Origin of the sequence: Parashewanella hymeniacidonis (assembly GCF_016900895.1) — a bacterium.
In the GTDB taxonomy this organism is placed as follows: Bacteria; Pseudomonadota; Gammaproteobacteria; order Enterobacterales; family Shewanellaceae; genus Parashewanella; species Parashewanella hymeniacidonis.
The window spans coordinates 1-42,102 of sequence record NZ_JAFEUN010000028.1 but is presented as its reverse complement, the minus strand read 5'-3'; the positions used below and the strand labels follow the sequence as shown (position 1 = coordinate 42,102).

General features: G+C 38.8%; 28 protein-coding genes, 6 tRNA genes and 2 pseudogenes. 26 read left to right on the top strand and 10 right to left on the bottom strand.

Going from position 1 to position 42,102, the window contains the following annotated elements; all coding sequences use genetic code 11:
• Positions 1-160 precede the first annotated feature (160 nt).
• The 14 genes from JQC92_RS07735 to JQC92_RS07670 all read left to right on the top strand — a co-directional run bounded on the left by JQC92_RS07735 (position 161) and on the right by JQC92_RS07670 (position 23,047).
• Positions 161-442 carry a YebG family protein gene (locus JQC92_RS07735; RefSeq protein WP_204999111.1) on the top strand — a complete coding sequence of 94 codons (282 nt, stop codon included), beginning with the start codon at positions 161-163 and terminating at the stop codon, positions 440-442.
• A gap of 45 nt (positions 443-487) precedes the next feature.
• Entirely contained in the window at positions 488-946 is a 459-nt protein-coding gene (locus JQC92_RS07730; protein ID WP_204999110.1) for a GAF domain-containing protein, read from the top strand.
• 258 nt (positions 947-1,204) lie between these two features.
• Positions 1,205-1,879, top strand: coding sequence for an RNA chaperone ProQ (gene proQ / locus JQC92_RS07725; RefSeq protein WP_204999109.1), 675 nt, complete (start codon positions 1,205-1,207; stop codon positions 1,877-1,879).
• Between the two features lie 110 nt (positions 1,880-1,989).
• Entirely contained in the window at positions 1,990-4,035 is a 2,046-nt protein-coding gene (gene prc, locus JQC92_RS07720) for a carboxy terminal-processing peptidase (RefSeq protein WP_204999108.1), read from the top strand.
• Between the two features lie 83 nt (positions 4,036-4,118).
• Complete coding sequence (gene pepN, locus JQC92_RS07715; RefSeq protein ID WP_204999107.1) at positions 4,119-6,677, top strand: aminopeptidase N; 2,559 nt, start codon at positions 4,119-4,121, stop codon at positions 6,675-6,677.
• 59 nt (positions 6,678-6,736) lie between these two features.
• A complete protein-coding gene (locus JQC92_RS07710) occupies positions 6,737-6,952 on the top strand; it encodes a DUF2835 domain-containing protein (protein WP_204999106.1) in 216 nt (71 codons plus the stop codon).
• A gap of 320 nt (positions 6,953-7,272) precedes the next feature.
• Positions 7,273-9,321 (top strand): DUF1302 domain-containing protein, encoded by a 2,049-nt coding sequence (locus JQC92_RS07705; protein WP_204999105.1) that lies wholly within the window; start codon positions 7,273-7,275, stop codon positions 9,319-9,321.
• A gap of 12 nt (positions 9,322-9,333) precedes the next feature.
• A complete protein-coding gene (locus JQC92_RS07700) occupies positions 9,334-10,698 on the top strand; it encodes a DUF1329 domain-containing protein (protein ID WP_204999104.1) in 1,365 nt (454 codons plus the stop codon).
• Positions 10,699-10,778: 80 nt separating this feature from the next.
• A complete protein-coding gene (locus JQC92_RS07695) occupies positions 10,779-11,765 on the top strand; it encodes a WD40/YVTN/BNR-like repeat-containing protein (RefSeq protein WP_204999103.1) in 987 nt (328 codons plus the stop codon).
• Between the two features lie 14 nt (positions 11,766-11,779).
• Positions 11,780-14,086 (top strand): efflux RND transporter permease subunit, encoded by a 2,307-nt coding sequence (locus tag JQC92_RS07690; protein WP_204999102.1) that lies wholly within the window; start codon positions 11,780-11,782, stop codon positions 14,084-14,086.
• A 323-nt stretch (positions 14,087-14,409) separates the two neighbouring features.
• Positions 14,410-19,257, top strand: coding sequence for an NAD-glutamate dehydrogenase (locus JQC92_RS07685; RefSeq protein ID WP_204999101.1), 4,848 nt, complete (start codon positions 14,410-14,412; stop codon positions 19,255-19,257).
• Between the two features lie 79 nt (positions 19,258-19,336).
• Positions 19,337-20,356, top strand: a complete 1,020-nt coding sequence (pyrD, locus tag JQC92_RS07680) for a quinone-dependent dihydroorotate dehydrogenase (protein ID WP_204999100.1) — start codon at positions 19,337-19,339, stop codon at positions 20,354-20,356.
• Between the two features lie 176 nt (positions 20,357-20,532).
• On the top strand, positions 20,533-21,069 hold the full coding sequence (locus JQC92_RS07675; protein ID WP_204999099.1) for a cell division protein ZapC: 537 nt from the start codon (positions 20,533-20,535) through the stop codon (positions 21,067-21,069).
• 472 nt (positions 21,070-21,541) lie between these two features.
• Entirely contained in the window at positions 21,542-23,047 is a 1,506-nt protein-coding gene (locus JQC92_RS07670) for a peptide MFS transporter (RefSeq protein ID WP_239480460.1), read from the top strand.
• A gap of 42 nt (positions 23,048-23,089) precedes the next feature.
• On the opposite strand, the gene JQC92_RS07665 is transcribed toward JQC92_RS07670, so the two are convergent.
• The 8 genes from JQC92_RS07665 to JQC92_RS07630 all read right to left on the bottom strand — a co-directional run bounded on the left by JQC92_RS07665 (position 23,090) and on the right by JQC92_RS07630 (position 25,517).
• A complete protein-coding gene (locus tag JQC92_RS07665) occupies positions 23,090-23,803 on the bottom strand; it encodes a DUF3307 domain-containing protein (protein ID WP_204999098.1) in 714 nt (237 codons plus the stop codon).
• A 7-nt stretch (positions 23,804-23,810) separates the two neighbouring features.
• A complete protein-coding gene (locus JQC92_RS07660) occupies positions 23,811-24,416 on the bottom strand; it encodes a hypothetical protein (protein ID WP_204999097.1) in 606 nt (201 codons plus the stop codon).
• Positions 24,417-24,646: 230 nt separating this feature from the next.
• A tRNA-Met gene (locus tag JQC92_RS07655) sits at positions 24,647-24,723 on the bottom strand.
• Between the two features lie 148 nt (positions 24,724-24,871).
• Positions 24,872-24,948: transfer RNA gene (locus JQC92_RS07650), tRNA-Met, on the bottom strand.
• A 147-nt stretch (positions 24,949-25,095) separates the two neighbouring features.
• Positions 25,096-25,172, bottom strand: a tRNA-Met gene (locus JQC92_RS07645).
• 64 nt (positions 25,173-25,236) lie between these two features.
• Positions 25,237-25,313, bottom strand: a tRNA-Met gene (locus JQC92_RS07640).
• Between the two features lie 20 nt (positions 25,314-25,333).
• Positions 25,334-25,410 (bottom strand) — tRNA-Met (locus JQC92_RS07635).
• A 30-nt stretch (positions 25,411-25,440) separates the two neighbouring features.
• A tRNA-Met gene (locus JQC92_RS07630) sits at positions 25,441-25,517 on the bottom strand.
• Between the two features lie 233 nt (positions 25,518-25,750).
• Here JQC92_RS07630 and rlmKL point away from each other — a divergent pair.
• Genes rlmKL through JQC92_RS07610 form a run of 4 tightly spaced genes read left to right on the top strand, consistent with a single transcriptional unit; the run spans position 25,751 to position 32,023 of the window.
• The gene (gene rlmKL, locus JQC92_RS07625) at positions 25,751-27,874 is read left to right on the top strand and encodes a bifunctional 23S rRNA (guanine(2069)-N(7))-methyltransferase RlmK/23S rRNA (guanine(2445)-N(2))-methyltransferase RlmL (RefSeq protein WP_204999096.1); all 2,124 of its coding nucleotides are present in this window, start codon (positions 25,751-25,753) and stop codon (positions 27,872-27,874) included.
• Entirely contained in the window at positions 27,867-28,106 is a 240-nt protein-coding gene (locus JQC92_RS07620; RefSeq protein ID WP_204999095.1) for a glutaredoxin family protein, read from the top strand. The genes rlmKL and JQC92_RS07620 overlap by 8 nt, the downstream gene beginning before the upstream one ends.
• 1 nt (position 28,107) lies before the next feature.
• Positions 28,108-30,024 (top strand): ABC transporter ATP-binding protein, encoded by a 1,917-nt coding sequence (locus JQC92_RS07615; RefSeq protein ID WP_204999094.1) that lies wholly within the window; start codon positions 28,108-28,110, stop codon positions 30,022-30,024.
• A 37-nt stretch (positions 30,025-30,061) separates the two neighbouring features.
• On the top strand, positions 30,062-32,023 hold the full coding sequence (locus tag JQC92_RS07610; protein ID WP_204999093.1) for a DUF3466 family protein: 1,962 nt from the start codon (positions 30,062-30,064) through the stop codon (positions 32,021-32,023).
• A gap of 66 nt (positions 32,024-32,089) precedes the next feature.
• On the opposite strand, the gene trxB is transcribed toward JQC92_RS07610, so the two are convergent.
• Together trxB and ald are read right to left on the bottom strand one after the other, a co-directional pair.
• On the bottom strand, positions 32,090-33,046 hold the full coding sequence (trxB, locus tag JQC92_RS07605; RefSeq protein WP_204999092.1) for a thioredoxin-disulfide reductase: 957 nt from the start codon (positions 33,044-33,046) through the stop codon (positions 32,090-32,092).
• 141 nt (positions 33,047-33,187) lie between these two features.
• Entirely contained in the window at positions 33,188-34,300 is a 1,113-nt protein-coding gene (ald, locus tag JQC92_RS07600) for an alanine dehydrogenase (protein WP_204999091.1), read from the bottom strand.
• Between the two features lie 180 nt (positions 34,301-34,480).
• On the opposite strand from ald, the gene lrp reads away from it, so the two are divergent.
• The 8 genes and pseudogenes from lrp to JQC92_RS07565 all read left to right on the top strand — a co-directional run bounded on the left by lrp (position 34,481) and on the right by JQC92_RS07565 (position 42,010).
• Complete coding sequence (lrp, locus tag JQC92_RS07595; protein WP_129947710.1) at positions 34,481-34,984, top strand: leucine-responsive transcriptional regulator Lrp; 504 nt, start codon at positions 34,481-34,483, stop codon at positions 34,982-34,984.
• A gap of 155 nt (positions 34,985-35,139) precedes the next feature.
• Positions 35,140-35,631, top strand: a pseudogene (locus JQC92_RS23155) (DNA translocase FtsK 4TM domain-containing protein); the annotation flags it as partial.
• Between the two features lie 426 nt (positions 35,632-36,057).
• Positions 36,058-37,554: pseudogene (locus JQC92_RS23150) on the top strand (DNA translocase FtsK); the annotation flags it as partial.
• The gene (gene lolA / locus JQC92_RS07585; RefSeq protein ID WP_204999089.1) at positions 37,555-38,199 is read left to right on the top strand and encodes an outer membrane lipoprotein periplasmic chaperone LolA; all 645 of its coding nucleotides are present in this window, start codon (positions 37,555-37,557) and stop codon (positions 38,197-38,199) included.
• Positions 38,200-38,207: 8 nt separating this feature from the next.
• Positions 38,208-39,539, top strand: coding sequence for an AAA family ATPase (locus JQC92_RS07580; RefSeq protein WP_204999088.1), 1,332 nt, complete (start codon positions 38,208-38,210; stop codon positions 39,537-39,539).
• Positions 39,532-39,906, top strand: a complete 375-nt coding sequence (gene crcB / locus JQC92_RS07575; RefSeq protein ID WP_204999087.1) for a fluoride efflux transporter CrcB — start codon at positions 39,532-39,534, stop codon at positions 39,904-39,906. Before JQC92_RS07580 ends, crcB begins: the two co-directional genes overlap by 8 nt.
• A gap of 16 nt (positions 39,907-39,922) precedes the next feature.
• On the top strand, positions 39,923-41,209 hold the full coding sequence (gene serS / locus JQC92_RS07570) for a serine--tRNA ligase (protein WP_204999086.1): 1,287 nt from the start codon (positions 39,923-39,925) through the stop codon (positions 41,207-41,209).
• 315 nt (positions 41,210-41,524) lie between these two features.
• Positions 41,525-42,010 carry a DUF262 domain-containing protein gene (locus JQC92_RS07565; RefSeq protein ID WP_204999085.1) on the top strand — a complete coding sequence of 162 codons (486 nt, stop codon included), beginning with the start codon at positions 41,525-41,527 and terminating at the stop codon, positions 42,008-42,010.
• The last annotated feature ends 92 nt before the right edge of the window (positions 42,011-42,102 follow it).

The window sequence follows — 42,102 nt, the reverse complement described above, 5'->3', positions numbered from 1 at the left end:
TCTAATTCGAGGGGGTTGTTATTTTATAGGCTGTTGGAACAAGCCATAGTAACAAAACCATTAACATATAGGGCTATCAAAGAAAGACGTTAAACCACAATATATAGTGGTTGGTGCAGCTAAGTGGATAGCCCTTTTATAAATACAGTGTGAGGCAAAAATGGCGGTTATCACTCAATACGTTGTAGTAAGGGAAGGGGTAGAAAAAATGACTTTTACGTCTAAAAAAGAAGCTGATGCATACGACAAAATGCTAGATATTGCTGATAACTTACTTCCATTTATTCAGCAATCTGAGCTTAAACTTGAAGAAAATACCATAGAACAGCTTTCTTTCTATTTAGCTTCTAACAAAGATGATTTACTATCACTACTTAAAGGTGGCAGCACAGCTCCTAAAACGGTGAAAAAACCTAAAAAGAACTTGGAAGTTGTGGCATAGCTTGATATTCAGCTAAGCAAAAAGAAGTAATACTTAAGGGTGAAAATGAAATCTGAATTTTACGACACGTTAAACCGTCAAGTTTTGGCTCTATTTGAAGGCGAAACTGATCTAGTTGCTGCAATGGCGAACTTATCTGCATTGTTAAATGAGAATCTTGAACAAATCAATTGGGTAGGCTTTTACATTCAGCGTGATGAGCAGCTGGTTTTAGGACCTTTTCAAGGAAAAGTTGCTTGCGTTAGAATCCCGCTTGGTCGTGGCGTATGCGGTACAGCCGCCGCAAATGATGAGACACAACTTGTTGACGATGTTCATCAATTTGCAGGTCATATTGCTTGTGATTCAGCCAGTAATTCTGAAATCGTAGTACCTGTCCACAAAGACGGAAAAGTTATTGCTGTTTTGGATATTGATAGTCCAATCCTTTCTAGGTTCGATAAAGAAGATAAAAATGGCTTAGAAATGGTCGTATCTTCATTCGAAAAGAGTCTATTCGGCTAATTATCGAACATTTTTTTTCAATTCGAGGTCGCAATTATAAGCTCTGGCTTTATAATAGGCGGCTGCTTGCGGCTTGAACTCGCGCTATGCTTTGCTTTAGTGTCGCTTGATAAACCTAACTTTGTTAGTTTATGTTTGTTACTGTTTTTGTAAGAAGCATATCAAAATTGTACGTCTAATTATTTAGACGAAGATAAACGACTGAGCCGTAAACCAAATCTTTTCACGGCCGATGTCCTAGTAAATGTGGAAGTAATAATGGAATCAACAGAAAAGTTGACCGACACTAATGCTATTTTGGCGTATTTATATGAAATTTTTCCTCAGTGCTTTGTAGCTGAAGGAGAAGCAAAGCCTTTAAAAATCGGCCTATTTCAAGATTTAGCAGATAAGCTTGCTGAAGATCCTAAAGTCAGTAAGACGCAATTACGCGTTGCTTTAAGACGTTACACAAGCAGCTGGCGCTATCTAAAGAGTATCAAAGAAGGTGCGGTTCGAGTCGACTTAGACGGTAATCCTTGTGGTGAACTTGAAGCAGAGCACATTGAACACGCTCAAAAGACGCTTAAAGAAAGCCAAGAGCGTGCTAAGCAACGCCGTCAAGAAAAAGAAGCCAAATTAGCTGCAGAGCGTGGTGATAAGCCTAAAACTGAAAGAAAGTTTGCTAAAAAGCCTGCTGCGAACCGCCAGCGCAAAGATCGCAACTTCAAGCAAGTGCAATCTAAGGATCAAAATCCTGCAAAACCAGCAATTGATGTTTCTAAACTTGTTCAAGCTGAGTTGTCACAGCTTAGTAAAGATCAACGTGTAAACATTAAACTTGGTAAGTCCCCTGTATCTGGCGTTATCGCTGATATTAATAAAGGTGAAATTATGGTTCAGCTGGATAGTGGTTTAAGCGTTAAAGTTAAGCCTGAACATATTTTACTTTAAAATCCCTTATAGCGGAAAAGCTTGAGCAGGTAAGCTGTTTGCGATATATACTTAAGTCAATATTTGCAAACAGCTTATAAAAATTATCAAAAGTAAGGAGCAACTTGTTGATGCGAAAATTAAAACTGGCCACAGCGTTGGCCACACTTGTATTTGGATTCAACGCCCTGGCAGTCGAGCCAAAAATTCAAATCAACGAGCTACCCCATCTACAGCAAGAACCTCAACATAAAGTCTCAAGTAAACGAATCACGGATTTATTCACACGCTCTCACTATCATAAATTTGATCTTGATACTGCTTTTTCAGAGCAAATTTTCAACCGTTATTTGAAACTCTTAGATTTTCGACGCAATATTCTTACGCAAGCTGATGTTGATGGGTTAAAGCAGTATCAAGATGATTTTGATAAAATGCTCACCAGTGGCAACTTAAATGAAGCTTACAAGATTTATGATCTTGTTCAAAAACGTCGCTATCAAGGTTTTGTTTACGCTTTAAGTCTACTTGATGCAAAAAAACCGTTTGATTTCAATAAAGTTGGCGATAAATACGATTATGATCGTGAGCACGCTAACTGGCCAAAATCTGAAGCAGAGATTCATGAGTTATGGCGTCAACGTGTTAAGTATGATGCTTTAAACCTAAAATTGACTGATAAAAAATGGAGTGAAATTGTTGAGATCTTATCAAAAAGATACAACAACGCTCTTAAACGCTTGACTCAAACTAACAGTGAAGATGTCTTCCAAATTTTAATGAATTCATTCGCACGTTCAATTGAGCCGCATACAAGCTACTTGTCACCAAGAAATGCTGAACGCTTCCAACAAGAAATGAACCTGAGTCTTGAAGGTATTGGAGCAGTATTACAAGCTGAAGATGATTACACTATGATTCGTAGCCTTGTAAAAGGCGGACCTGCGGCTAAAAGTGAAGAGTTAGAAGCTGGCGATAAAATCATTGGTGTAGGTCAAGCAGGCGAAAAAATTGTCGATATTATTGGCTGGCGTCTAGATGATGTAGTCGATCTTATTAAAGGTCCTAAAGGGACAAAAGTTACTTTACAAGTACTAAAGAAAAAAGCAGGCTCAAGTGCTAAGCCCGTTGAAGTGGTTATCACTCGTGACAAAATTCGCCTAGAAGATAGGGCTGCAAGCTCTAAAGTTATTGAAGGCGATGTTGGTGCTTATGAAAAACGTAAGGTAGGTGTCATTGAAATTCCTGGTTTTTATGTAAATCTTTCAAAAGATGTAACAAAGGAACTTGCAAAGCTTAAAAAAGAAAACGTTGAAGGTATCATCATCGATTTGCGAGGAAACGGTGGCGGTGCATTAACAGAAGCAACATTGTTAACTGGTTTATTCATTGATATGGGCCCTGCAGTGCAAGTTCGGTATGCTAATGGTCAAGTTGTTCAAAATCGTGATAATGATGGCAGTGTTACATATTCCGGACCATTAACCGTAATGGTTGATCGTTATAGTGCCTCTGCATCAGAAATTTTTGCGGCTGCTATGCAAGATTATGGACGAGCTTTAATTGTTGGTGAGTCAACATTTGGTAAAGGCACTGTACAGCAACATAAGCCATTACAGCGTATTTATGATTTGTATGATAAACCGTTAGGCAGTGTGCAGTACACGATTGCTAAGTTTTATCGTATTAATGGTGGTAGTACTCAGTTAAAAGGTGTTACTCCAGACATCATGTTCCCAAGTGCGCTTAAACCTGGTGAGTTTGGTGAATCTGAAGAAGATAATGCGTTACCTTGGGATAAAGTGCCAGCGGCTAAATATCATAAATTCAATGATATTACGCCGACGATAATTTCTGAATTGATCAAAGATTACGATGCCCGTATCAAAAATAATGTTGAGTTTGGTTATATCAGAGATGACATCAAAGAGTATCGTAAACTTAGAGACGAGAAGAGCGTTTCTTTAGATTTATCAAAACGTAAAGCGCTGCAAAAAGAAGAGGATGATAAAGCGCTACAACGCGCTAATGAACGTCGTATAGCAAAAGGTCAAAAGCCAGTAAAAGACCTCGACGAATTGTCTAAATTGAAGGATAAAGAAGAGTTACCTGATGTACTTCTTGAGCAAACAGCGGATATAACTTTAGATTTAGTTGGCTTAACTAAGAAAAAGTAACTTCAACACATAAATTAAAAAAACGCGCACTCAGCGCGTTTTTTGTCTGAAAGTTAAAATTAAAAATACTTAAGAGGACCACTATGTCACAACGTGAAGCAAAATTACTTAAGGACTATAGTGCACCAGAATATACAGTAGAACACATTGCCTTAAAATTTGAACTTAATAGTCCAGTTACTACGATTACAGCATCGAGCAAGGTTAAACGATTGAAAAGTGAAGCTGTCACATTAGTGCTTGATGGTGAGTCACTTTCACTTGTCAGTGTTAAAATTGATGGCAAAGATGTTGAACATAAACTTGAAGAAAATCGTTTACATATTTCAGCAGACGTTGACGATTTTTTATTAGATATTGTTACTGAGATTGAACCTGAAGCGAATACAGCGCTTGAAGGTTTATATATGTCAGACGCTGCATATTGCACTCAATGTGAAGCAGAAGGCTTCCGCCGCATTACGTATTATCTTGATCGTCCCGATGTGCTTGCAAAATTTGATGTGAGAATTGAAGCTGATAAAGCACAATTTCCCTACCTGCTAAGTAATGGTAACTTGTTAGAAAAAGGCGATCTCGAAGATGGTCGACACTTTGCCAGTTGGCAAGATCCATTTCCAAAGCCGAGTTATTTATTTGCACTTGTAGCGGGTGATTTTGATCTATTAGAAGATACTTTTATCACACGAAGTGATCGTGAAGTTGAACTTCAAGTTTTTGTTGATAAAGGCAATTTAAATAAAGCGCACCATGCTATGGAATCTCTTAAAAAGTCCATGAAATGGGATGAAGAACGCTTTGATTTAGAATATGACTTAGACATTTATATGATTGTAGCCGTTGATTTTTTCAATATGGGTGCGATGGAGAACAAAGGGCTAAATGTCTTTAATACTAAGTATGTTTTAGCAGATAAAGAATCAGCTACTGATGATGACTTTCATGGTATTGAATCTGTCATCGGCCATGAATACTTCCACAACTGGACGGGCAATCGTGTAACTTGCCGTGATTGGTTCCAGTTGAGTTTAAAAGAAGGGCTTACAGTCTTTCGTGATCAAGAGTTCAGCTCAGATTTGGGTTCTAGATCCGTGAACAGAATTCATGCCATTAAAGTTATTAGGAACCACCAGTTCGCAGAAGATGCTGGTCCTATGGCGCATCCAATTCGTCCTGAAGCTGTAATTGAAATGAATAACTTTTATACCGTTACTGTTTATAATAAAGGTGCTGAAGTTATTCGTATGATGCATACCTTACTTGGTGAAGAAAACTTTCAGAAAGGTATAGCGTTATATTTTGAGCGTCATGATGGTCAAGCGGTTACTTGTGATGATTTTGTGAGTGCAATGGAAGATGCAAGTCGAGTAGATCTTGAGCAATTCCGTAATTGGTATAGTCAAGCAGGTACACCGTCAGTTTCGGTTGCCGAAGAGTTTGATGCTAAGGCACAAGAATACAAGCTGCACTTAAAACAAGAACGCCAAGCGATTTCCGGGAATAATGACTTACCGATGCACATTCCCTTTGATGTTGAGCTCATTTCGGAGTCCGGCGAGTCTTTAGTGAGTAAGGTGCTTAATTTTACTGAAAATAGCCAAACTTTCGTATTCACTGATATCAATGCAAAGCCAACGGTCTCTTTGCTTCAAAACTTCTCTGCTCCGGTAAAGCTTGATTTTGAATTCGAACTTGACCATCTTGTGAATTTAATGCGCTATGCGAGTAGTGAAGTTGCACGTTGGGAAGCTTCAGTTTCTATCTTTAGTAATGCTATATGGAACAATGTAGAAGCGCTGAAAAATAATACTAATATGCAGGTCAATCAAGTTGTTCTTGATGCATTCAAAGGCATGTTGCTTGATAGTCAATTAGATCCAGCATTAGTAGCGGAAGTATTAACTGTTCCAACAACGAATGAACTTGTCGAGCAAGCGATAATTGTTGATTTGGATAAATTGATTACTGCACGTGAGTTTGTGATTGATGAAATTGCTGCTTATTGTGAAGATGAATTAAATGCTCGATATCATTTACTTAAGTTAGTAGATAATCCTTCAGCAAGGGCATTACAAAACGCCTGTCTAAATTGGCTAAGTCGAATTGATGAGCAATATGAAGTATTAGTTGAGCAGCAATTTTACAGCGCAGAAAACATGACAGATGCGCTTGGTGCACTCAAAGCTGCAAATGCTTCACAACTTGAATGTCGTAATCTCTTGATGTCAGATTTTGAAGCTAAATGGGACCAAACTCCTTTAGTCATGGATAAGTGGTTTATGCTAGAAGCGACCAACAAAGCAGATAATGTCATTGATCGTTTGAAAGAACTGGCTTCTCATTCAGCATTTAGTTTTCAGAATCCGAATAGAGTTAGATCCTTGATAGGTACGTTCGCTGCGGCTAATACCGAGCAATTTCATAATGCGAATGGTGAAGGATACCGTTATTTAACAGATGTATTAAAGAAGTTGAATGACATTAACCCACAGTTAGCGGCCAGAATTATTACGCCAATGATTCAGTTCTCAAAGTTTGACGAACAGCGTCAATCAATGATTAAACAAGGATTACAAGAGCTAGCTGATTTACCAAATTTATCTAAAGATTTATTTGAGAAGGTCACTAAAGCTTTAGCATAAGACCTAAGCTCGCCATTTGATCAACGAATGGCGAGTATTTCTATAAAAACAGTTTTATTATGGAATTTTATTTTAGACTATCAGTAAGTTATGACAACTTTTTGCCTTACTATCAAGGGGTAGCTAAGAGGGTAGAAGTTCGTGAACATTATGGCCGCATATTGCACATTAACGCTTATCATTTTAAGCCTTTTTTGACCCCTCAAGGCATTGAAGGAAATTTTAAGATACAGATAGATGATAATGGAACGTTACGAAAAATTGAAAAACTTTAGAGTAAATACTTTAAACGCAGCGGCGTATGTTAAAAGTTATCTGGTCTGATCTGTGTTATTTATTTTCTTTTAAAAATAGATAGTTATACGTTTTGTTAGATTGCGCTTTATCAGAATGCAACCTATTCAAACATACGTATGAAAATGTATTTCCTCTTTGTTTTATAAAGAAAAAATAAAAACGTTTTTATCGTTCCTATGTCTTGCCCAACACCCTCTATTCCTGTAACAATGTGTTCACCTGTTTGATACTTTTACCATAAGAATTACAAGTGAAGGTTATCAAATGGAAATTTTGCAGGTTATGGAGAATGACAACAATGAACAAGACTCAACGCGGCTTTCGCCGATCTGCGTTAGCCATGGGGGTGGCTTCGGCAATGTCTCTAGGACTATTGTCAAACGTTAACGCAGCTTCTTTTGATTGGGGAGAAGTATCTGGAACGTTCGATTCCACTTGGACTGCTGGTGCAAGTTGGCGAGTTTCAGATAGAAATTGGAAAGATCAAATCGGTAAGGCAAACCAGCCTAATTATAATTGGGCTAACTATACCGCTTTCGGAAATACGATTCATCAAAACACTGATATATGGGCCAATCCAGGTTCGTATTCAACCAACAATGATTTAAGCAATCAACTTCATACTAGTGGTGAAACTTTTTCAGAAATCTTTAAAGGTTTACATGAATTATCATTAGAGTATAAAAACTTTGGTTTATTTGCTCGTGGTTTATATTTCTATGACCGCAAATTAAACGATAAAGATTTTGATTATGTTGATCCGTTAACAGGCAATAAATATGATGCTTGTGAAGATAAGCAGGCTGAAAAAGTACAGTGTAAAGATGTTCGTCTTTTAGATGCATTCGTTTACGGTAACTTTGATTTAAATGATGGGAAAAACCCGTTATCTGTGCGAGTTGGTAACCAAGTTATTTCTTGGGGTGAAAGTACACTGATCCCACATGGTATTGGTGTAATTAATCCTGTTGATTTGAATATCTTGAATCAACCAGGTGCTGAACTAAAAGAAGCCTTTAGACCACAAGGAATGGTTTGGGCTTCTTTAGGTATTACAGATGAGGTCTCTGTAGAAGCATTCTATCAATATGATTGGGAGCCAATTTGGATTCCTACACCAGGTTCGCTTTTTGGCACCAATGACTTTGTTGGTTATGGCGGTTATCTGAATAACGCTCAATTAGGCTTCAGTGGTAACCCTGATATCAGCCTTGATTTCTTGCTTCAAGAGTACAATAAACTTGGCGGAATGATTGCTAGCGGACAAGTTCCATCAGAGCAATTGGGTCCTCTCGCTTTAGCATATACGACAAAAGTCACATTAGTCGATGATCATGGTAAAGCCTCTGATGATGGACAGTATGGTATTAAGTTAAGCTGGTATGCACCAGAACTTCACGATACTGAATTTGGCTTTTATTTCTTGAAGTATAACAGCCGTCGCCCACTTATTAGTGGTAAAACTGCTGACTTCAGATCAGGGGCAATTCTTTCTGATCTAGCAGTACTAGGTCAGAATGCTGGTAGCATTGATCGCGATACACTGCTTAATTTACAGACATTCTCTAAAGCCCAAATTGTCTTTCCTGATGATATTAAGCTTTACGGTTTAAGTTTTAATACTCTGATTGGCGATACCTCTTTAGCGGGTGAAATCTCGCATCGTCAAGATGAACCACTACAAATTGATGATGTTGAGTTACTATTTACCGCAATGCCAGAGCAATTAGCAAAAGCAGGCCATCGTCCTGAGTTAGCTGGTATATCTCAATACAGCCGCAATGTAGCAGATGTTGGTTCTGGTGAATACGCAGAAGGCTTTATTCGTAGTGATACTACTCAAGCGCAGTTTACATTAACGCATTCGTTTGGTCGTGCTTTTGGCATGGATAACTTAGTGGCACTGGCTGAGTTTGGTGGTATTTGGATCCATGATATGCCAGATCCTGATGAACTTCGTTTAAATGGACCTGGTACAGCACGTTCTGGTGGTGGAATTCCTGACCTTTTATTAAACGGCCTACATAACGGTCCAGAAACTAATCCTTTTCCAACCGATTTTGCTTGGGGTTACCGTTTTGTAGCGAAAGCTGACTTTAACAATGTATTCGCTGGTGTGAATATGTCTCCTAGAGTCATTTTTTCTCACGATGTTAAAGGTATTACGCCGGATCCATTATTCTTATTTACCGAAGGTAAGAAGTCAGTTGCCGTTGGGATTAACTTTGATTATCAAAGCAAGTGGGGAGCCGATATCTCCTACAACAACTTCTTTGGTGGTGTAGGTACAACAAATGCACTGGAAGATCGTGATTACGTATCTTTCAACATTAAGTATTCGATTTAAAGGATGATACTAATGAAAACAAAAAACTTACTGTCATTAGCTGTGATGTTAGCTTTAACTGCTCCAGCTGCATTGGCAAAAGTTTCACCTGATGAAGCGAAGAAGTTGGGCACAACATTAACACCGATTGGTGGTGAAGTAGCCGGTAATGCTGATGGTTCAATTCCAAAATGGACTGGTGGTATCACTAAACCTGTAGCTGGCTTTAAGAAAGGTGATCATCATATCGATCCATTTCCAAATGATAAGATTGAGTTCACGATTACTAATGCGAATAAAGCTCAGTACAAAGATTTCTTAACTGCAGGTCAAAATGCGTTATTTGAGTTGTATCCTGATACATACAAAATGAATGTGTACCAAACTCGCCGAAGTGCTGCTGCACCGCAATACGTTTATGATGCAACAAAAGCGAATGCGACACGTGCTGAATTAATTGATGGCGGAAATGGTTTAAAAGGCGCAGCAATTGGTGTTCCATTCCCGATCCCACAAAATGGTTTAGAAGCCGTTTGGAATCACATTTTGCGTTTCCGTGGTGTTGATATTGAAACGTCTCGTGCTCAAGCTGCACCAACTGCTGGCGGTTCATACAATCTTGTGGAGTATGACGAAGAAATTCACTTTAAATATACTCGACCTGATGAAACCGCACAGAAGCTGGCTGAAAATAATGTGCTTTTCTATTTCAAGCAAGTTGTGACACAACCAGCACGTCGTGCAGGTACAGCTTTACTTGTAAAGGAAACCATGGATCAACAAAAAGAACCTCGTCAAGCATGGACGTATAACACTGGCCAACGCCGTGTTCGCAAAGCGCCAAACGTTGCTTTTGATACCCCTGGTACGTTAACTGATGGCTTAAGAACGACCGATGATTTCGATATGTTCAACGGTTCACCTGAGCGTTACAACTGGGATCTTGTGGGGAAAAAAGAAATCTATATTCCTTACAATGATTACCGTCTGCATTCAGACAAGTTAACTTATGACCAAATTTTGAAACCTGGCCATATTAATCCTGAATATGTACGTTGGGAAAAACATCGTGTTTGGGAAGTAAAAGCGACACTTAAACCAGGTGTCTCCCATTTATATAAAACTCGAGTGTTCTATATAGATGAAGATTCTTGGCAAATTTCTGCGGCTGATCTTTATGACAACCGAGATCAATTATATCGTGTTGCCGTTGCTCATGGTTTGAACTATTACGAAGTACCTGCACAGTGGAGTACTTTAGAAGTATTTCATGATCTTCAATCTCGTCGTTACATTGCAATGGGACTGGATAACGAAGGTCGTATGTACAACTTCGATGCGAAGCTAACTGATGCTGATTTCACTCCATCAGCTCTACGTCGTCGCGGTATTCGTTAATTGTAAAATGCCACTCTTTGCTTTAAAGAGTGGCATATTCTACCCATAATTATAATTTCGATATTCAAGGTAGTATTTATATGAATAACAATGACTTTTTAAAAAAAGTCGGTTTTGGCTTGAGTTTCTGTTTCCTCTTAACTAGTACACTCTCCATCGCAACCCCTCAAATTCAACCCAAAGCTTTGTCTTCTCTTGTCACTGATATTGATCGAAATGTTGCAGTAGGTGAACGTGGTCATATTTTTATTTATGAAAATGGCTGGAAACAGGTTCAATCACCTGTTTCAGTAAATCTCACAAATTCAACCATGTTGAATGCACAAATTGGTTGGGCGGTTGGACACGATGCTACGATTATCAAGACCACCGATGGTGGTATGACATGGTTAACTCAATCTGAATCTCAGAGTATTGAAAAACCATTTCTTGATGTCACTTTTTTTGATAAAAAGCATGGTATTGCTGTCGGTGCCTATGGTTTGTTCTATCGGACGAAAGATGGTGGAAAGAATTGGCGAGAAGAGTTTCACCTAGAGCTGCTTCACCCTGATGACCAAGCTTATTTAGAAGAATTGAAAGACGTTGATCCTGAAGGCTATGAAATAGAGAAAGGATCATTACTTCCACATTTTAATAAGATTTTACTCTTAAATGACGGCCGGTTATTACTCGTTGGTGAACTTGGAATGATTGCAGTTTCTGATGATTTTGGACATTCATTTCAACAAATTGATTTTCCATACGAAGGTTCGATGTTCAGTGTGATTGAAACAAGTGACCACATTTATGTTGCAGGTCTAAGAGGAAATTTATTCAAAACGGATAAAACATTTTCCACATGGAAAAAAGTTACTTTACCAAATGATTCAACCATCCACAGCATTCTTAAAAAAGATAATGGTCTTTTACTCGTTGGAAACTCTGGTGTTATTTACTCAGTAGCATTTGATGATGATGTGAAACTTTTGAAACAAATTAAAGGTGTGAACCTGCTAAGTGTATCTGAGTTAGATGGCAATATTTGGCTTGCTGGCACTAATGGCTTAACGGTCTTAGAAAAATAAAATAGGGACGTTTCATGTTAGAAAAATTTGTAAATGGTGTTGAAACTTTCCTTTTTCGCCACCGTGGTTGGGTAATTTCATTTTTTATTCTTGCTTCATTATTTTTGGGTTATCAGGCAAGCCAGCTCAAAATGGATGCTGCCTTTACCAAGAATATTCCGCTACAACATACTTATATGCAGACCTATTTGAAGCATCAAAAAGATTTTGGTGGTGCAAACTCTGTAATGGTTGCAGTAGAAGATGTGAGTGGGGACGTGTTCAATGAACACTTCTTTAAAACACTAAAAGATGTTCACGATCAATTATTTTTTATACCAGGTATCGATCGGGCTCAAGTCAAATCACTATTTTCACCATCAACTCGATTCACTGAAGTTGTTGAGGATGGTTTTGCCGGTGGCCCCGTGATTCCTGCTGACTTTTCATACTCACAATCTGATTTAGATCGAGTGAGAGGGAACATTGAAAAGGCAGGCATTGTAGGTCGCCTTGTTGCTGAAAATTATAGCTCAGCGATGGTTTCGGCCCAACTCATGGACTTTGATCCTCAAACGGGAGAAAAGCTGGACACTATTGCTCTCGCTGAACAATTAGAGAACGATCTGCGCAAAAAGTTTGAGTCAGATAAAATCAAAATCCATATTATTGGTTTTTCTAAAATGGCGGGTGATGTAGCAGATGGTGCAAAAGGGGTTTTGTTGTTCTTCCTCTTTGCCATTGCGATCACTGGTATAATGGTTTATCTGTTCTCTCGTTCGTTATTGCTCACGGTATTACCATTGATTTGTAGTCTTGTTGCTGTCGAGTGGCAATTAGGCTTATTAACCGTTGTTGGTTTTGGGTTAGACCCAATGTCGATATTGGTTCCATTCTTAGTCTTTGCTATCGGTGTTAGCCATGGCGTGCAAATGATCAATGCGGTTAAAAAGCGTGTCGCTTCAGGAAATACCACAAAAGTAGCAGCAACATTAGCTTTCAGAAGTTTGCTGGTACCTGGTGGAGTCGCATTACTGTCAGATACAGTTGGATTTTTAACTTTACTCGCCATCGATATTGGGATCATTCGAGAATTAGCGATTTCAGCATCACTGGGTGTAGCGGTCATTATTCTAACTAATCTTATACTTTTACCTGTTTTACTTTCGTTTACTCATTTAGAGAAACAAGTTAACACTAAAGAGATTGATAAGACGGAAAAGGTTTGGATTGCACTCTCCAAGTTTGCTACTCCAAAATATGCCGTAAGTGTGCTAGCCATCACCACAGTACTTTATGGATTAGGTTTTTATCAATCACAAAGACTGAAGGTTGGTGATTTGCATGAAGGGGCGCCGGCACTTCACTCCGATTCTCGTTATAACCTTGATACTGCCTTTATAACAGATAAGTTTTCTATCACAACGGATGTTATGTCTGTGATTGCTGAAACAAAAGAAGAGGGTTGTACTTACCATGACATCATCAATCGAGTTGATCAATTTGAATGGTTAATGAGTAATACTCCTGGAGTACAGTCAACAATTAGTGTTGCTTCAGTGGCGAAGAAAGTAAATGCTGGCTTCAATGAAGGTAATGCGAAGTGGGCTGTCTTGCCTAGGAATACTGCAACATTGGGTCAGGCTATCAGTCGAATTCCAACAACCTCTGGTCTGCTGAATCGTGATTGTTCAGTGATGCCCGTTTATATCTTTTTAGAAGATCATAAAGCTGAAACTATTGAAACGGTAATCGACAAAGTTAAGTTAATCTCGAAAGCTTTGGATAATGACGACATTAAGTTTAAATTAGCGTCTGGACCTGTCGGTGTCATGGCTGCTACAAACGAAGCGGTTGCTGAAGCTCAGCTTCCAATGATGATTTATGTATATGCCGCTGTGTTCATCTTATGTTTATTGAGCTTTAAGTCATTAAAAGCCACCATCGTAGTAATCATTCCTTTATATGTAGTCTCTACTCTTGCTCAAGCATTAATGACTTTCTTAGATATTGGCTTAGTAGTGAGTACGTTACCGGTTATTGCCTTAGGTGTTGGAATAGGTGTTGATTACGGTATTTATATCTTATCTACTATGTCAGTCAAACTCTCGGAAGGTCTTGATGTTCAAAAAGCTTACCTTGAAGCGCTTAAAGAAAGAGGTAGTGCAGTGATTTTTACTGGTCTGACTTTAGCTATTGGTGTGAGTACTTGGGTGTTTTCTGCTCTTAAATTCCAAATGGACATGGGAATTTTATTAACATTCATGTTCTTAGTTAACATGTTGGGTGCAATAATTATTATTCCTGCACTTTCATCTATTTTCTGGCGAAAGTCTTGCTAATGTTAAGTTTGCGGGAACTTGGCTCCCGCATATTTATGCATAGTTTATTCAAAATTCTGCTTGTTTCTTCATCCCATAGATCAAAGTCACAAAATTTCTCTAAAATGAGAGGAATTACCACAAAAATATTACTCGAAAAAGTTCGCATTTAGTAATAAACTGCGCCACATATTACAGAATCTGCAAGCGGCTCTGTATACTGGTATGACTAGGTTTTCGTTAATTTTTTGTAATTGAAGTTATACTTATGTTTCATGCCCGATTTTGAGCATCCGAACTATGATAAAAAAAGCGCTGCCATAGACGCTTAAGGAAACAGCAAAATGGCCTTGAAAGATGCAATGCCTTCAGTATTACTTGAAAATGTAATCAGTTTGATTCATGCCAAAGTACCCAATTCTCAAGCCAAGCAAGTTGAGCAATTTGCGACTAGCTTATATGCTCACATGTCGAAAGACGACTTGAATGACCGTAACGATAGTGATTTATACGGTGCAATTTTAAGCCTCTGGAATGCTTTAAATAAGACTCCATCAGGTGAACCTCACTTGAGAGTTTTTAATCCTAGTCAATCGAAGCATGGTTGGCATTCAGCTCACTCCATCATTGAAATTATTCTACCTGATATGCCATTTCTGGTTGATTCAGTAGGTATGATTTTAAATCGTATGGGCATCACTGCTCATATGATGCTTCACACGCCTTTGGCAATAGAAAGAGGTGAAGAAGTTGTCAGCAGTATTTCTGCGATCACAGGCGAAGAAAAAGAATCAGAAAAAATCGCCGTCTTCCTTGTTGAAATCGATCGTCAGAGTGACGTTGCTGAGATGAAATCTCTCACAAAAGAGATTGAGTCAGTAATTATTGATGTTGCTGCTGCTGTTAATGATTGGGAAGCGATGTCAGGAAAGCTCGCTGAAGTTGTGACTGAATTACCAGAACGTCCATACCCTGGTGATAAAGATTCACGCGCAGAAGCGGTTAAGTTCCTTGATTATCTGAATAATCATCATTTCACATTATTAGGTTATCGCCGTTATGATCTTAAACGTGTCGAAGGTGATATGGAGTTAGTTCCAGATTTAGATTCAAGTTTGGGCTTGATGAATAAACCTGGCGCTTCGAAACCTGAGCGCCGTTTGATGCTTTCATCATTCTCAGAAACTGCACGTAAAGAAGCACTTGATAGCAGTCTATTGATTCTGACAAAGAGTAATAGCAAGAGTCGAGTTCACCGTCCAGCTTACATCGATTATGTAGGTGTTAAGCGCTTTAACGATGCCGGTAAAGTTATCGGTGAAGATCGTTTTATTGGTTTATATGCATCAAACGTTTACAACCGAAGTGCCCGTGAAATTCCGTTATTAGCTGATAAAGTTAAGCGCGTTATGAAGCGTTCAGGTTTTGTACCACGTTCACATGATTACAAAAACTTACTGAATATACTTGAAAACCTGCCACGTGATGAGCTTATTCAAGCGAAGGAAGAAGAACTTGCCTCTGTTGCTCAAGGTGTTCTTGATATGCAAGATCGCGACAAACTTAAATTGTTTGTCCGTAAAGATGGATATGGCCGTTTCTTATCTTGCATGGTTTATGTTTCAAAGGATCGTTATAACACCAAACTTCGTGAAGATACTCAACGCATTCTTGCTCAACACTTTAAGAGCAATGAAGATGTTGAATTCACAACTTATTTCTCTGAATCGACTCTTGCAAGAACACATTACATTGTGAAAGTTGAAAACAACAATATGGACGTCAATGTGCCAGCAATTGAAAATAACCTTATTGAAGCAGCACGCTCTTGGGAAGATAAGCTAAATTCAGCTCTTAGCGATGTATTAGGCGAAGAGAAAGGCAAAGCGTTAAGTAAGCGTTATCTTGGTGCATTCCATCCAAGTTACAAAGAAGACGTTTTACCAAGTTCTGCTGTCGTTGATTTACAACAGCTTGAAGCTTTAAATATCGACAATGAACTTGGAATGTTGTTCTATCAGCCACAAGAAGCGGCATTGAATGACAATAAAGTTCGCCTAAAGTTATTTCATAAAGATGAGCCAATCCATCTTTCAGACGTTCTTCCAATGCTGGAAAACTTTGGTCTTCGTGTTATTAACGAGCGTCCATATGAAGTTAAAACAACGGATGGTGCAACATACTGGATTCTTGACTTCTTAATGACGGTACAAGGTACAGTTGTTACTGAAGATTTAGCTGATAGCCAGGATCGTTTCCAAAATGCATTATCTCAAGTTTGGAAGAAAAAACTTGAAGATGACGGGTTTAACCGAATCGTTTTATCTTCCGGCTTAACTGGCCGTGAAGTATCTGTCATCCGTGCTTATGCGAAGTATATGCGCCAGATTGATGCAACATTCAGTCAATCATATATTGAAGAAACATTTACTCGTTATCCTTTCATTGCTGAATTGCTAGTGAAAATGTTTATCCGTAAGTTTAACCCAAAACTTAAGACTCGAACTTTAGATAAGTTTGTTGAACAAATTAACTTACGTTTAGATGAAGTCTCAAGCCTTGATGATGACAGAATTATTCGTCGTTACCTTGATTTGATTAACGCTACACTGCGTACTAACTTCTACCAGCAAAACGACAACGGCCAAGTCAAAGACTATATTTCATTCAAGTTCCAGCCAGACCTTATTCCTGAAATGCCTAAGCCGTTGCCGCATTATGAGATCTTTGTTTATTCGACCAGGATCGAAGGTGTGCATTTGCGCGGTGGTAAAGTTGCTCGTGGTGGTTTACGTTGGTCTGACCGTCGTGAAGATTTCAGAACTGAAGTTTTAGGCCTTGTAAAAGCGCAGCAAGTTAAGAACACAGTAATTGTTCCTGTAGGCGCTAAAGGTGGTTTTGTTTGTAAACAACTACCTACTGAAGGCGGACGTGATGCCTTCTTTGCTGAGGGACAAAACTGCTATCGTCTGTTTATCCGTGGCTTATTGGATATCACTGATAACATCTCTAACGGTGAAATTGTGCCTCCTGTTGATGTTGTCCGTCACGATGAAGATGATCCATATTTGGTTGTTGCTGCAGATAAAGGTACAGCAACATTCTCTGACATCGCTAATGAAATCTCAGAAGAGTATAACTTCTGGTTAGGTGATGCTTTTGCTTCTGGTGGTAGTAATGGTTATGACCATAAGAAGATGGGCATTACCGCTCGTGGTGCTTGGGAGTCAGTTAAGCGTCATTTCCGCGAAATTGGTGTTGATTGCCAAACTACGGACTTTACCTGTGTAGCTGTTGGTGACATGGCAGGGGACGTATTTGGTAATGGTATGTTGTTGTCTCGACATATTAGACTGAAAGCAGCATTTAATCATATGCACATCTTTATCGACCCTAACCCTGAAGCTGAAGCAAGTTATGTTGAGCGTGAACGCCTGTTTAGTTTACCTCGTTCATCTTGGGAAGATTATAATAGTAAGTTGATCTCTAAAGGTGGTGGTATCTTCTCTAGACATGCGAAGTCAATTTCGCTTTCTGCTGAAATGAAGAAGATGTTAGGTACTAGCAAGTCTAGTATGACACCGAATGAATTATTAAAAACCATTTTGCAAATGCCAGTTGATCTCGTTTGGAACGGTGGTATTGGTACTTACGTCAAAGCAACTACAGAAACGCACGCTGAAGTTGGAGATCGTGCAAACGATGCTATCCGTATTAATGGTGATGAAGTTCGTGCAAAAGTTATCGGTGAAGGTGGCAACTTAGGTTGTACTCAGCTTGGGCGTATTGAATACGCTGCAAATGGCGGCCGCATGAACACTGACTTTGTGGATAACGTTGGTGGTGTTGATTGTTCAGATAATGAAGTAAATATTAAGATTTTACTTAATGCTCTTGTCACTGACGGTGAAATGACGGTTAAACAACGTAACTGTTTACTTGAAGAAATGACTGAAGAAGTAAGTCAAATTGTACTTCAAGACTGTCAAGATCAGACTCGCTCGATTTCTGTCACGCAAGTTCGTGGCGCAGAACAACTGAAAGAACAAATTCGCTTTATTCATCATCTAGAGAAGGAAGGTAAGTTAGATAGAGCGCTTGAATTCTTACCAAACGAAGATGAGTTGGCTGATCGACTGGCAAAAGGCAAAGTCTTAACTCGTCCAGAGCTATCCGTTATTGTTGCTTATGCAAAAATGGTATTGAAAGAACAGCTAGTAACCCCTCAAATTACTGAAGATGAGTTACTAAGTAAGCTGCTTATTTCTTACTTCCCGCAGAAATTACAACAACAGTACAGTGCTCAAATGGCTTCACATCCATTGCGTGGTGAAATCATTGCTACTTCGTTAGCTAATGAATTAGTCAATAATATGGGCTTGAATTTTGTTCAACGAATGCAAGATGAAACAGGTGCATCAGTTGCTGAAATTGGTATTTGCTACACAATTGCACGTGAAGTATTCGGCTTAGGTGATTTAATCAAGCAAATTGATGAGCTAAACTTTAGTGTTGCAGCTGTCGTTCAAAGTGAGATGCTCCATGAGATTCGCCGTAGTATGCGTCGTGCGATCCGCTGGTTGTTACGTCACAGAAACCGCAGTAATAGTATTGAACAAACAGTAAGCTTCTTTAAGCCAGTAGTTGAAGATTTAAAATCCAATATCAACAACTATATGGTAGAAGCCGAAGTTCAAGAGCTAGCTGGCGATGTTGATTCACTTATTGAAGAAAATGTAATACCTGAAGTCGCTAAAGTAATTGCAAGCATGACCACTTTGTTCCCAGCATTGGACATTGCACAAATTACAGAAAATAGTGGTAAGCCTGTATCTTTAGTCGCTGAAACATACTTTAAGTTGGGTGCACGTTTAGAGCTGCACTGGTTCTTAGTTCAAATAACTGGACAACCAGTATCAAATCACTGGCAAGCATTAGCTAGAGCGGCTTATCGTGAAGAGCTTGATTGGCAACAACGTTCTTTAACTGGGACGATTTTGGCTGATTGTGAAGCTAAATGTGATGCAAGTGACATCATTACTAAGTGGATTGATGAACATCAAAACCTTCTAGAGCGTTGGAATCACATGTTAGGTGACTTCAAGAGCTCTCAAGGCCACGAGTTCGCTAAGTTTTCTGTAGCGCTTAGAGAACTGAATTTATTGGTTCTTCATTGCGAAGGCTCAAAATAAATAAAATAAGATAATATAAGCCCTGGCGATTTGCCGGGGCTTTTTTTGATAATAAAAAAGCAATAATAAAGGATCGAGAATGTTTTATAACATCGCTAAAAAGTTCATGTTTAACATGGATGCTGAGCAAGCGCATGATTTAGCTATCTCAAGTCTCAAAAAGACGGCCAATACGCCTTTTTCGTGCCTCTACAGCCATAATTTTGCCAAAGTTCCAGTGAACGTGATGGGTATTGATTTTCCTAATCCCGTTGGTCTCGCTGCAGGACTTGATAAAAATGGTGAAGCGATTGACGCTTTTCATTCAATGGGGTTTGGTTTTGTCGAAGTAGGTACTGTAACACCTAGGCCTCAACCTGGTAATGAAAAACCAAGGCTTTTTCGCATTGAAAAAGCTGAGGCTATTATTAATAGAATGGGTTTTAATAATCACGGAGTTGATTATTTAGTTAAAAATTTACAGGCAAAAAAATCAGATATTATTGTTGGCGTAAATATCGGTAAAAATAAAGATACGCCAGTTGAAAACGGAAAAGATGATTATTTGATCTGTATGGAAAAAGTATATCCTTATGCATCATATATTACGGTCAATATTTCTTCGCCTAATACACCTGATTTAAGATCGTTACAGTTTGGTGATCTATTAGATGATCTTTTAAGTTCATTAAAAACTAAACAAAAAGATCTTAATGAAAAATATAATAAATATGTACCGTTAGCTTTAAAAATTGCACCTGATTTGAATGATGATGAAGTTAAACAGATTGCAAACTCGTTATTAAAAAATAATTTTGATGGCGTTATTGCAACCAATACTACTTTAAGTAGAGAAGGCGTTAGCCATTTACCGAATGGCAATGAAGCCGGAGGCTTAAGTGGCAGGCCTGTGACTCAGGCATCAACCGTAATTATTCAAAAACTATCTGAAGCTTTAGATGGTACACTTCCTATTATCGGTGTAGGTGGTATATCAAGTGGTTCAGATGCAAAAGATAAAATGAATGCAGGTGCATCACTCGTTCAAATTTATACAGGTTTTATTTATAAAGGCCCTGACTTAATTAAAGATATTTTAAATGATTTAATTAAAAAATAGATCTAAATCTTTATTTGGATCACTTTAAATGATCGCAATTTTTGTTTTGATCAAATTATGATCTAAATATAAAATACGATCTTTATATATTTAATATATCAAATTATAATAAAGCTTTGAATTAGTGTAAAAAATAGTCTAATATATTTTCGACTGTCACCCAAAAGGTTATTGTTATGTTATTAATGCCAAAAAAGGACTGGCAATGGAAATATAATGATGCACATGGTGTATTAAGTCTATCGCTTGGTCCTGAATTAGAATTTTTGACGCCTTATGCAAAGAAACTGCTTATACCTGATGCATTAGGTGTTATGGAGTTTAGTGTTGAAAATGCTAAGTTTTATATTGATTTAATCGATAGACTACAAGATGTGCTCACTTGTACTGAAAGTGCGCTTGTGCAAATTGCACTTAATGCGACTGCTGCGCATTTCATGTTGAAGCCGCAAATGCCTAAATCTTGGTTTTTCGAATCGAGCCAAGTTTGTGTTTATAGTGAACAAGGAAAAGTGTTCGAATTAATATGTTCTCAAACAAGGCAAAAGTCGTTGGTTTTAGCAGTGGAGTCTACCTTACAAGCAACGCTTGTTATGGTTTTGTCAGCTGAAACTGAGCTTAATGATTCAAAAACACTTAAGCAGTTTGATACGATAAAAGTAATGCAAGATCGACTACACTCTTTAAAATCCAAGTCTCAGGCAGCAGCGTAATGATTCACTAAATGTTTATTTATGCTGCTTATTTCTTATATTTGTAACTATTCCTAGATTTTTCAACTTCTTCAGCAGTTAGTAATTGTTTTTATTTCTATTTTGATTCTGGTATTTCACAGTTGAATAATAGCTGTACTGGTTTGTCTTTATTAATCCGAATTAATCATTATTACCTCTACCTTGGTGTAGTATTCAAGTAATAGCGTGATTACGTTACATAAATATTAGTCTGATATACACGTTCAAATGTGCGTAAGAAGGAGGCACTTAGAGAAGCCGTCAGAAAAAGTTAATTGAAACAGGGAAGCATTCTAGCCGCAAATCTTTTGCCAACCCTTAGTGTCGAAGTTTTGATCGAATAGTAATTTAAAAGTTCAATATCAAATTTTCACCTACACTAAATCTACAACGCACTCTTGTTATGTAAAGTCAGTTTTAAATGCACAATACAAGATAAAGTGGGGTAGGTATGTCAGCAGAGCATCTGCCATCAGTTAGCAAAACTCGTTCATTTATGACCGTTTGTCTGATTGAGGTTTGGGAGCGCTTTGGTTTTATCGGAATGCAGTCAATCATCGTATATTATATGGTGCAGAGGCTTGGTTTTCCCGATTCAAAAGCGACTTTAGTTTGGAGTGCTGCAGCAGCTCTTATTTATGTCTCTCCGGCTTTTGGCGGTTGGATTGGAGATCAAATTTTAGGTACTAAACGTACTCTTCAATTGGGCAGCTTTGTTCTAATAATTGGTTACACAATGATGGCAATCCCATCTACAAATCACTGGCTTCTATATAGTGCTTTAGGCGTGATTGTTGTTGGTAACGGTTTGTTTAAACCCAATGCTGGCAATCTAGTTCGTAAAATTTACCATGGTGATAACTCTAAAATCGATAGTGCATTTACGATGTACTACATGTCAGTAAATGTTGGTTCGACAGTCACTATTCTTGTTACTCCTGTTATTAAAGAAATCTTGACCGCAAAGTATGGATCTGAGATTGGGTGGCATGGTGCTTTTGGCGTGTCTGTTATTGGTTTGCTCATTGGTATTGCTAACTACAATTTAATGAAAGGCACATTAAAGCAATATGGGTCCCGTGTTGAAGAGAAGCCAATTAATATTAAGCATTTAGTTGCTGTATTATTTGCGTGTGTTTTGACGGTTGGGATATCAGCAATTATTCTACAATATGAACAACTTGCAAAGTTTTTCGTATACTCTGCCTTTGTAATTGTAGCGATAATATTTTTGTATCTGATCTCTAAATCTAAGAAAGTCGAACGTCCAGGCCTTATCATTGCGCTGATTTTAACTTTACAAAGTGTATTTTTCTTCATCTTCTATCAGCAGTTATCTACATCACTTTCTTTATTCGCTTTAAGAAACGTAGATTGGAGTTTTAATGCCTTTGGGGTTCACCTATGGAACTGGCAGCCCGCGCAGTTTCAAGCACTGAATCCACTTTGGATTATGATTATGAGTCCAATTTTAGCATGGTTATATAACTGGACTCATAGGAACAAGGTGAATTTTACTATTGGAATAAAATTTTCACTTGGCTTTTTTGTTGTGGCTTTAGGGTTCTTTATTTTCTCTCAAGCAAATCTTTTTGCTTTAAATGGTAAAACATCTTCATGGGTAATGGTTTGGGGATATGGAGCCTATTCATTAGGGGAGCTATTGGTTTCAGGTTTGGGGTTAGCAATGATTGCACGCTTTGTACCTGAACGTATCTGTGGGTTTATGATGGGGGCATATTTTGTTTCATCAGGTAACTCACAATATCTAGGTGGGCTTGTTGCAAACTATGCCAGTGTGCCTCACGACATTACTGATCCAATCAAAACAATGGTCATTTACACTGATTTGTTTTATAAGCTAGGCTTTGCAGCATTAGGTTGCACATTGATCTCATTATTGGTTTTACCCAAGCTCAATCAACTAACGAGAGAGCATATACGTAACGAAGGGTAGATATTCAATCAATTATGGTTGCTTGTTTATAGGCAACCATATTTACTTTGCTAAAAGCCCTAGAGCTATTGCCGCACTAAAACTGAATAGCGTTCCTATCATCATGTATTCAGTTAATTTCATATCTTTACTTTTACTTAAGTCACCGAGCCTAAAAATTGTTTTTGCTGCGAGTAAAAAACCTATAGCAGTGAATTGATTTATTAAAATAAAGGTAATTATCAAGCACCTTTCTATGTAGCCTATCCATTTTCCTGCAGTTTGAAGTCCATGTAGATGATTATCAACTTGAGCGGAATACTTTTGTAGTCCAAGCGACATGAGAATCGAAATGGGCTTACATGCCAGTAAATAAGCAAGGAGTATGCTTATATTTTTAAATGAGTAAAGTTTATCTAAGGTTTCAAAAATAGCTTGTAGATTTTCAGGTTTCAACAGTAACCAACAGAATAATATGACAATAAAGTGTAATGATTGATCAATGATAAAGAACAGGTTATTACGAGGCTGATAACTTTTCCAAATATCAATTAGGTAATGTGATATGGCCATAAATACGGTTACAGAAATTACTTGTTTGAGAGTAAAATCTAAAACTGATAGGAAAACTAAGAATGCGATAAAATGCACAGTGATATGTTTAAGTAGAGCGGAAGAATGCACTTTATTCTTAAATCGGTCTTCAACCCACGAATCGGGTTGTAGGTAAAAGTCGCATACAGTATGAATTGCGATTAGAGCTAATAATAATTCCATTTTAAACTTAAGTATGATCGTCTAGTTGTATAAATTCCTTTATTAAATCTGCCCCTATTGCACTCAATCTATTACTGATGTTTTGTCTAGATGTATCTGTAATTTGGGCTAGCTCTTTATGTTCAGGAAATCTATTTTCTAAGTAAATTGTTAGTAACTCTACTTGCGATCTTGTTAGCTTTTCAAGTTGATGATTTATTAGTTTTATCAGTAATAAATAAGTATCGCTAGATTTAAAAGGGAAACTTATGAATAAATCACCTTTTTTTGTTTTACTGAGATTGCGGCCAGACGATACAAAGACTGGTCCCTGAGACGTTTGAGGGCCATCAGTAATGATGTCAGCGTGACCGTAAGCTAATGACATTGTACAGTCTTGGTTCCATGAGAATGCGAGTTTTAATTTTAGTTTTAGAAGTAAAGTTTCATATAAAGCCTGTTGTGGTTTTTTGAATATTAGCTGAAACTCATCCCCACGGTATATTGCAGATAACGTCTGGGTTGCCATTAAATTTTGAACAAAGTAATCCTGCAACCACGTAGTCACTTTTACTAAATTTTCTGGTTCTAATTTTGTTGAGTTGACTAAGTCAGCAGTTAACACAGCAATCATTTTCTGAGCTCCCATTAAAGATGGTTAGATAATAGTCAATAATTATTGATATGGCAATTAAAAAAGGTTGCTTAATAAAAAGCAATTTAATTTGATTGCTCTGCAATAGATGTATTTATTGACTCAGAAAATATGGATTGAAATGGAGTAGGGGGACAGTAACGACTTTACTCGGATTTTATAAAGTTATAATGATGGTTTTTGGAGAGATTTTAGAGTTTAAAATGAAATGGTTGCGGGAGCCGGATTTGAACCGACGACCTTCGGGTTATGAGCCCGACGAGCTACCAAACTGCTCCATCCCGCGTCCGGATGAGAAAGTTTTAATTGTATTCTAACAATCTTCTTTAATATAAGAGATATATAAAGAATTGGTTACGGAGGTTGAATTAAATCAATGACCTTCGCTGGCTTAGTGAGAGTTGAGCCCGATGAGTTTTCTTTCTAACTAAAAATGGTTGCGGGAGCTGGATTTGAACCAACGACCTTCGGGTTATGAGCCCGACGAGCTACCAAACTGCTCCATCCCGCGTCCGGATGAGAAAGTTTTAATTGTATTCTAACAATATTCTTTAACATGAAAATGTATAAAGAAATGGTTGCGGAGGTTGAATTAAATCAATGACCTTCGCTGGCTTAGTGAGAGTTGAGCCCGATGAGCTTTCTTTCTAACTAAAAATGGTTGCGGGAGCTGGATTTGAACCAACGACCTTCGGGTTATGAGCCCGACGAGCTACCAAACTGCTCCATCCCGCGTCCGGATGAGAATTTTTTAATTGTGTTCTAACAATATTCTTTAACATGAAAATGTATAAAGAAATGGTTGCGGGGGCCAGATTTGAACTGACGACCTTCGGGTTATGAGCCCGACGAGCTACCAAACTGCTCCACCCCGCGTTAGATATTGAATAATTATTTGGTTGCGGGAGCCGGATTTGAACCAACGACCTTCGGGTTATGAGCCCGACGAGCTACCAAACTGCTCCATCCCGCGTCCTAATAATATTCAACTGCTTTAATGACTTGGTTGCGGGAGCTGGATTTGAACCAACGACCTTCGGGTTATGAGCCCGACGAGCTACCAAACTGCTCCATCCCGCGTCCACCTTTAAAGCGGGGCGAACTATAGCCACATGGTTCATTCAATGCAAGCAGTATTTTGAAATTATGTTTCAGTCGCTTAAAATTGCGGCATAGCTGGCTCATGACTCCTTATATAGTAAAAATCCTTTACTACAGCTTTTTTAATTAATGGTTTTATCGATTAGTTTTTAGGTTTTAGGTGCTTATATCGGTATAATGCCGACCATTATTTTATTGTGCTGAAGTTACGCATGTTTGAATTTTTTGCTGCTGCCCCAAAGGGGTGTGAATATAGTCTTGCTAGAGAATTAGATAATCTAGGGGCTACTGAAATTAAAGAAAGTGTTGCAGGGGTTTATTTCTCCGGTTCATTGGAGATAGGTTACCGCATTACTTTATGGTCGCGTATAGCTAGTCGTATTGTATTGATCTTACAGAAAGCGACTTGTAATAATCCAGAAGAGTTATATGACACGGCTTATTGCATTGACTGGCCAAGTCACTTTTCAAACAGAAGTACTTTTAGTATTGATTTTCACGGTACCGGTGGTTTTATAAAAAATACACAGTTCGGTGCTTTAAAAATTAAAGATGCTGTTGTTGACCGTTTTAGGGATGATGATGAGCAACGTCCAGACGTTTCTCGTAGTCATGCTGACTTTCGCATCGATGCTCATTTCCGTCGTGGTAACTTAACGATAGGAATTAATTTCTCAGGCCCAGCACTTCATCAGCGTGGTTACCGTGATGCAACAGGTTCTGCGCCACTAAAAGAGAACCTTGCAGCAAATATGCTTGCACGTAGTGGTTGGACTGCAAACCAAACTGATTTGTTCGATCCTTTCTGTGGTAGTGGAACTGTTGTTATTGAAGCAGCAATGATTGCAGCTGACATTGCCCCAGCTCTTAAGCGCACCGAGTTTGGCTTTATGCATTGGCATCGACACGATGAAGCGTTATGGAAAGAGGTTTTCAACGAAGCGGAAGCTAGAGCAAGCATTGGTAAAACACGTTGTGAGCAAAAATTCTTTGGGACTGACATTGAGCCACGTTTAGTATCGATTGCAACGAATAATGCCAAACGTGCAGGAGTTGACCAGTTAATCAGTTTCGATACAGCCGATGCGACTCAAGTACTGCCTCCTGTAGTTACGGGGACAATTGTTAGCAACCCGCCTTATGGTGAGCGTTTAGGTAAGGTTACGAGTTTGTTGCAACTTTATTTTCGTCTTGGCGAGCACTTCAAAGCGAGTTTTGGCGGTTGGAAAATTTCGATGTTATGCAGTGAAATTGAATTACTTTCAGCACTCAAATTAAAAGCTGATAAGCAACTAAAGCTGTTTAATGGTGCTATCGAATGTGGTTTCAACACTTATACACTTCATGAAAAAAGCACTCGACGTGAAGTTACAACTCAAACGGCTGATCTGGCTAATGTAGCACCAGACTTTAGTAATAGAATTAAGAAAAACTTAAAACAAATACTGAAGTGGGCTAAAAAGGAAGAGTTAGATTGCTATCGTATTTATGATGCCGATATTCCTGAATACAATGTGGCAATCGATCGCTATGTCGACTATCTCGTTGTTCAAGAATATGCTGCACCTGCTGAAATGCCAGAGTCGGTTACAAAAAGACGAATCAGTGACATCTTGTTAGTATTGCCTGAACTTACTGGTGTTCATTCTGATAATATTGTTGTTAAAACTCGTTCAAGACAAAAGGGCACCAACCAGTATCAAAAGTTAAGACAGGAAAAAGTTGAATTAACCGCACATGAATATGGGGCGAAGTTCAAGCTTAACTTATCAGGTTATCTAGATACGGGGTTATTTTTGGACCACCGCCTGACGAGAAAACTGATTGGTGAGAAGTCTAGTGGTAAATCAGTATTAAACTTGTTTGCTTATACTGGGTCGGCGTCAGTTCATGCTGCATTAGGTGGAGCTCAATCCGTAACGACAGTTGATATGTCTAATACTTATTTAAATTGGGCAAAAGAGAATTTTGATTTAAATGGATTAGTAGGGCGTAAGTATCAATTTGTTCAAGCGGATTGTTTGACTTGGATTGAAGAGCAAAATACACAATACGATTTGATTTTTATTGACCCACCAACCTTTTCAAATTCTAAAAGAATGGAAGAGTCTTTTGATGTTGAGCGAGATCATGCCAGCATGCTTATTACATTAGCTAAATTAATGAGTAAAGAAGGTGAGATCATTTTCTCTAACAACAAGCGCAAGTTCAAAATTGACAATAAAAATCTAGAGAAAGCTGGATTGGTAGTACATAACCTTGATGCTAAATTACTGCCTCTTGATTTTAAACGTAACCCACAAATTCATAACGTTTGGTCAGTAAAGCATGCATAAACCTGAGATGGAGTTAGTGCTGTTTCACACAGATGGCTGCCATTTGTGTGAAGTGGCAGAGGCACAATTGAAAGAGCTCAGTTTACCGTTTGTCATGAAAGATATATGTGACGACGAAACATTGGCTGAACTATATGGGATCCGCATCCCGGTATTAATGAACAACTCAAATAGCAAAGAATTAGGATGGCCATTTGATGTTGAAGATATTTCAAAGTTTTTAGGAGCGTAACTTGAGTCTAGTAAGAATTAATAATGGCTCATTAGCCTTCGGATATATTCCATTACTTAAAAATGCTGACTTCACGATTGAGCCTGGCGAGCGTGTTTGTATCGTGGGACGTAATGGTGCAGGCAAATCAACACTATTAAAGATATTAGCTGGCGACATTCTACTTGATGATGGCGAGTTTAATATCGCTGCGGATGTGAAAGTTAGCCGTTTACAGCAAGATCCACCTAAATCAGCAGAAGGCAAAGTCTATGCTTATATTGCCGGTGGATTAGCTGAAATTGGGGATATGCTTGAAGAATATCATGAATTGTCTCTGACAGTTGCTACAGCTGAAGGTGAAGAAATGGAGAAGTTGCTGAATAAAATGCAACGTCTACAAGAACACCTCGATCACAATAATGGATGGCAGCTTGAATCTCGTATTACTCAAATGTGCCAATTACTGGGTTTAGATGCAGACAAACCGTTATCTGAATTATCAGGTGGTTGGCAACGAAAAGTTGCTCTTGCAAGAGCATTGGTCAGTGAGCCTGATTTATTATTACTTGATGAGCCTACTAACCACTTAGACATCGATACTATCGAATGGTTAGAGCAGTTCTTGTTGAATTATAAAGGTGCTATTGTCTTTATCAGCCATGACCGTGGTTTTATCCATCGTATTGCTACTCGTATTGTTGATCTTGATCGCGGTGTGGCAACCAATTGGCCTGGCAGTTACCATCAATACCTTGAAGGTAAAGCTGAATGGTTAAGAGTCGAAGAAGAGCAAAATGCTCACTTTGATAAAAAGCTAGCAGAAGAAGAAGTGTGGATACGGCAAGGGATCAAAGCACGTCGTACACGTAATGAAGGTCGTGTTCGTGCATTAAAGGCGTTAAGACAAGAACGTAGCCAACGAATTAATCGTCAAGGCAATGTAAATATGGCCGTGGCAGATGCAGAGCGTTCTGGAAAGCTGGTTTTTGAAGTTAAGAATCTGGACTTTAGCATTCCTGTAAAAAGTTTAGTTAAGAACTTTTCCACTTCAATTATGCGTGGGGATAGTATTGCTTTAATTGGCCCAAATGGGTGTGGCAAGTCAACACTTATCAAATTACTTTTGGAGCAATTAGAACCTCAGTCAGGCAGTGTGAGAGTAGGGACTAAGCTACAAGTAGCTTACTTCGATCAATATCGTGAAGCCCTTGACCCTGAAAAAACGGTTGAGGAAAATGTCGGAGATGGAAAACAAACTGTTACCATTAATGGCAATGATAGACACATTTTGAGTTATCTTCAGGACTTCTTGTTTTCACCAGCTCGTGCGCGAACACCTGTTAAGGCATTAAGCGGTGGTGAAAAGAATCGATTACTACTTGCTAAGCTATTGTTACGTCCAGCAAACTTAATTGTTTTGGATGAACCAACGAATGACCTTGATATTGAGACCTTAGAATTGTTAGAGTCTTTATTATCAGAATATACAGCGACATTGTTAATTGTTTCTCATGATAGAGAGTTCATTGATAATACAGTGACAAGTAGTTGGTGGTTTGCTGGTAATGGTCATTGGCAAGAATACGTTGGTGGTTACCAAGATGCTGTTTCTCAAGGTGCAAAATTCTATCGCGAGGAACTTGAGCAAGAACCTGTTGTCAATAACAAAGCTGAATTGCAAAAGCATAAAGCAGAAGAGGCTAAAAAGCCTGCTAAGAAGTTAAGTTATAAACTTCAAAAAGAATTACAAGATTTACCAGCTAAAATGGATAACCTTGAAAAAGAAATCGAGAAGTTACAAGCATTGGTTAATGCTGGTGATTTTTATAGCCAAGAACAAAATATTGTCAACGAGAAATTAAGTTTATTGGCAGAGAAAGAACAACAACTAGAAGTTTACTTTGAACGTTGGGAAGAGTTAGAGTCCCAGAAGTAGGTTGGTCAGAGTAACTGAATTAAACAGGAAGAAGTTAATGAAGTTGAAGCGTAAAGCCGCTTTATCGGCAGTAGCAGTGGGTGTATTAAGTGCATTGGGTACTGCTGTTGCAGCACCCGTCTATGAAATAAAGAACATAGAAAAAGTTCCCAATGATCCTAACAGTGAAGTTTGTAAGGATATAAAACCAGAAGATTGCTTTTATTATGATTTTGAAGGAGCAGGTAAAGGAACGCTCGATTCAACTCGAAACGGTTATGCACAAGGCGTTAATTCGAAAGATGAATTAGTGGGTATTGCTCTTGGCCGTAAAAAGTTAAACACAGAGGATGTTGACGATGAGTTTGTTGATGCTGATGACGGCATTGCACCATCGGAAGCAATTTCTTACAGTGTGAACTCCGAAATTATTGCCAATAATTATCCTTTTGTTGCAAGTGAAACATGGGTTCCTACTTTTGAATCGATTAATGGCGCTACAGCGCCTAAAGATTCAACTGATACTAATGCAGTAAACTCAGTTGATGCACAATATTTTGGCATCAATGAAGACGGCGTTAGAGTCGGTAACATGACCGCTGCAGAGAAAAAGCTTCCTTATGATGGTGATAATGCCGATCAAGAGTTTTGGTTTTATCGTGATTACGAACAAAGAGCGGTTGCTGTAAAAGATGGTCAACAAATTGATCTGGCGCCTCCTTATACATCGTACACTAACGATGAAGAAAAAACGGCCAACATTGGTGGTTTTTCAGGTGCTACAGCAATCAATAAAAATGGTTTAGTTGTTGGTTATGCTGGTATTGATATCTCTCAAAACAGTAAAAATAATCTAGATAACGATTGTTTAAATAAAGATGATCTATCAATACCGCTGGATATTTGTATTCAACAAGACCAGTTCCCAGATTCCAGAAATGTAAGAAGAATCAATTACCAAATTCGTGGTTATGTTTGGCAAATTAATTCCGACAATTCAGTAACTCCAGAGTCATTACCTTTAGGTTTTACACCTAACGATAGTGATAACTCTATTTATACGGCGCAGGCATTAGGTGTCAATGATGACGGCGTTGTAGTAGGTCGATCTTTTGTTGAGCGTGAGGGTAATAGTAACCGAAGACGCTACGATGCTGCTTTCTGGACGAAAAAAGATGATGGCTCATATGAGTATCACTGGATTCCTGTTCCAGATGTAAAAGATGATAGAGAATCGATTGCCTATGATATTAATAACAACGGTATTGCTGTAGGTTCATACTCCACTTTCTTTAGCACTCAAACTTCGCCAGTTGATAAATTCTTCTATTACGATACTAAGGCGGATAATGCAGAAGTCATTACTCCAGAAGATTTCACTGGCAAAGTATCAGACTTAAGAAGTCGCGGGCGTGCTATTAATGATGAAGGTCAGGTAGTTGGTTATACTGAAACATTAGATGACACCAGTACAACTCGCTCTAAAGTGGCTTTCTTATTTGATGAAAAATTAGAAGAGAATAATTTTTGGAATATCAATGAGTTGCTTACTTGTGGCTCAAAAGGTTATAAGCAATCTGATGGTGATTGGGTTAGAAATGAAGTAGAAGTGACAGATGGATCTGGCAAGTCATTATCTTATACCAACAAAATCACTGTTGTTGATGCCTCCGATATTAGCGAAGACGGAACAATTGTGGGAACTGCATTAATTCAACGTCCAGCGTATCAAGTAGATGTCAATGGCAACCCTATCGTCGATCCAGATACAAAAGAGCCACTGTTTGTTTTAGATGCTGATGGTAATCCTGTAACCAATGCAATACCTAGAATGGTTATTTTAAAACCTACTGGTGAGCAGATTAAAGACGATGAAGCTGAATCATTTAATGAAAAGTGTCCATATCAGACAAAAGATGCACAGTCAGGTACCAAATACGAGCGTAAAGGTGCGGCAATATTTGGCGGACTATTGGCATTGATTCCATTTGCATTTATCAGAAGAAGAAACAAAAAGTAGATTTTTTTCTTTTAACAAAAAACGCAGCTTAATCGCTGCGTTTTTTATGAAGCATAGTAAATAAGCTTACTGTTCTAGTGCATCCAAGAAACGTTCTGCATCAAGTGCGGCCATACAACCAGCGCCTGCAGAAGTAATCGCTTGACGATAATGTTGATCCATTACGTCACCACATGCAAATACACCTTTTACAGATGTTTGAGTCGCATTACCTTGCAAACCACTTTCAACTTTAATGTAACCATTATTCATTTCAAGTTGGTTCTCAAAGATTTGAGTGTTCGGCTTATGACCAATTGCGACAAAAACACCAGCAACGGCCAGATCTGAAATATCACCAGATTCAGTGCTTTTAAGTTTTAAGCCAGTAACACCCATTTGGTCACCAACAACTTCATCCATAGTCTGCTTCAGATGAAGAACAATATTACCAGATTCAACTTTTTTCATTAGTCTATCGGTAAGAATCTTCTCACTGCGGAAAGTATCACGACGATGGACTAAATGAACCTCAGAGGCAATATTACTTAAATAAAGCGCTTCTTCAACGGCAGTATTACCACCACCTATTACCGCAACCTTTTGGTTACGATAAAAGAAACCGTCACACGTTGCACAAGCTGAAACACCTTTGCCCATAAATTCTTGCTCAGAATCAAGGCCAAGGTACATCGCAGAAGCACCTGTCGCAAGAATTAGGGCGTCACATGTGTATTGACCTGAATCACCTTTTAAACGGAAAGGGCGCTCAGATAAATCAGTTTCATTGATATGATCAAAAATGATTTCAGTATTAAACTTTTCAGCATGCTTTTGCATACGCTCCATTAATGCTGGACCTGTAAGATCTTCTGCATCACCTGGCCAGTTTTCGACTTCAGTAGTCGTAGTTAATTGACCACCTTGTTGCATACCAGTAATCATTACAGGGTTTAAGTTAGCTCTAGCTGCATAAACTGCAGCAGTATAACCAGCAGGGCCTGAACCCAAGATCAAAAGCTTACAATGACGAGCTTCAGTCATTTTATTCTCCGTGCGTTAGCAAATTGCTGAGATTGTATGGAATTTAGATAGGGTGGTAAAGGTAAAAATTTCGATTGCCTTAATCGATTCTTTATAAAAAAAGGGAGGCAGCAGCCTCCCTTTGTAAATAATTCAATACGATTAGAACATTTGTTCAGCTGGTACGTAATCCATACCATGAGCTTCAGCAACTTCTTTAATGGTTACTTTACCGTGCATTACGTTAAGGCCATTTAATAAATGCTTATCTGATTGAAGTGCTTTCTTGTAACCCATCTTCGCTAACTTCATAATATAAGGCAGCGTTGCATTATTGAGTGCAAATGTAGATGTACGAGCTACTGCACCAGGCATATTAGCGACACAATAATGAACGACATCATCAACAATGTATGTTGGGTCTTGGTGGGTAGTTGCTTTTGAAGTTTCAGCACAACCGCCTTGGTCGATTGCAACATCCACAATAGCACTGCCAGGCTTCATGCGAGAGATATGATCACGGGTGACAAGTTTTGGTGCGGCTGCACCTGGAATAAGAACACCACCAATAACTAAGTCTGCTTCTAACACATGACGCTCAATAGCATCCGCTGTTGAGTATACCGCTTTAACTGTTGAACCGAATTGAACATTGATTCGACGAAGCGCATCAATGCTTCTATCTAAAATAGTAACGTCAGCACCCATACCTACAGCCATTTGTGCCGCATTACAACCAACCATGCCGCCACCAATAATAACGACTTTAGCAGGTTCAACACCTGGTACACCACCTAAAAGCATGCCGCGGCCACTCTTAGATTTTTCAAGCGCCATCGCACCTGCTTGAATAGACATACGTCCGGCAACTTCTGACATTGGCGCTAAAAGGGGGAGTGCACCACGATCATCTGTAACCGTTTCATACGCGATACATACAGCACCGCTATTAACTAAATCTTGAGTTTGAGGTAAATCTGGAGCTAAGTGTAAATAAGTAAATAAGATTTGATCTTCACGTAAACGAGCGCGCTCTACGGCTAATGGCTCTTTAACTTTAACGATCATTTCTGATTGTTTAAAAACGTCATCAGCCGTTTTTAAAATTTCTGCGCCTGCGTTGATATAATCTTGATCTGAAAATCCAATACCTTCACCAGCAGTCGTTTCAACAAATACAGAGTGACCATGTAAGGTTAGTTCACGTACACTTGATGGCACCATACCTACACGGTATTCATGGTTCTTAATTTCCTTAGGAACACCAATAATCATTTTTCAAGCCTCGAATTGCATAAAATCCCACTTTTTTAGGGGAATTGTTGTTATTTTAGTCATTCTGAGATGATTATCTCAGAGGGATTTAGTATAGTATCCATGTTGTAGTTTATGTTGCTAAACTTTGGATGCCTGCAGCATAAAACACCTTTTTTTATGGAAGCAATGGTTATAAATATGTCATATAATAAAAAGAGTCCTATAAAAGACTTGGATCGTATCGATAAAAACATACTTAATGAGCTTCAAATGGATGGCCGCATTTCTAATGTGGAACTATCTAAAAGAGTCGGACTAAGCCCTACCCCTTGTTTAGAACGTGTAAAAAGATTGGAGAAGCAAGGCTTTATTAATGGATATATAGCCCTAGTCAATCCGCATTATCTTGGTGCATCACTTCTAGTATTCGTAGAAATCACACTAAGGAAAGACAGCGCAGAAGTTTTTGAAGACTTCAATCGGGCTGTTCAGTTATTGGACGACATTCAAGAGTGCCACCTTGTATCAGGAGATTTCGATTACCTTTTAAAAACGCGTGTAGCAGATATGTCTGCTTACCGTAGATTATTGAGTGAAACATTACTTAAACTTCCGTCTGTTTCTGACACTCGTACCTATGTCGTTATGGAAGAAGTAAAACAGTCGAGTAGAATTGCAATTAATCCTACTATTGATTATTAAATATTCACACTAGACTTACCGAGGGAGCTAAATGCTCCCTTTTTTGTTTGTTTTTTTAATCTCCGAACCTCTAACACTGCACAATTCATCGTATTCTGGTATCTTTAACAACTGGATTTATTTTTTATTTTTTGGTCATAAGGCATATAGATTTGATGCAGGGAAACACCAAAACAAAATTAACAGGTGTGCAAAGACTTTTTGAAGGTGGACTCGTTTTATCTTGCATGTTTGCCACGCTTGTTTTAGTTGCACTCGCAAGTTTTAATCCTCTAGATTCTGGATGGAGCCAATCAAGCAGCGGCGAAAAGGTCACCAATGTAACAGGGCCTTTTGGTGCATGGATTGCTGATATTCTTTTGTATTTTTTCGGCTATGTTGCATTTTTTATCCCTATGATAATTGCAGCATCGGGCTGGATGTTGTTTAAGAGAGCGTATCGGCTTTTAGAAATCGATTACTTCACAGTTGCGCTAAGGCTTATCGGCTTTTTCCTGCTTCTTTTTAGTATCGCAACGTTAACCAGTTTAAACGCCGATGATATATATCAGTATTCCGCTGGAGGTTTAGTTGGTAACGTTATTGGCCATATTATGGTCAGTTACTTTAATGTCATTGGAACGACATTGCTTTTGTTATGTTTCTTAATCTCTGGCTTTACTTTATTAACTGGTATAAGCGTATTAACCGTCATTGAATGGATTGGTCACGGCTTGATAAGCGTATTTGATTTTCTCGTTAGCTTACCTGATAGATTTAATCGAAGTAGTAGCGATGCAGAACAAGAATCCAGTAGTTTTATGGCGCTAGTAGATCGTGTTAAACGTGCAAGAGAGAATAACAAAGATGATCAATTTGAAGAACTGGATGATGCTGAGACTATAGAAAAAGTTGAACCTGTTTTTGCATTTCAAAATAAAAGAGATGATGAACAGTTCGTTGAACTGGATAATCAGCAATTGGAAAACGCCCCTGTAAAGAAAGTAAAAACCAAACATGAAAAAGCGAAAGTGGTTGATGGAATCATCGTCATTCCTGGACAAGAAGATAAAGTTGCACCAAAAGATATGCCGCCGTTACCTGATATTTCTTTACTCGATGTGCCAAATCGTAAAAAGAATCCAATCAGCGAAGAAGAATTAGAACAAGTTGCACGTTTGGTTGAAATCAAGTTAGCCGATTTTAATATTGTTGCCAAAGTAGTAGGCGTATTTCCTGGTCCTGTGATTACTCGTTTTGAACTTGAATTAGCGCCGGGCATTAAAGCTTCAAAAATTACTAATTTAGCAAAAGATCTTGCTCGTTCATTACTTTCTGAAAGTGTTCGTGTGGTCGAAGTAATACCGGGTAAACCTTACGTTGGTATCGAATTGCCGAATAAATTCCGCGAAACCGTTTTCATGCGTGACGTGTTGGATTGCGCTGCTTTCGAAGAAAGTAAATCGACACTTTCAATGGTGTTAGGTCAAGATATTGCTGGTGAGCCTGTTGTCGTTGACTTAGGTAAAATGCCACATTTATTGGTTGCGGGTACTACAGGTTCTGGTAAATCTGTTGGTGTAAACGTGATGATCACCAGCTTACTTTACAAGTCAGGGCCTGATGACGTTCGCTTCATCATGATTGATCCGAAAATGCTTGAGCTTTCGGTTTATGAAGGCATTCCGCATCTTTTGTGTGATGTGGTTACCGATATGAAAGAAGCCGCGAATGCACTTCGTTGGTGCGTAGGCGAAATGGAACGACGTTACAAACTCATGTCAGCACTTGGCGTTCGCAACCTTAAAGGTTATAACGCCAAAGTGGCTAAAGCGAAAGCTGAAGGTGAGCCAATACTTGACCCTTTATGGAAACCAAACGAGGGTATGGATGATACAGCGCCCGAACTTGAAAAATCACCTTCAATCGTTGTAATCGTCGACGAATTTGCTGACATGATTATGATAGTCGGTAAAAAAGTCGAAGAGCTGATTGCCCGTATTGCACAAAAAGCACGTGCGGCTGGTATTCATTTAGTGTTGGCTACTCAGCGTCCGTCAGTAGATGTGATCACAGGTTTAATTAAAGCCAACGTACCAACGCGTATGGCGTTTCAGGTTTCATCAAGAGTCGATTCAAGAACCATTCTTGACCAGCAAGGTGCAGAAACACTGCTTGGTATGGGTGATATGCTGTATCTGCCACCGGGGACTTCAGTGCCAATGCGCGTTCATGGAGCATTTATTGATGATCATGAAGTTCATAAAGTCGTCGCAGATTGGAAGGCACGTGGTAAACCACAATATGTTGACGAAATTTTAAATGGATCGAGTGAAGGCGGCGAAGTGTTATTGCCGGGCGAATCATCCGAATCAGATGAAGATACTGATCCACTTTATGATGAAGCGGTCGCATTTGTAACAGAAACTCGTCGCGGTTCAATTTCAAGTGTACAACGTAAGTTTAAAATTGGTTATAACCGAGCTGCAAGAATTATTGAGTCAATGGAAGCAGCTGGAGTTGTGAGTTCTCAAGGTCATAATGGTAATCGAGAAGTGCTAGCACCACCGCCACCAAAATCGGATTTTTAAATGAATAAAAAAAATATTACCAGTTTCTGCTGCTCAGCTTTGATACTATCAGGAGCATTTTTTTCACACCAAAGTATGGCTAATGAAGCTGATCAATTGAAACAAAAATTAGCTAATGTGGCCTCTTTACATTCTACATTTAAGCAGACTGTTATTGATGTGAATAACAAAGTTATACAGCAAGGTGAGGGGACGTTTGCATTAGCGACGCCAAGTAAATTGTATTGGCACCTCACTCAGCCTGATGAATCTTTGATTGTCACTAAAGGCGATAATGTTTGGATTTATAATCCATTCGCAGAAGAAGTGACAGTCATGAATCTTGAGCAAGCGATCGCATCATCACCTATGACACTGTTAATTCATCGAGATGATAAAACATGGTCGAATTATGATGTGACTAAACATGGACATTGCTTTGATATTAAACCAAAAGCGATGGACGTAAATGTTTCAAAAGTAGAGTCTTGCTTTGATAATGATCAGCTCTCTAAGTTTGTGATTCATGATGCACAAGGTAATACCAGCACTTTTGATTTATCCGATCAAAGAACGTTAAAGACTAGCGAAAGTTCTTTATTCGATTTTACTCCACCTGAAGGCGTCGATATTGATGATCAACGTCAAACAAGTACTAAGCATTAGAGTAAAACGTGTCTAATTTATCCCTCGACTTTTCTCCAGATTTTCGTCCGTTGGCCGCCAGAATGCGGCCAGAAAAATTGGAGGAGTACATTGGTCAGTCTCATATCTTAGGTGAAGGAAAACCGCTTAGAAAATCCCTCGAAAACGGCAAAGCACATTCAATGTTGTTTTGGGGGCCTCCGGGTACAGGTAAAACCACACTGGCAGAGTTAATTGCTAATTACGCTAATGCCCATGTTGAGCGCATTTCTGCTGTTTCATCAGGTGTAAAAGAAATTCGAGCGGCGATTGAGCAAGCAAAATCAGTTGCACAATCTCGTAGCCAACAAACCTTATTGTTTGTCGACGAGGTACATCGATTCAACAAAAGCCAGCAAGATGCGTTTTTGCCTTACATCGAAGATGGTACTGTCATTTTTATAGGCGCAACCACTGAAAATCCGTCATTCGAAGTCAATAAGGCCTTGTTATCTAGGGCAAGAGTTTATTTGATAAACAAGCTCACTGAAGATGAAATTCAAGTGCTTTGTCAACGTGCATTAACCGATACCGACAAAGGTTTAGGCGGCAGAAACCTCGTTATGGACGATGATGTACTGCTCAAGCTGGCAAATCTGAGTGACGGTGATGGCAGAAGGGCACTCAATTTGCTCGAATTGATGGCAGACATGGTCGATGACGGTGACCCATTAACCTCAGAAATGCTGATTCAAGTCGCTGGTCATCAAATTGCCAGCTACGACAAAAAAGGCGATCAATTTTATGAGCTGATTTCAGCGGTTCATAAATCGGTGCGAGGCTCAGCACCTGACGCTGCTTTATATTGGTTTTGCCGAATTTTAGAGGGTGGTGGTGATCCACTTTATGTTGCGAGAAGATTATTAGCCATTGCATCGGAAGATATTGGTAATGCCGACCCAAATGCCATGACTGTTGCGTTAAATGCGTGGGACTGCTTTCATCGTGTAGGTCCTTACGAAGGTGAGCGGGCAATAGCACAAGCCGTACTTTATTTAGCAAGTGCCCCCAAAAGTAACTCGACTTATGTAGCATTTAAAGCTGCAAGAGCGTTAGCCAGAGAAGCAGGCGATCACGATGTGCCAATGCATTTACGTAATGCACCAACAACATTGATGGAAGAAATGGGCATGGGCAAAGAATACCGCTACGCTCATGACGAACCCAATCATTATGCGGCGGGTGAAAACTATTTCCCAGAAGCCTTGAAAGAAGCTGAATTTTATCACCCAACCGAGCACGGTTTCGAAAAACGCATTAAGCAAAAACTTGAGCAATTATCACAACTTGACCAAGCCAGTAAGGTAAAAAGATATGATTAATCTTGTTTACGTGGCATTAGGTGGTGCAGTTGGTGCAAGTTTACGCTATTTAATCTCATTATTTATGATTCAAGTGTTTGGAACTGGTTTTCCTTTTGGTACACTGCTCGTAAATATCATTGGCTCGTTTTTCATGGGAATTGTGTACGCCTTTGGCGAACACATGCATGAAAGCCATATTTTGAAAGCCTTTATTGGTGTTGGAATGTTAGGTGCGTTAACCACCTTTTCTACATTCTCTAACGAAACACTGTTGCTGTTTCAACGTGGAGAATGGATCCAAGCTTTTTTAAACGTATTGCTGAATGTCGGCATCTGCCTATTTATGGTGTATCTCGGTCAGCAGTTCATAATTTCTCGTATTTAACTAAAAGAAATCAATCATGTTAGATCCTAAATACCTTCGTAATGAAGTTGAACAAACTGCAGAAAGCTTAGCTAGCCGCGGTTATATTCTTGATGTTGCTCGAATCACTAAACTTGAAGAACAGCGTAAATCGCTTCAAGTTGAAACTGAAGAATTACAAGCGAAGCGTAACTCCATTTCGAAGTCCATTGGTCAAGCAAAAGCGAAAGGTGGAGACGTAGCACCAATCCTTGCTCAAGTGGGCGATTTAGGTGCACAGCTTGATGCTAAAAAAGCCGAACTGGCTAAGCTTTTAGAAGAGTTGCAAGACATTTCAATGAGCTTACCAAACTTACCTGATGAATCAGTGCCAGTTGGTAAAGACGAAGACGAAAACGTTGAAGCACGTCGTTGGGGTGAGCCAAAGTCATTTGATTTTGAGGTAAAAGATCATGTTGACTTAGGTGAAGCATTAGAAGGCTTAGACTTCAAAAACGCTGTTAAGCTAACTGGCTCACGTTTTATCGTAATGAAAGGCCAAATCGCTCGTATGCACCGTGCATTAGCGCAGTTAATGCTAGATACGCACACTGAACAGCATGGTTACACTGAAGCTTATGTGCCTTATTTGGTAAACAGTGACAGCTTACTGGGTACAGGTCAGTTACCTAAGTTTGGTGAAGACTTATTCCACACTCAGCCTGCTACTGAAGAAGGCCAAAGTTTAAGCTTAATTCCAACAGCAGAAGTACCGCTAACGAACTTAGCTCGTGACACAATTGTTGATGAGTCAGAGTTACCAATTAAGTTTACCGCTCATACGCCATGCTTCCGCAGTGAAGCGGGTTCATACGGTCGTGATACTCGTGGTCTTATTCGTCAGCATCAGTTTGACAAAGTTGAGCTTGTTCAACTCGTTCGCCCTGAAGATTCAATGCAAGCGCTTGAAGATTTAACGGGTCACGCTGAAAAGATTCTACAGCTGTTAGGTCTGCCATACCGTGTTATGACGTTATGTACTGGAGACATGGGCTTTGGTGCAACTAAGACCTTCGATTTAGAAGTGTGGTTGCCAGCACAAAATACTTACCGTGAGATTTCTTCTTGTTCTAACATGAAAGACTTCCAAGCGCGTCGTATGCAAGCACGTTTCCGTCGTCAAGGTGAGAAGAAGCCAGAACTTCTTCATACGTTGAATGGTTCAGGTTTGGCTGTAGGTCGTACTTTAGTCGCGATTCTTGAGAATTATCAGAATGCAGATGGTTCAATTACGGTTCCTGAAGCTCTACGTGGTTACATGGGTGGTGTAGAAAAGATTGGTTAATCTTTTTGGTGGAGCACCAGTTTATTAGGCTGGTGCTTTGTGTACTCCACGAAACAAATGTTGCTCTTGTTTTTATAAATATTTATAAATTAATACATCAACTTATAAATATTTATTGAATTAACTTCCCTGATCTCTTCTCTTAATAAATTGGCACGGGTTTACCTAGAAATTGACATCTAAGGTAGTGTTTAGATTGTGGGTTTTATACAAAAAATGTATAAATTAGATTAAAGTTCATTAATTATCTGTGCCTTTATGGCAATAGCAGTCTAAGAGATAATATAACTTACTAACAAGTAATTAAGGAATGAAATGACTCTCCTATCAGAAAATTTAGAAAAACTACAACTAGTTGCAAAAGAGCGAACAGTCAAAACGCAGACGATAGAATACGATCTAGAGACAATGGTAAAAAAAATCGATCGAAATGTAATAAAACTAAATCCTGAGTACCAGCGAAAGCATCGATGGAGTGTCGAAGCGTCCTCTAAATTAATCGAAAGCTTGATATTAAATATACCTATTCCATTTATCTATTTATCACAAGATATTGATGTTGACGAGGAATTGGAGGATGGAATCGCGAGGTATTCAGTAATTGACGGTCAACAACGTCTAACGGCTATTTTTGGTTTTTTTAAAAACTCGTATTCCTTAACTGATTTAGATGTTTTAAGTAATCTAAATGGGTGCAAGTACAATCAACTTCCTCCATTTTTAATCAGAAGATTAGAAGAGAGAAGTATAAGATGCCTGAGAATAGATTCTGGAACCCATCAAACATGGGTAACAAATTAAGAAGAAAAATCTGAGGAGAAAAGCTTTATTTTTGAGATAATAAGTCAACCACGACAACTATCAAAATAAAATGGCGATTCTGAACAAAACAC

What these genes read in the sequence shown, in the direction of transcription:
- JQC92_RS07735 (WP_204999111.1), top strand. Translation starts at nt 161, where the DNA reads ATGGCGGTTATCACTCAATACGTTGTAGTAAGGGAAGGGGTAGAAAAA.
- JQC92_RS07730 (WP_204999110.1), top strand. Translation starts at nt 488, where the DNA reads ATGAAATCTGAATTTTACGACACGTTAAACCGTCAAGTTTTGGCTCTA.
- proQ (WP_204999109.1), top strand. Translation starts at nt 1,205, where the DNA reads ATGGAATCAACAGAAAAGTTGACCGACACTAATGCTATTTTGGCGTAT.
- prc (WP_204999108.1), top strand. Translation starts at nt 1,990, where the DNA reads ATGCGAAAATTAAAACTGGCCACAGCGTTGGCCACACTTGTATTTGGA.
- pepN (WP_204999107.1), top strand. Translation starts at nt 4,119, where the DNA reads ATGTCACAACGTGAAGCAAAATTACTTAAGGACTATAGTGCACCAGAA.
- JQC92_RS07710 (WP_204999106.1), top strand. Translation starts at nt 6,737, where the DNA reads ATGGAATTTTATTTTAGACTATCAGTAAGTTATGACAACTTTTTGCCT.
- JQC92_RS07705 (WP_204999105.1), top strand. Translation starts at nt 7,273, where the DNA reads ATGAACAAGACTCAACGCGGCTTTCGCCGATCTGCGTTAGCCATGGGG.
- JQC92_RS07700 (WP_204999104.1), top strand. Translation starts at nt 9,334, where the DNA reads ATGAAAACAAAAAACTTACTGTCATTAGCTGTGATGTTAGCTTTAACT.
- JQC92_RS07695 (WP_204999103.1), top strand. Translation starts at nt 10,779, where the DNA reads ATGAATAACAATGACTTTTTAAAAAAAGTCGGTTTTGGCTTGAGTTTC.
- JQC92_RS07690 (WP_204999102.1), top strand. Translation starts at nt 11,780, where the DNA reads ATGTTAGAAAAATTTGTAAATGGTGTTGAAACTTTCCTTTTTCGCCAC.
- JQC92_RS07685 (WP_204999101.1), top strand. Translation starts at nt 14,410, where the DNA reads ATGGCCTTGAAAGATGCAATGCCTTCAGTATTACTTGAAAATGTAATC.
- pyrD (WP_204999100.1), top strand. Translation starts at nt 19,337, where the DNA reads ATGTTTTATAACATCGCTAAAAAGTTCATGTTTAACATGGATGCTGAG.
- JQC92_RS07675 (WP_204999099.1), top strand. Translation starts at nt 20,533, where the DNA reads ATGTTATTAATGCCAAAAAAGGACTGGCAATGGAAATATAATGATGCA.
- JQC92_RS07670 (WP_239480460.1), top strand. Translation starts at nt 21,542, where the DNA reads ATGTCAGCAGAGCATCTGCCATCAGTTAGCAAAACTCGTTCATTTATG.
- JQC92_RS07665 (WP_204999098.1), bottom strand. Translation starts at nt 23,803, where the DNA reads ATGGAATTATTATTAGCTCTAATCGCAATTCATACTGTATGCGACTTT.
- JQC92_RS07660 (WP_204999097.1), bottom strand. Translation starts at nt 24,416, where the DNA reads ATGATTGCTGTGTTAACTGCTGACTTAGTCAACTCAACAAAATTAGAA.
- rlmKL (WP_204999096.1), top strand. Translation starts at nt 25,751, where the DNA reads ATGTTTGAATTTTTTGCTGCTGCCCCAAAGGGGTGTGAATATAGTCTT.
- JQC92_RS07620 (WP_204999095.1), top strand. Translation starts at nt 27,867, where the DNA reads ATGCATAAACCTGAGATGGAGTTAGTGCTGTTTCACACAGATGGCTGC.
- JQC92_RS07610 (WP_204999093.1), top strand. Translation starts at nt 30,062, where the DNA reads ATGAAGTTGAAGCGTAAAGCCGCTTTATCGGCAGTAGCAGTGGGTGTA.
- trxB (WP_204999092.1), bottom strand. Translation starts at nt 33,046, where the DNA reads ATGACTGAAGCTCGTCATTGTAAGCTTTTGATCTTGGGTTCAGGCCCT.
- ald (WP_204999091.1), bottom strand. Translation starts at nt 34,300, where the DNA reads ATGATTATTGGTGTTCCTAAGGAAATTAAGAACCATGAATACCGTGTA.
- lrp (WP_129947710.1), top strand. Translation starts at nt 34,481, where the DNA reads ATGTCATATAATAAAAAGAGTCCTATAAAAGACTTGGATCGTATCGAT.
- lolA (WP_204999089.1), top strand. Translation starts at nt 37,555, where the DNA reads ATGAATAAAAAAAATATTACCAGTTTCTGCTGCTCAGCTTTGATACTA.
- crcB (WP_204999087.1), top strand. Translation starts at nt 39,532, where the DNA reads ATGATTAATCTTGTTTACGTGGCATTAGGTGGTGCAGTTGGTGCAAGT.
- serS (WP_204999086.1), top strand. Translation starts at nt 39,923, where the DNA reads ATGTTAGATCCTAAATACCTTCGTAATGAAGTTGAACAAACTGCAGAA.
- JQC92_RS07565 (WP_204999085.1), top strand. Translation starts at nt 41,525, where the DNA reads ATGACTCTCCTATCAGAAAATTTAGAAAAACTACAACTAGTTGCAAAA.